Annotated in this window: 46 protein-coding genes; 23 read left to right on the forward strand and 23 right to left on the reverse strand. The window is 75.0% G+C overall.

The window, feature by feature from the left end; translation table 11 throughout:
• Nucleotides 1-109 precede the first annotated feature (109 nt).
• Both ACI797_RS24570 and ACI797_RS24575 read right to left on the reverse strand, forming a co-directional pair.
• Nucleotides 110-1,612, reverse strand: a complete 1,503-nt coding sequence (locus tag ACI797_RS24570; protein ID WP_456862337.1) for an MFS transporter — start codon at nt 1,610-1,612, stop codon at nt 110-112.
• Nucleotides 1,613-1,738: 126 nt separating this feature from the next.
• On the reverse strand, nt 1,739-2,590 hold the full coding sequence (locus ACI797_RS24575) for an SDR family oxidoreductase (protein WP_456862338.1): 852 nt from the start codon (nt 2,588-2,590) through the stop codon (nt 1,739-1,741).
• Nucleotides 2,591-2,665: 75 nt separating this feature from the next.
• Between ACI797_RS24575 and ACI797_RS24580 the strand changes: the two genes are divergently transcribed.
• Nucleotides 2,666-3,679, forward strand: a complete 1,014-nt coding sequence (locus tag ACI797_RS24580) for an iron-containing redox enzyme family protein (RefSeq protein WP_456862340.1) — start codon at nt 2,666-2,668, stop codon at nt 3,677-3,679.
• 55 nt (nt 3,680-3,734) lie between these two features.
• Nucleotides 3,735-5,300 (forward strand): methyl-accepting chemotaxis protein, encoded by a 1,566-nt coding sequence (locus tag ACI797_RS24585; protein WP_456862341.1) that lies wholly within the window; start codon nt 3,735-3,737, stop codon nt 5,298-5,300.
• On the opposite strand, the gene ACI797_RS24590 is transcribed toward ACI797_RS24585, so the two are convergent.
• From ACI797_RS24590 to ACI797_RS24615, 6 genes are all read right to left on the reverse strand, one after another.
• Complete coding sequence (locus ACI797_RS24590; protein WP_456862342.1) at nt 5,301-6,197, reverse strand: bile acid:sodium symporter family protein; 897 nt, start codon at nt 6,195-6,197, stop codon at nt 5,301-5,303.
• A gap of 97 nt (nt 6,198-6,294) precedes the next feature.
• Nucleotides 6,295-6,603, reverse strand: a complete 309-nt coding sequence (locus tag ACI797_RS24595) for a CDGSH iron-sulfur domain-containing protein (protein ID WP_456862343.1) — start codon at nt 6,601-6,603, stop codon at nt 6,295-6,297.
• A gap of 40 nt (nt 6,604-6,643) precedes the next feature.
• Complete coding sequence (locus ACI797_RS24600) at nt 6,644-7,474, reverse strand: aquaporin (RefSeq protein WP_456862344.1); 831 nt, start codon at nt 7,472-7,474, stop codon at nt 6,644-6,646.
• A gap of 124 nt (nt 7,475-7,598) precedes the next feature.
• Nucleotides 7,599-10,694, reverse strand: coding sequence for a bifunctional [glutamine synthetase] adenylyltransferase/[glutamine synthetase]-adenylyl-L-tyrosine phosphorylase (locus tag ACI797_RS24605; protein ID WP_456862346.1), 3,096 nt, complete (start codon nt 10,692-10,694; stop codon nt 7,599-7,601).
• Nucleotide 10,695: 1 nt separating this feature from the next.
• A complete protein-coding gene (locus ACI797_RS24610) occupies nt 10,696-11,448 on the reverse strand; it encodes a type 1 glutamine amidotransferase (RefSeq protein WP_456862348.1) in 753 nt (250 codons plus the stop codon).
• 70 nt (nt 11,449-11,518) lie between these two features.
• Nucleotides 11,519-12,859 carry a glutamine synthetase family protein gene (locus ACI797_RS24615; protein ID WP_456862350.1) on the reverse strand — a complete coding sequence of 447 codons (1,341 nt, stop codon included), beginning with the start codon at nt 12,857-12,859 and terminating at the stop codon, nt 11,519-11,521.
• 228 nt (nt 12,860-13,087) lie between these two features.
• Between ACI797_RS24615 and ACI797_RS24620 the strand changes: the two genes are divergently transcribed.
• The 6 genes from ACI797_RS24620 to ACI797_RS24645 all read left to right on the forward strand — a co-directional run bounded on the left by ACI797_RS24620 (nt 13,088) and on the right by ACI797_RS24645 (nt 18,671).
• Nucleotides 13,088-13,867, forward strand: coding sequence for a slipin family protein (locus ACI797_RS24620; protein ID WP_456542759.1), 780 nt, complete (start codon nt 13,088-13,090; stop codon nt 13,865-13,867).
• A gap of 20 nt (nt 13,868-13,887) precedes the next feature.
• Nucleotides 13,888-14,364: a SixA phosphatase family protein gene (locus ACI797_RS24625; RefSeq protein WP_456862352.1), complete on the forward strand. Its 477-nt coding sequence runs from the start codon at nt 13,888-13,890 to the stop codon at nt 14,362-14,364.
• Between the two features lie 70 nt (nt 14,365-14,434).
• Nucleotides 14,435-16,273 (forward strand): NAD+ synthase, encoded by a 1,839-nt coding sequence (locus ACI797_RS24630; RefSeq protein ID WP_456862354.1) that lies wholly within the window; start codon nt 14,435-14,437, stop codon nt 16,271-16,273.
• Nucleotides 16,270-17,100, forward strand: a complete 831-nt coding sequence (gene panB / locus ACI797_RS24635) for a 3-methyl-2-oxobutanoate hydroxymethyltransferase (RefSeq protein ID WP_456862356.1) — start codon at nt 16,270-16,272, stop codon at nt 17,098-17,100. The genes ACI797_RS24630 and panB overlap by 4 nt, the downstream gene beginning before the upstream one ends.
• 19 nt (nt 17,101-17,119) lie before the next feature.
• Entirely contained in the window at nt 17,120-17,548 is a 429-nt protein-coding gene (locus tag ACI797_RS24640; protein WP_456862358.1) for an ester cyclase, read from the forward strand.
• 4 nt (nt 17,549-17,552) lie between these two features.
• Nucleotides 17,553-18,671, forward strand: a complete 1,119-nt coding sequence (locus ACI797_RS24645; RefSeq protein ID WP_456862360.1) for a glycosyltransferase — start codon at nt 17,553-17,555, stop codon at nt 18,669-18,671.
• On the opposite strand, the gene ACI797_RS24650 is transcribed toward ACI797_RS24645, so the two are convergent.
• Genes ACI797_RS24650 through ACI797_RS24660 form a run of 3 tightly spaced genes read right to left on the reverse strand, consistent with a single transcriptional unit; the run spans nt 18,607 to nt 20,480 of the window.
• Nucleotides 18,607-19,005, reverse strand: coding sequence for a DUF2784 domain-containing protein (locus ACI797_RS24650; RefSeq protein WP_456542765.1), 399 nt, complete (start codon nt 19,003-19,005; stop codon nt 18,607-18,609). The genes ACI797_RS24645 and ACI797_RS24650 overlap by 65 nt on opposite strands.
• 4 nt (nt 19,006-19,009) lie before the next feature.
• The gene (locus ACI797_RS24655; RefSeq protein WP_456862363.1) at nt 19,010-19,771 is read right to left on the reverse strand and encodes a helical backbone metal receptor; all 762 of its coding nucleotides are present in this window, start codon (nt 19,769-19,771) and stop codon (nt 19,010-19,012) included.
• A 10-nt stretch (nt 19,772-19,781) separates the two neighbouring features.
• A complete protein-coding gene (locus ACI797_RS24660; protein WP_456862365.1) occupies nt 19,782-20,480 on the reverse strand; it encodes a TetR/AcrR family transcriptional regulator in 699 nt (232 codons plus the stop codon).
• A gap of 142 nt (nt 20,481-20,622) precedes the next feature.
• Here ACI797_RS24660 and ACI797_RS24665 point away from each other — a divergent pair, with 142 nt between their 5' ends.
• A complete protein-coding gene (locus ACI797_RS24665) occupies nt 20,623-21,879 on the forward strand; it encodes an acyl-CoA dehydrogenase family protein (RefSeq protein ID WP_456862367.1) in 1,257 nt (418 codons plus the stop codon).
• Complete coding sequence (locus tag ACI797_RS24670; RefSeq protein WP_456862369.1) at nt 21,876-23,177, forward strand: phosphotransferase family protein; 1,302 nt, start codon at nt 21,876-21,878, stop codon at nt 23,175-23,177. The genes ACI797_RS24665 and ACI797_RS24670 overlap by 4 nt, the downstream gene beginning before the upstream one ends.
• A gap of 3 nt (nt 23,178-23,180) precedes the next feature.
• On the opposite strand, the gene ACI797_RS24675 is transcribed toward ACI797_RS24670, so the two are convergent.
• The 6 genes from ACI797_RS24675 to ACI797_RS24700 all read right to left on the reverse strand — a co-directional run bounded on the left by ACI797_RS24675 (nt 23,181) and on the right by ACI797_RS24700 (nt 28,808).
• A complete protein-coding gene (locus ACI797_RS24675) occupies nt 23,181-24,092 on the reverse strand; it encodes an FRG domain-containing protein (RefSeq protein WP_456862371.1) in 912 nt (303 codons plus the stop codon).
• A gap of 181 nt (nt 24,093-24,273) precedes the next feature.
• Complete coding sequence (locus ACI797_RS24680) at nt 24,274-24,885, reverse strand: YceI family protein (RefSeq protein ID WP_456541903.1); 612 nt, start codon at nt 24,883-24,885, stop codon at nt 24,274-24,276.
• Between the two features lie 76 nt (nt 24,886-24,961).
• Complete coding sequence (locus ACI797_RS24685) at nt 24,962-25,822, reverse strand: dioxygenase family protein (protein WP_456862373.1); 861 nt, start codon at nt 25,820-25,822, stop codon at nt 24,962-24,964.
• 20 nt (nt 25,823-25,842) lie between these two features.
• Nucleotides 25,843-26,814 (reverse strand): zinc-binding dehydrogenase, encoded by a 972-nt coding sequence (locus ACI797_RS24690; RefSeq protein WP_456862375.1) that lies wholly within the window; start codon nt 26,812-26,814, stop codon nt 25,843-25,845.
• A 13-nt stretch (nt 26,815-26,827) separates the two neighbouring features.
• The gene (locus ACI797_RS24695) at nt 26,828-27,646 is read right to left on the reverse strand and encodes a citryl-CoA lyase (protein WP_456862376.1); all 819 of its coding nucleotides are present in this window, start codon (nt 27,644-27,646) and stop codon (nt 26,828-26,830) included.
• Entirely contained in the window at nt 27,639-28,808 is a 1,170-nt protein-coding gene (locus tag ACI797_RS24700; protein WP_456862378.1) for a CaiB/BaiF CoA transferase family protein, read from the reverse strand. The genes ACI797_RS24695 and ACI797_RS24700 overlap by 8 nt, the downstream gene beginning before the upstream one ends.
• A gap of 244 nt (nt 28,809-29,052) precedes the next feature.
• Here ACI797_RS24700 and ACI797_RS24705 point away from each other — a divergent pair, with 244 nt between their 5' ends.
• Together ACI797_RS24705 and ACI797_RS24710 are read left to right on the forward strand one after the other, a co-directional pair.
• Nucleotides 29,053-30,522 carry an amidohydrolase family protein gene (locus tag ACI797_RS24705; protein ID WP_456862380.1) on the forward strand — a complete coding sequence of 490 codons (1,470 nt, stop codon included), beginning with the start codon at nt 29,053-29,055 and terminating at the stop codon, nt 30,520-30,522.
• 98 nt (nt 30,523-30,620) lie between these two features.
• On the forward strand, nt 30,621-31,439 hold the full coding sequence (locus tag ACI797_RS24710) for an IclR family transcriptional regulator domain-containing protein (protein WP_456862382.1): 819 nt from the start codon (nt 30,621-30,623) through the stop codon (nt 31,437-31,439).
• A 42-nt stretch (nt 31,440-31,481) separates the two neighbouring features.
• On the opposite strand, the gene ACI797_RS24715 is transcribed toward ACI797_RS24710, so the two are convergent.
• From ACI797_RS24715 to ACI797_RS24725, 3 genes are all read right to left on the reverse strand, one after another.
• Nucleotides 31,482-32,366: a hypothetical protein gene (locus tag ACI797_RS24715; RefSeq protein ID WP_456862384.1), complete on the reverse strand. Its 885-nt coding sequence runs from the start codon at nt 32,364-32,366 to the stop codon at nt 31,482-31,484.
• Nucleotides 32,367-33,037: 671 nt separating this feature from the next.
• Nucleotides 33,038-33,433, reverse strand: a complete 396-nt coding sequence (locus tag ACI797_RS24720) for a hypothetical protein (protein WP_456862386.1) — start codon at nt 33,431-33,433, stop codon at nt 33,038-33,040.
• 12 nt (nt 33,434-33,445) lie between these two features.
• Complete coding sequence (locus ACI797_RS24725) at nt 33,446-33,856, reverse strand: rhodanese-like domain-containing protein (protein ID WP_456862387.1); 411 nt, start codon at nt 33,854-33,856, stop codon at nt 33,446-33,448.
• An 18-nt stretch (nt 33,857-33,874) separates the two neighbouring features.
• Here ACI797_RS24725 and ACI797_RS24730 point away from each other — a divergent pair, with 18 nt between their 5' ends.
• The 5 genes from ACI797_RS24730 (at nt 33,875) to ACI797_RS24750 (ending at nt 38,731) form a co-directional block, all read left to right on the forward strand.
• The gene (locus ACI797_RS24730) at nt 33,875-34,276 is read left to right on the forward strand and encodes a VOC family protein (RefSeq protein WP_456862389.1); all 402 of its coding nucleotides are present in this window, start codon (nt 33,875-33,877) and stop codon (nt 34,274-34,276) included.
• Nucleotides 34,277-34,314: 38 nt separating this feature from the next.
• Nucleotides 34,315-35,457, forward strand: a complete 1,143-nt coding sequence (locus tag ACI797_RS24735) for a glycoside hydrolase family 3 N-terminal domain-containing protein (protein WP_456862390.1) — start codon at nt 34,315-34,317, stop codon at nt 35,455-35,457.
• A 53-nt stretch (nt 35,458-35,510) separates the two neighbouring features.
• A complete protein-coding gene (locus ACI797_RS24740) occupies nt 35,511-36,932 on the forward strand; it encodes a DUF222 domain-containing protein (RefSeq protein WP_456862392.1) in 1,422 nt (473 codons plus the stop codon).
• Nucleotides 36,933-37,027: 95 nt separating this feature from the next.
• A complete protein-coding gene (locus ACI797_RS24745; RefSeq protein WP_456862394.1) occupies nt 37,028-37,270 on the forward strand; it encodes a hypothetical protein in 243 nt (80 codons plus the stop codon).
• Between the two features lie 108 nt (nt 37,271-37,378).
• On the forward strand, nt 37,379-38,731 hold the full coding sequence (locus ACI797_RS24750; protein WP_456862396.1) for a CoA transferase: 1,353 nt from the start codon (nt 37,379-37,381) through the stop codon (nt 38,729-38,731).
• Here ACI797_RS24750 and ACI797_RS24755 read toward each other — a convergent pair.
• Nucleotides 38,728-39,168: a PaaI family thioesterase gene (locus ACI797_RS24755; protein ID WP_456862398.1), complete on the reverse strand. Its 441-nt coding sequence runs from the start codon at nt 39,166-39,168 to the stop codon at nt 38,728-38,730. The two genes, ACI797_RS24750 and ACI797_RS24755, sit on opposite strands and share 4 nt — an antisense overlap.
• A complete protein-coding gene (locus ACI797_RS24760; RefSeq protein WP_456862400.1) occupies nt 39,165-39,812 on the reverse strand; it encodes a TetR/AcrR family transcriptional regulator in 648 nt (215 codons plus the stop codon). The genes ACI797_RS24755 and ACI797_RS24760 overlap by 4 nt, the downstream gene beginning before the upstream one ends.
• A 125-nt stretch (nt 39,813-39,937) precedes the next feature.
• Here ACI797_RS24760 and ACI797_RS24765 point away from each other — a divergent pair, with 125 nt between their 5' ends.
• The 3 genes from ACI797_RS24765 to ACI797_RS24775 all read left to right on the forward strand — a co-directional run bounded on the left by ACI797_RS24765 (nt 39,938) and on the right by ACI797_RS24775 (nt 44,210).
• Nucleotides 39,938-40,807 carry an NAD(P)-dependent oxidoreductase gene (locus ACI797_RS24765; RefSeq protein ID WP_456862402.1) on the forward strand — a complete coding sequence of 290 codons (870 nt, stop codon included), beginning with the start codon at nt 39,938-39,940 and terminating at the stop codon, nt 40,805-40,807.
• Nucleotides 40,808-40,897: 90 nt separating this feature from the next.
• Entirely contained in the window at nt 40,898-41,677 is a 780-nt protein-coding gene (locus ACI797_RS24770) for a DinB family protein (protein WP_456862404.1), read from the forward strand.
• Between the two features lie 217 nt (nt 41,678-41,894).
• Complete coding sequence (locus ACI797_RS24775; RefSeq protein WP_456862406.1) at nt 41,895-44,210, forward strand: lysylphosphatidylglycerol synthase domain-containing protein; 2,316 nt, start codon at nt 41,895-41,897, stop codon at nt 44,208-44,210.
• A gap of 3 nt (nt 44,211-44,213) precedes the next feature.
• Here ACI797_RS24775 and lhgO read toward each other — a convergent pair whose 3' ends face one another.
• A complete protein-coding gene (gene lhgO / locus ACI797_RS24780) occupies nt 44,214-45,419 on the reverse strand; it encodes an L-2-hydroxyglutarate oxidase (RefSeq protein WP_456862408.1) in 1,206 nt (401 codons plus the stop codon).
• An 81-nt stretch (nt 45,420-45,500) separates the two neighbouring features.
• Between lhgO and ACI797_RS24785 the strand changes: the two genes are divergently transcribed.
• From ACI797_RS24785 to ACI797_RS24795, 3 genes are all read left to right on the forward strand, one after another.
• Nucleotides 45,501-46,289: a crotonase/enoyl-CoA hydratase family protein gene (locus tag ACI797_RS24785; protein WP_456862412.1), complete on the forward strand. Its 789-nt coding sequence runs from the start codon at nt 45,501-45,503 to the stop codon at nt 46,287-46,289.
• Nucleotides 46,286-47,053 (forward strand): SDR family NAD(P)-dependent oxidoreductase, encoded by a 768-nt coding sequence (locus tag ACI797_RS24790; protein ID WP_456862414.1) that lies wholly within the window; start codon nt 46,286-46,288, stop codon nt 47,051-47,053. Before ACI797_RS24785 ends, ACI797_RS24790 begins: the two co-directional genes overlap by 4 nt.
• A 176-nt stretch (nt 47,054-47,229) precedes the next feature.
• On the forward strand, nt 47,230-47,604 hold the full coding sequence (locus ACI797_RS24795; RefSeq protein ID WP_456862416.1) for a VOC family protein: 375 nt from the start codon (nt 47,230-47,232) through the stop codon (nt 47,602-47,604).
• The last annotated feature ends 127 nt before the right edge of the window (nt 47,605-47,731 follow it).

A 47,731-nucleotide genomic window follows, 5' to 3' on the forward strand; every position in this document is an offset into this window, starting at 1 on the left:
CGGGCCCCCTTCCGACGGCAGGTATGCACCGAACGGGTGCGGGGGCGGGGGCGGGGCGGGCCCGCGCCCCGGCCCGTCTTCCGCTTTCGGCGCCGAAAGCGGGGTGGGCTCAGTAGCGGGGGGACGCCGAACCTTCGGCCCGGACGCCGGCCCGGCGGGCGGCGAACGGCGTGGCGACGTCCTCCAGCGACTTGTTCTCGGCCGACACCCCGAGGAACGCGGCGATCAGCCCGCCGAGCGCCATGACCCCGGCCCCCAGCAGGTAGCCGTAGAACAGCGGGCCCCGGTCCTCGCCCTCGCCGATCAGCGCGCTGTAGATCAGCGGACCGAAGGTGCCGAAGATCTGCGCGATCGAGAAGAAGACGGCGATCGCCTTGGCCCGCACCTCCTGCGGGAAGATCTCGCTGACCGTCAGGTAGGCCGAGCTGGCGCCGGCCGAGGCGAAGAAGAAGATGACCCCCCAGGCGATGGTCTGCGTCGTCGCGGTGAGGACGTCGGCGCGGAACAGGAACGCGGTCACCGCCAGCAGGACGCCGGAGAGGATGTAGGTGCCGGCGATCATCTTCTTGCGGCCGATGGTGTCGAACAGGTGCCCGAGCACCAGCGGGCCGGCCAGGTTGCCCACCGCGAAGGCGATGAGGAACAGCGGGACGTCGCCGGAGTCGACGTCGTAGAAGTTGCCCAGCACCAGCGCGTACGTGAAGAAGATCGCGTTGTACAGGAACGACTGGGTGATCATCAGCGAGGCGCCGTAGATCGCCCGGCGCGGGTACTCCTTGAACAGCACCCGGGCGAGGGCGAAGTAGCCGATGTTCTCGGCCGGCGTCAGGTCGATCGCCTTGTCCCGGGGCACCTCCGGCAGCGTGCGGCCGCCGCGCTCGACCTCCTGCTCGATGAAGGTGATCGTCTCCTCGGCCTCGTGCTCGCGGCCGTGCATGATCTGCCACCGCGGGCTTTCCGGCAGGTGCCGGCGGACGAAGAGGATCACGATGCCGAGCACCGGGCCGAGCAGGAACGCCAGCCGCCAGCCGACGCTCGGGTCCATGGCGTTCAGGAAGATGAACGTGCCGAGCGTGCCGAGGATCGACCCGGCCCAGTAGGTGCCGTTGACGATGATGTCCGTCCGTCCGCGGTACCTCGCCGGGATCAGCTCGTCGATCGCGGAGTTGATCGCGGCGTACTCGCCGCCGATGCCCATGCCGGCGATGAACCGGGTGAGGTACAGGTAGCCCACCCAGCCCCAGTCGTTGCTGAGCGTCAGCGCGGTCAGGCCGCTGCCGATCAGGTACACGGCCAGCGTGATCATGAACAGCTTGCGGCGGCCCAGCTTGTCCGACAGCCGCCCGAAGAACAGCGCGCCCACGACCTCGCCCGCGAGGTAGACCGACGCGATCAGGCCCACCTGGGTCGCCGACAGCGCCAGGGTCTCCGGTTCCGTCAGCCGCTCCACCACGGCGCTGGCGACGGTGATCTCCAGCCCGTCGAGGATCCAGGCGGTGCCGAGCGCGGCCACCATGCGGGTGTGGAACGGGGACCACGGCAGCCGGTCGATCCGCGCCGGGATGAGGCTGCGGATCACGCCGGGTGCGGGCGCCTCGCGGGTTGTCGTCATCGAACTGCCTCCGGGCTGGGCCGTGTTCTGTTGTGGACCGAAACTGTTGTCGGCCGGAACCGTTGTTGCCCCGCCGGGAACTCGATCAACCCCCCGTTCGTTCGACTCCTTCGCGCGTCGACCAGGTCACTCCAGGCCGGTGCGCGCCGCGACCTCCCGCGCGGTGCGCTCCCGGATCCGCTCGACCTGGTGCGAGAGGACGGCGTCGAGCAGGCGGTTCACCGGCGTGACCTCGCCGAGCCGGGCGAGCCCGAACCACCGGGGGACGGCGACGGTGCGCGACCGCGGCGCGTCGAGGCAGCGGGCCACCGCGTCGGCCACCCGCCGCGGGTCGATGCCCGGGGAGAGTCGGCGGCGGGCGTCGTCGTCCGACGCCGGCGGGTGCCCGTGCCCGCGGGCGAGCCACTCGGTGGCGGCGAAGCCGGGGTTGACGGTGTGCACCCGCACCCCGCGGGCGGTCACCTCCCGCCGCAGCCCCTTCACGAACCCCTGCACGCCGGCCTTGGTGGCGGAGTAGACGGTCAGCGGCGGCACCTGCGCCCAGCCGGCCGCCGACCCGATCGTGAGGACGTCGGCCCGCCCCCGCTCCCGCGCCGCGGCGAACAGGTGCGGCAGCGCGAGGCGGGTCAGCTCGACCACCCCGGTCAGGTTCAGCGCCACCATGCCCTCGACCACCTCGCCGGGCATGTCCTCGACCAGCCCGGCCCAGCCGAGCCCGGCGTTGAGGACGACGGCGTCGAGCCGGCCGTGCTCGGCCAGGACCCGCTCCACCAGCAGGGCCCGGTCGTCGGCGTCGGCGACGTCGGCGGTCACCGCGCGCACGCCGGGGACGCCGTCGACCGCCTCGGTCAGCCGCGCCCCGTGCCGGGCGCAGGTGACCACCCGGGCGCCGTCGGCGGCCAGCCGGCGGACGACGGCGCGGCCGATGCCGGCGCTGCCGCCGGTGACGAGGACGATCCGGGCATCCGTCGAGGTCATGCCGCGGTTCCTACCCCTGGGCGACATCGCACACAGGTGTGCATCGAACGCAGCGGCCGTGGGCATGGCCAGGGCATGCAGTTGCCCGAGCCCCGGGGTCCCCTGACCAGCGCCCTGTTCGCCGACCTCGCCGGCGGTACCACCCTCTCCCCCGCCACCCTGGCCACGGCCGAGCGCGTCGCGGCCGCCGCGGACCAGCCGCTGCTCGACGACGACCTGCAGGTGGCCCTCGCCGCCTGCTACGAGCTGCACTACCGCGGTTTCGACGGCGTCGCCGAGAGCTGGGAGTGGGAGCCGGAGCTGCTGCGGCTGCGGGCGCTGCTGGAGGGCGCGCACACCCGGGCGCTGCGCGACCTGGTCGGCCCGCTCGAGGCCTCCGACGAGCCGATCGACCGGCAGCTGACCGCGCTCATCGCCGCCGACGACTCGCCGTCGCTGTCGTCGTACCTGTCGAAGAAGGCCTCGCTGGAGCAGTACCGGGAGTACCTGAGCCTGCGCTCGGTGTACCACCTCAAGGAGGGCGACCCGCACACCTTCGCCGTCCCCCGGCTGTCCGGGCGGGCGAAGTCGGCGATGGTGGAGATCCAGGCCGACGAGTACGGCGGCGGGACCGCCGAGCGCATGCACAGCGAGCTGTTCGCCGGGATGATGCGCGACCTAGGGCTCGACGCCGGGTACGGCGCGCTCTGGGACGACTCCCCCGCCGTGGCGTTCGCGCTGGTCAACACCATGTCGCTGTTCGGCCTGCACCGCCGCTGGCGCGGCGCGGCCCTGGGGCACCTGGCCGCCGTGGAGATGACGTCCTCCGAGCCGAGCCGCCGGCTGTCGGCCGGCCTGCGCCGGCTGGGCTTCGACGAGCGCACGACGGTCTTCTACGACGAGCACGTCGAGGCCGACGCGGTGCACGAGCAGATCGCCGCGGTGGACATGTGCGGCTCGCTGGTGGCCGACGACCCCGCCCTGGCCGGGGACGTGCTCTTCGGCGCCGCCTGCGCGCTCGCCGTCGACGGGCTCACCGCCCGGGTGCTGCTGGCGGCGTGGGAGTCCGGGGCGTCGGCGCTGAGGGGCGCGCGGCCGCTGGCCGCCTGACCGGCGCGGATACAGCACCCTCCGGTTCCGGCTCGACATCGGTCGCGTCCGGCCGATGTCCTGGGGCATGTGGCGCCGCGCGGACGGCACGCTCCAGCCCGTCCTCCGCCCGGAGCAGATGCCCCGCGACGTGGAGGCGCTCGAGCACGTCATCGGCCTGCTCGACGCGGGTGTCTCGGACGCGCTCGAGGCGGTCTGCGTGATCACGCGCGGGCTGGTCGAGTCCACGGGGATGGCCTACGGCGCGGTCTGGTGGCCGGCCGGAGAGGGCCGGTTCCTGCTGCGCTGGGAGACCGGCGAGCTCGTGCCGGCCATGAGCGCCCGCTGGGACGCCGCCACCGTCCTCGACGAGCACGCCGGCTACGGCGGGCAGGCGCTGCGCGAGCGGGACACCGTGCTGCTCACCGACACCCCGGTGCCCGGCCGCTGCCTGCGCTGGGAGACGGCGCACACCGCCGGCGCGCTGCAGGGCGCCTTCCTGCCCGTCCTCGAGGGCGACCGGGTGGTGGCGATCGTCGAGTACTACAGCCGCCGGGAGCTGCCGTTCGTCGGCGGACGGCGGGAGAAGTGGCAGGCGATCGGCCGCATCCTCGCCCACTCCCGCACGGCGGCGCTCGCCTCGGCCGCGCTGCAGGAGACCCTCGACGACCGGGAGGCGGTCACCACCGTCGTCGCGCGCGTGGGCGCGGCCCGCGACGAGGCGAGCGCCCTGCGCATCGCGCTCGGCACCGTGCGCACCGCCCTCGGCTGGGCGTACGGCTCGTTCTGGGCGCTGGACCCCGAGGCACGGGTGCTGCGCTTCGCCGTCGAGTCCGGCTCGGCCGGCGAGGAGTTCCGCACGGTGACCCTCGAGCCCAGCTTCGCCGAGGGCGTCGGGCTCTCCGGGCGGGCGTGGAAGCGCCGCGACCTCGTGTTCGTCCGCGACCTGGCCGAGGTCACCGACTGCGTGCGCCGCCCCGCCGCGATGCGGGCCGGCGTCAAGTCCGGCGTCTGCTTCCCCGTCACCGCGGGCGGTCAGGTCATCGGCACCATGGACTTCTTCGTCACCGAGACCATCGAGCTGTCGGAGTCGCGGGCCTCGGCGCTGCGCAACGTGCAGACCCTGGTGTCGCAGCGGATCGACGTGCTCCGCCGCGCCGCCGACGACGCCGAGAACGCCCTGGCCCTGCTCCAGACGGTCGACCGGCTCCGCGAGGCCGCCGCGGCCGCCGGCCGGATCGCCGAGCGGGCGGTGGAGCAGGCCTCGACCATGACCACCGAGGTCGAGTCGCTGGGCCAGGCCTCCGCCGCCATCGGCGAGGTCATCGCGGTCATCTCCGGCATCGCCGACCAGACCCACCTGCTCGCGCTCAACGCCACCATCGAGGCGGCCCGCGCCGGCGAGCTCGGCAAGGGCTTCGCCGTCGTCGCCAGCGAGGTCAAGGAGCTGGCCCGGGAGACGGCCGAGGCCACCCAGCGGGTCACCGATCAGATCGCGTCGTTGCAGGCCAGCAGCGAGTCGGTCTCGGCCGGCATCCACACGACCAGCGAGATCGTCGGCGAGCTCGACGCCGTCCAGGCCCGGATCGGCGAGGTGCTCGAGGAGCAGGTCACCATGGCGACCCGGTTCGACAGCCGCTGATCAGGCCTCCGACCGGCTCGGGCTGACCTCCTCGGCGGGCCGCCGCACGGCGCGGCTGATCCCCCAGCCGAACACCGCGGCGACCGGGAACATCAGCACGCCGTACACCGCCGCCGGCACGGCGAGCTCCACGCTGCCGAGCACGCTGATCGCCACGGTGATGGCCAGCGTGCTGTTGTGCACGCCGATCTCGAACGCGCTGGCGATCGCCTGGCGGTGCACCACGCCCAGCGCCCGCGGGACGAAGAACCCGGTGGCCAGGCTGAGCAGGCAGAACAGCAGCGCGGGCAGGCCGACGTCGCCGAGGTACTCGGCGATGTTCTCCCGCTCGGCGACGATCGTGCCGACGATGACCAGGGCGAGCACGACCGCCGAGACGATCCGCACCGGCTTGTCCATGCGCTCGGCGAAGCCCGGCGCGCGGGACCGCACCAGCATCCCGATCGCGACCGGCACCAGCACGATCGCGAAGACCTGCACCGTCTTGCCGAACTGCAGGCCGATCGAACCGGCGTCGTCCGGGTCGAAGTACGCGATCGCCAGGTTGGTGACCAGCGGCAGGGTCACGACGGCGATCAGCGAGTTCACCGCCGTCAGGGTGATGTTGAGGGCGACGTCGCCGCGGAAGAGGTGGCTGAACAGGTTGGCCGTCGTCCCACCGGGCGAGGCGGCGAGCAGCAGCAGCCCCACCGCGAGCAGGGGCGGCAGGTCGAACAGCAGGACGAGGCCGAAGCACAGCAGCGGCAGCACGAGCAGCTGCAGCGCGAGGGCGATGACGACGGCGCGCGGCTGACGGCCCACCCGGGCGAAGTCGGCGAGGGTCAGCGAGAGCCCGAGCCCCAGCATGACCAGGGCCAGGGCGGCCGGGAGCAGGACGGTGGTCAGCGCCGAGCCCATGGCGGCCTCCGGTTCGGGTGCGCGAGCCTCCTCGTCGAGGCCGTGACGTGCATCCTGGGGCACGCCGGGGCGTGCGGTCGAGCGCGGCGCCGGGCGGTCACCCCTCCGGGGACGCCTCCCGCAGCCGCGCGGCGCTGCGGATCTGCGCCGCCGGGCGCGGCCGCGACGGCGCGCTCGGCGCCGAGAACCCGGTCCGCTTGTGCGTGCCGTCGCAGAACGGCTTGATGCCGGACTTGCCGCACCGGCACAGGGCGATCGTGTCGCGGCCCGGGTCGATCTCCACGCCGTCCTGGTCGACGAGGCGGAAGTCGCCCCGGACGATCAGCGGGCCGTCCCGGTACGGGGTGATGGTGGCGGCGCCGCGGGGCTCGTCGTCCTCGGGCGGCTCGGGCGCGGGTGATGACACGGGTGCACCCTGCCCCGGGACGGCGCCGCGCACACCTGCGTCACCCGGCCGCGGGCCTCCGGCGGCCCTCCTCCGACTCGACCTCGACGGCCACGGTCTCGACGACGAGCACCTCGTCGGTCGCCTCCCGGGCCTCGGGCACCTGCGCGCCGGTCGGGTCGCCGGACCCCTCGAGCAGCGCCTCCTCGGTGACGGCCGGCGGCGTGAGCGCGCGGACGACGCCGACGGCCAGCACCGCCCCGACCAGCGGCGCGAGGATGAACAGCCACACCTGGGTCAGCGGCTCGCCGCCGGCGAACAGCGCCGGGCCGAGCGAGCGGGCCGGGTTCACCCCGGTACCGGTGAGCGGGATGCCGATCAGGTGGACGGCGGCCAGCGTCAGGCCGATCGCCAGCCCGGCGAAGCCCGGCGAGGCGGCGCGGCCGGTGACCAGCAGCACGACCGCGACCAGCACGAAGGTCAGCAGCATCTCGAGCACGAACGCCCCGACGCCGTTGATGGCCACTCCCCAGCCGTTCGAGCCCAGGGAACCGGTCTGGTCGGTCACGTCGCCGAAGCCGCTGGTGAGCAGCGCCAGCAGCCCCGCCCCGGCGATGCCGCCGGCGAACTGGGCGACCCAGTAGAGGCCGGCCTCCCGGGCGGTCATGCCGCGGGAGAGCAGCACGCCGAGGGTGACGGCGGGGTTGATGTGGCACCCCGAGACCGGACCGATCGCGTAGGCGAGGGCGAGCAGGACCAGGCCGAAGGCCAGGGCGACGCCGGTGGCGCCGACGGCGTCGATGCCGCCGACCGCCGCACCGACGGCGAGGAAGACCAGCAGCAGGGTGCCGACGAACTCGGCGACCAGCGAGCGGACGAGCGTGGGGGGCACGACGGGACCTCTCGAGCGCCGCAACCGCTCCCCCGCGCCGCCCGTCGGCGGCCGCGGTGCGGGTCGCGTCCAGGCTGGACCTGTTGCGCGCAACACGCCAGGGTCTTGCGGAACCGCGGTGTTCTCAGCCGGCCTGCCCGTAGAACACCTCGTCGACGACGCCGCGGGCGCGGCGGGTGGTGCGCCGGTAGTCGTCGACGAACTGCCCGGGGTCGGTGTCGGGCCCGTAGCCGCAGGCCCGGGCCACGCCGGCCAGCTCCAGCCCGGAGCGGGGCAGCTGGTCGCTGGGCCGCCCGCGGACCAGGAAGATCGCGTTGCGCGCCCGGCTGGCCAGCTCCCACGCGGCCTGCAGCACCTCGGCCTGCTCGGCGGGGAGCGTCCCGTGCGCGGCCAGGGCGGCGAGGGCGTCGACCGTCGCCGGCACCCGCAGGCCGGCGTCCTGCGCGGCGTGCTGCAGCTGCAGCAGCTGGACGGTCCACTCCACGTCGGCCAGGCCGCCGCGGCCCAGCTTGGTGTGGGTCGCCGGGTCGGCGCCGCGCGGCAGCCGCTCGCGCTCCACCCGGGCCTTGATCCGCCGGATCTCGGCCACCTGCTCCGCCGTCAGCCCGCCCTCGGGGTACCGGAGCGGGTCGACCATCGCGACGAAGTCGGCGCTGAGCCGCTCGTCGCCGGCCACGGGGGCGGCGCGCAGCAGCGCCTGCACCTCCCACACGTCGACCCAGCGCTCGTAGTACTCGCGGAAGGCGTCGAGGCTGCGCACCAGGGCGCCCTGCCGGCCCTCCGGGCGCAGGTCGGCGTCGACCTCGAAGGCGGGGTCGGGCGCGGGCGCGCCGAGCAGCCGCCGCAGGGTGTGCGCGACGGCGTTGGCGGCCGCGGCGGCGGCCTTCTCGTCGGCGCCGTCCCGGGCCCGGTGCACGAAGAGCACGTCGGCGTCGGAGCCGTAGCCCATCTCCCCGCCGCCGAGCCGGCCCATGCCGATGACCGCGAGATCCATCGGGACGTCGGCGACGTCGGTGCCGGTCTCCAGCGCGTGCGCGCGCAGCGCGGTGTCGAGCCCGGCCTGCAGGGTGGCGACGGCGATGTCGGTGAGCGCGCGGCCCACCCCGACCACGTCCAGCCGGCCGAGCAGGTCGGCGCTGGCCACGCGCAGCAGCTCCTGGCGGCGCAGCCCGCGGATGACGCGGATGCCCTCCTCGGGGTCGGGCGCCCGCCGGGCGGCGGCGCGCCAGGCCCCGGCGAGGGTGGCGGCGGAGCGCGGCTCGAGCTCGGCGTCGTCGGCGAGGATCCGCAGCGCCTCGGGCGCGCGGCCGAGCAGGCCGGCGACGTACTGGCTGGAGCCGAGCAGCAGCGCCAGCCGCTCGGCCACCTGCCCCTCGTCGCGCAGCAGCCGCAGGAACCACTGGTTGCCGCCGAGGGCCTCGCTCACCTTGCGGTAGGCGAGCAGCCCGGCGTCGGGGTCGGCGCAGGAGGCGAAGGTCTGCAGCAGCACCGGCAGCAGGTACTTCTGCATCGACGCCGAGCGGGAGACGCCGCCGGTCAACGCGGCCATGTGCCGCAGCGCGCCCTCCGGGTCGGCGAAGCCCAGGGCGCGCAGCCAGTCGCCGGCCGCCTTCGAGCCCAGCTGCATCTGCTCGCCGGGCACGCGGGCCACCGCGGAGAGCAGCGGCCGGTAGAAGAGCTTCTCGTGCAGCCGCCGGACCTCGCGGTTGTGCAGGGCCAGCTCGGCCCGCAGCACGTCGACGGCGTCCCCGCGGTGGTCGGGCTTGTAGCCGAGCGAGCGGGCCAGCCAGCGCAGCTGCTGCTCGTCGGTGGGCAGCAGGTGGGTGCGGCGCATGCGCAGCAGCTGCAGCCGGTGCTCGACGGTGCGCAGGAACCGGTAGGAGGCGATGAGGGTGTCGGCGTCGTCCCGGCCGACGTAGCCGCCGGCGCGCAGCGCCATCAGCGCCGGCAGGGTGCCGCCCACCCGCAGCGACGGGTCGACCCGGCCGTGCACCAGCTGCAGCAGCTGGACGGCGAACTCCACGTCGCGCAGCCCGCCGCGGCCGAGCTTGATCTCGCGGTCGGCCTGCGCGGGCGGGATGTTCTCCTCGACCCGGCGGCGCATCGCCTGCACCTCGCCGACGAAGCCCGGGCGGTCGCCGGCCTTCCAGACCTCGGGGAACAGCGCGTCGACGTAGGCCCGGCCGAGGTCGGGGTCGCCGGCGACCGGGCGCATCTTCAGCAGCGCCTGGAACTCCCAGGTGCTCGCCCACTGCTCGTAGTAGCTGGTGTGCCCCTTGAGCGTGCGCACCAGGGCGCCGGCCTTGCCCTCGGGGCGCAGCGCGGCGTCGACCTCCCAGGCCGCCTCGCGGCAGATCCGCAGCAGCGCCGCCGCCACCCGGGTGGCGCTCTGCACGGCCGGGCCCTCGGCGTCGGTGGGGTCGACCGGCTCGGCGACGAAGACGACGTCGACGTCGCTGACGTAGTTGAGCTCGCGGCCGCCGCACTTGCCCAGCCCGATCACCGCCAGCCGGCAGGCCGCCGCGTCGGCGGGCTGCTCGGCGACGGCGATGGCCAGCGCGGCGCCCAGCACCGCGGCGGCGATGTCGGCGAGCTCGCCGGCCACGTCCTCGGCGGACATGTTCTCGCCGAGGTCGCGCCCGGCCAGGCTGACCAGCGCGCGGCGGTAGGCCAGCCGCAGCGCGGTGACCCGGTCGGGGGCGGCGTCGGGCGCGGCCTTGCCGAGCCGGACCCCCCAGGGCGGGTCGTCGGGGTCGGCGCCGACGGCGAGCAGCAGCTGCCGCTCGAGGGCGTGCGCGGTGGGGCGGGCGCTGCCCCGGCCGTCGCCGTCGAGGACCGTCCAGTCGGCGGGGTTGGCGGCCAGGTGGTCGGCGAGCCCGGCGCTGGCGCCCAGCAGCGAGAGCAGCCGGGCCCGCAGCAGCGCCGAGCCGCGCAGCCGGGCCAGCAGGGTGGCCGCCGAGCCGCCGCTGGCGTCCTCGCGGTCGAGCGCCTCCACCAGGCGGTGCAGCGACCGGGCGGCGAGGTCGGGGTCGCCGGCGCGGGCCAGCGCGCTCACGACCGGGCCGGCCTCGGGGTCGGCGGGCTCGTTGCGCTCGAGGTCCCACAGGCCGATCGCGGGCTCGGAGAGGATGCGGGCGGCCCGCTCGCCGTCGTCGAACCCGAACCGGGCCAGCCGGACGACGGCCCGCCGCGGGACCTCCCGCGCGCCGGGAGCGGTCATCTCAGGCGGCCCGCCGCGCCGTGCCGCGCACCAGGTCGGCGAAGCGGGCGGCGAACGGCGCCCACACCCGCTCGAGGTCGGGGTGCGCGAGGTCCATGCGCAGGCAGATCGTGTCGAGGTCGAGCGGGCTCGTCGCGACGCCGTCCGGGTCGTTGTGCGCCCAGGCCCGGGCCACCTCGGGCGTGGTCTCGATGTGGAACTGCAGCCCGTAGACGTGCCGGCCGAGCCGGAAGGCCTGGTTGCCGTAGACCGGGCTGCTGGCCAGCAGGGTGGCGCCGGGCGGCAGCGTGGAGATCTCGTCGTGGTGCCACTCGATGACGTCGGGGGTCATCGGCAGCGGGCCGAACAGCGGGTCGGCGTCGGCGGCGTCGCGCTTGGCCACCAGCGCCGCGCCGACCTCCGGGCCCTCGACGCCCCTGCGGGTGGAGCCGCCGCCGGCCTGCGCCAGCAGCTGCGCGCCGAGGCAGACGCCCAGCGTGGGGACGTCGTCGGCGATGGCCTGCCGCAGGAGCGCCCGCACGCCGACCAGCTCGGGGTGGACGTCGTCGGGGTCCATCGACGTCTGCGGGCCGCCGAGGACGAGCAGCCCGTCGTACCCCTCGAGGTCGGCGGGCAGCTCGTCGCCGCCGTCCTGCGGACGCACGTACCGCTCGTCGAGCTCCAGCCCGGCCTCGGTCAGCCACTCGCCCAGCCGCGCCGGCGGGTCCGTGCGGCTGGGGACGACGACGAGCAGGCGGGCGGCGCGGGCGGACACGCGATCGAGCCTAGTTCCCGCCTTCGGCGCCGGAAGCGGGCCTGCTTTCGGCGCCGAAAGCGGGAACGGCCTACAGGCCGGGGAGGTAGCGGCGCAGCTCGAAGGGGGTGACGTTCTGCCGGTAGGAGGCGAACTCCTCCTTCTTGTTGCGCAGGAAGTGGTCGAAGACGTGCTCGCCGAGCGTCTCGGCCACCAGCTCGCTGCTCTCCATCGCGGTCAGCGCCTCGCCCAGCGACACCGGCAGGTCCTCGTAGCCGGCGGCGCGCCGCTCGGTGTCGGTGAGCGACCAGACGTCGTCCTCGGCCTCGGGCGGCAGCTCGTAGCCCTTCTCGATCCCGCGCAGCCCGGCGGCCAGCAGGACGGCGAAGGTGAGGTAGGGGTTGCACGCCGAGTCGGGCGAGCGGATCTCGACCCGCGCGGAGTTGGCCTTCGACGGCTTGTACGACGGCACGCGCACCAGCGCCGAGCGGTTGGCCCGGCCCCAGGTGACCGCGGTCGGCGCCTCGGTGCCGGCCAGCAGCCGCCGGTAGGAGTTGACCGTCTGGTTGGTGACCGCGGTGAACTCGCGGGCGTGGGTGAGCAGGCCGGCGATGAACTGCTTGCCCGTGGTGGACAGCCGGAGCGGGTCCGATGCGTCGTGGAAGGCGTTGCGGTCGCCCTCGAACAGCGACAGGTGGGTGTGCATCGCCGACCCGGCCAGGTCGGTGAACGGCTTGGGCATGAACGTCGCGTACACGCCCTGGGCCAGCGCGACCTCCCGGACGACGTGGCGCAGCGTCATGATGTTGTCGGCCATGGACAGGGCGTCGGCGTAGCGCAGGTCGATCTCCTGCTGCCCGGGCGAGACCTCGTGGTGGCTGAACTCCACCGAGATCCCCATCGCCTCCAGGGCGAACACCGCCTCGCGCCGGAAGTCGTGCGCCACGTTGTGCGTCGACAGGTCGAAGTAGCCGCCGGTGTCGGCCGGCTCGGGCGGGCTGCCGTCGGTGGGCAGGTCCTTGAGCAGGAAGAACTCCACCTCGGGGTGGGTGTAGAAGGTGAAGCCCATGTCGGCGGCCTTGGACAGCGTCCGCCGCAGCACGTGCCGCGGGTCGGCCCAGGCCGGCGAGCCGTCGGGCAGCGTGATGTCGCAGAACATCCGGGCGGTGTCGCTGGCCCGGCCGGCGCGGGCGGGCATCACCTGGAAGGTCCCTGGATCGGGCTTGGCCAGCATGTCCGACTCGTAGACGCGGGCGAAGCCCTCGATCGCCGAGCCGTCGAAGCCGATGCCCTCGGCGAACGCGGCCTCGATCTCGGCCGGCGCGACGGCGACCGCCTTGAGGTAGCCCGAGACGTCGGTGAACCACAGCCGCACGAAGCGGATGTCGCGTTCCTCGAGGGTGCGCAGGACGAACTCCTGCTGTCGGTCCATGCTCGCCATGATCTGATCCGCTCGTTTCGGTTGCGTGACGACGCCGGCTACAGCCTTCCAGCCTGCTCCGTCCGGGGGACGCCGACACCGGCTGCGCCCCCGAGGTGTCGCGCTCGGACCTGTTCCGGAATGCCCCGCCGGACCTACCATGACCCTGCCACCGGCGAGAGCGCCGCGGCACGGGCGCGTCCCGGACGCCCCCCGCCGGCGTGGGTGGCGGAGGGCGAGATGGACGTCGTCTTCGCAGTGCTCCTCGTGGCCGCCCTGGGTCTGCTGGTGCTCGCCGGCCTGAGCCTGCGCGTCGTCGACCAGTTCGAGAAGGGCGTGGTGCTGCGCTTCGGCCGGCTGAACGGGGCGCCCCGGGAACCCGGGCTGACCTTCATCGCCCCGGGGGTCGACCGGCTGCACAAGGTGAACATGCAGGTGGTGACCATGCCCGTGCCGGCGCAGGAGGGCATCACCCGCGACAACGTGACGGTCAAGGTGGACGCCGTCGTCTACTACAAGGTGTACGACCCGGTGCGGGTGGTCGTGGGGGTGCAGAACTACCAGGCCGCGATCGCCCAGGTGGCGCAGGCGTCGCTGCGGTCGATCATCGGCAAGAGCGACCTCGACGACCTGCTCTCCAACCGCGAGCGGCTCAACCAGGGCCTGGAGCTGATGCTGGACAACCCGGCGGTCGACTGGGGCATCCACATCGACCGGGTGGACATCAAGGACGTCGCGCTGCCCGAGGGGATGAAGCGGTCGATCGCGCGGCAGGCCGAGGCCGAGCGGGAGCGCCGGTCGCGGGTCATCACCGCCGAGGGCGAGCTGCAGGCCTCCGAGAAGCTGTCGCAGGCGGCGGCGGTGATGAGCGCGCAGCCGGCCGCCCTGCAGCTCCGGCTGCTGCAGACCATGGTCGAGGTGGCCGCCGAGAAGAACTCGACGGTCGTCCTGCCGTTCCCGGTCGAGCTGCTGCGCTTCCTGGAGCGCGCCGCACCGCCGGACGGCGCCGTCCGCGCCTGAGGCGCTGCCACACTCGGCCGGTGCCCCGACTGCTGCTGATCCGCCACGCCCAGGCCGCCGTCGGGCGGGTCGACGCCGAGCGGCCGCTGACCGAGCAGGGCGCGCGCGACGCGCGGGCGCTGGGGGCGCGGCTGCCCCGGCCCGACCGGGTGCTGGTCTCACCCGCCCGCCGGACGGTGCAGACGTGGGAGGAAGCGGCGACCGGGGTCCGGCCGGTCGTCGAGCCCCGCCTCTACGCCAACGACGTCGACCTGCTGCTCGCCGTCGTCCGGGAGACGGACGGCGACGTGGGGACGCTGGCCGTCGTCGGCCACAACCCGTCGGTGGGCGCCCTCGCCCAGCTGCTGGACGACGGCACGGGCGCGCCGGCGGCCCGCGACGGCGTGGCGCTCGGCTTCCCGGCCGGCGGCGTGGCCGAGTTCGACGTGCCGGTGCCCTTCGCCGCCCTCGAGCTCGGCGGGGCGAGGCTCGTCGGGTTCACCGCACCCCGGCACTGACCCGGCACCGACCCGGCGCCGGACCCGCCCCCGATGGCCGCCGACCAGCCCGGACGACCAGACTGGGGGCATGAGCGATCCGGTGCAGCTGCGGGTGGCACTCGCCCAGGTCGACACCCGCGTCGGGGACCTGGACGGCAACGCCGAGCTGGTGAGGACGTGGACGGCGCGGGCCGCCGCGGAGGGGGCCCACCTCGTCGTCTTCCCCGAGATGACGCTGACCGGCTACCCGCCCGAGGACCTCGTGCTGCGGGAGTCGTTCGCGAAGGCCAGCGAGCGGGCGGTGGTCGACCTGGCCGCCGAACTCGAGGAGCGCGGCCTCGGGGGCACCGCCGTCGTCGTCGGCTACCTCGCGCACACCGAGGGCAGCGGCCCGGCGCCGGTCGACACCCCGCCGACCGACGAGGACGACCACCCCTCCGACGCCAACCCGCGGCGCGGCGCGCCGCGCAACGCCGCCGCGCTGCTGCACGGCGGCGAGGTCGTCGCCCGCTACTACAAGCGGCACCTGCCCAACTACGGCGTCTTCGACGAGGACCGCTACTTCGTGCCGGGCAACGAGCTGCACGTCGTCCGGCTGCACGGGGTCGACGTCGCCCTGGTGATCTGCGAGGACCTCTGGGTCGAGGGCGGGCCGGCCGGCGTCGCCGGGCAGGCCGGGGTCGACCTCGTCGTCTCCCCCAACGCCTCGCCCTACGAGCGGGCCAAGGACGACGCCCGGCTGCCGCTGGTGCGCCGCCGGGCCGCCGAGGCGCGCGCGCCGGTCGTCTACTGCAACCAGGTGGGCGGCCAGGACGAGCTGGTCTTCGACGGCGACTCGATGGTCGTGCTGGCCGACGGCGAGCTGCTGGCCCGCGCGCCGCAGTTCGTCGAGCACCTCATGACCGCCGACCTCACCCTCGACCGGGCCGCGGTCGGCGAGCGGCGGGACGGCCGGATCGGCCCGATGACGGTGCACCGGCACGTCGTCTCCGAGCAGCCGGTGGAGCCGTTCGAGGCGCGGCCCTGCTCGGTGGCGAAGCCGCTGTCGGACTGCGAGGAGGTCTGGCGGGCGCTGGTGCTGGGCCTGAAGGACTTCATCGACAAGAACGGCCTGCCGTCGGTGATCCTCGGCCTGTCCGGCGGGATCGACTCGGCGCTGGTCGCCGCGCTCGCCGTGGACGCCCTCGGCCCCGACCGGGTCTTCGGCGTCGGCCTCCCGTCCAAGTGGTCCAGCGAGCACTCGCTGTCCGACGCCGAGGACTCGGCGAAGCGGCTGGGCCTGCACTACTCGGTGGTGCCGATCGCGCCGGTGGTCGACGCCTTCCACGGCAGCGTGGACCTGACCGGGGTGGCGGCGGAGAACCTGCAGGCCCGCGTGCGCGGCACGCTGCTCATGGGGCTGTCCAACCAGCACGGCCACCTGCTGCTGGCCACGAGCAACAAGAGCGAGGTCGCCGTCGGGTACTCGACGCTCTACGGCGACGCGGCCGGCGGCTTCGCGCCGATCAAGGACGTGCCCAAGACCCTGGTGTGGGAGCTGGCCCGCTGGCGCAACGCCTACGCCCGCGACCGCGGCGAGACCGAGCCGATCCCGCAGAACTCGATCGACAAGCCGCCGTCGGCGGAGCTGGCGCCCGGCCAGAAGGACACCGACTCGCTGCCCTCCTACGACCAGCTGGACGCGGTGATCGCCGACTACGTCGACCGCGACCTCGGCATGGCGCAGCTGCTCGAGCGCGGGCACGACCCCGAGGTGGTGGCGAAGGTCCTCCGGTTGGTGGACATCGCCGAGTTCAAGCGCCGCCAGTCGGCACCGGGAACGAAGATCTCGCTGAAGGCGTTCGGCCGGGATCGGCGTCTGCCGATTACCAACCGCTGGCGGGAGAGCCTGCCCAGCGTCCGCGAAGGAGCGGCTGCACAGTCATGAGCGAATCGGTCCTCTACGGCGGGCAGTCGTCCGCCCGGGTGCGCGTCCACCACCTGCAGCAGGCCAAGGAGCGCGGCGAGAAGTGGGCGATGCTCACCGCCTACGACACCAACAGCGCCGCGGTGTTCGAGGAGGCCGGCATCCCGGTCCTGCTGGTCGGGGACTCGGCCGGCAACGTCGTCCTCGGCTACTCGAGCACCGTGCCGGTCACCCTCGACGACATCCTGCTGATGACCAAGGCCGTGACCCGCTCGACCAGGCGCACCCTGGTCGTCGCCGACATGCCCTTCGGCAGCTACGAGGCCGGGCCGCGGGAGGCGCTGGCCAACGCGATGCGGCTGATGAAGGAGGGCGGCGCGCAGGCGGTCAAGCTGGAGGGCGGCGTGCGGGTGGCCCCGCAGATCAAGCTGCTCACCGAGAACGGCATCCCGGTGATGGCGCACATCGGCTTCACCCCGCAGAGCGAGCACGCCCTCGGCGGCTTCCGCGTGCAGGGCCGCGGCGCGGGCGCCGACCAGCTGCTCGCCGACGCCGCCGCGGTGCAGGAGGCCGGCGCGTTCGCCGTCGTCCTGGAGATGGTGCCCGCGACCCTGGCCGCCCAGGTGACCAAGGAGCTGGCCATCCCGACCATCGGCATCGGTGCCGGCGTCGACTGCGACGCGCAGGTGCTGGTCTGGCCCGACATGGCCGGCCTCACCGGCGGCCGCGTGCCGCGGTTCGTGAAGAAGTACGCCGACCTGCGCGGCGAGCTGCTGCGCGCGGCGAAGGAGTACGCCGACGACGTCCGCAGCGGTACCTTCCCGGCACCGGAGCACTCCTTCGAGTAGCCCTCCCCGGGAGGCCCGAGTGGATCCCAAGGACGTCGTCCGCCGGTTCGTCGAGGAGTGCGTGAACACGCACCGGGCCGAGCTGCTGGACCGGTTCGTGCACGAGTCGGTGACCATGCACCCCGGCACGCCGGGCGAGGCGGCGGCGACCGAGGGGATCGACGAGCTGCGCCAGGCCTACCGGCGCTTCCGCGTGCTCTTCCCCGACCTGCACGTCACGCACGACCTGCTCATCGCCGAGGGGCCCTACGTCGCGGCCCGGTGGACGGCGACCGGGACGGCGCAGGGCTCGCTCGGCGGGGTCGAGCCCTCCGGTGAGCAGCTGCGCTGGAGCGGCACCGACGTCTACCGCGTCGAGGACGGCCGGATCGTCGAGTGGTGGCGCAACGACGACTTCGCCGGCCTGCTCCGGCGGCTGGGCCGCCGCGTCGTCCCGACCGCGGACTGACCCGGTGCGGGTCCTCGTCGTCGCCTCGCCGCTGCCCGGGCACGTGCTGCCGCTGGCGCCGCTCGCCACCGCCCTGCGCGACGCCGGGCACGACGTGCTGCTCGCGACCGCCGCCGACGGCCTGGGGGCCTGCCCGGCGGGACTGGCCACCGAGGACGTCGCGCCCGGCCTGCGGATCGGGCCGCTGTTCCTGCGCGCGCTGTCCCGGCACCCGCGGCTGATGCGCGAGGAGATGGCCGGCCGGGCCGGCACCCGGGCGGTGCGGCTGCTGTTCGGCGCGGTCGGCGAGCGCATGGCCGACGGCGTCGCCGAGGCGGCCCGCCGGTTCGCGCCCGACGTCGTCGTCCACGAACCGCTGGCCCCCGCCGGCGTCGAGGCCGCGGCCCGGCAGCGGGTGCCCGCCGTGCTGGTCGAGGGCAACCTGTTCGACGCCGAGGAGCTCTCCGCCGCCGTCCTGGCCGACTACGCCCCGCGGCGGGGCGCCCAGGACTTCCCGCCGCCGGCCGAGGTGCTGGTCACCGCGCCGCCCAGCGTGGTCGGGCAGCGCCGCGGCCGGCCGATGCGGTTCGTCGCGGCGACGCCCGACCGCCCCTTCGCCGAGGAGTTCGCGCGCGCCGGCGACCGGCCGCGGGTGCTGGTCAGCCGCAGCACGGTGGCCGATCCGCGCCGCGACCGGCTCATGACCACGGTCGCCGACGCCGCGGCCGGGACCGATCTCGACGTCGTCCTGGTCCGGCCGGACCGCTGGGTCGCCCGGAAGGCGCTGGCGCCCAACGTGCGGACGACGGGCTGGCTGCCCTTCCCCGCCGTGCTGCCGGCCGCGGCCGGGATCGTGCACCACGGCGGCGCGGGCACGGTGCTGACCGCGCTGGCCGCCGGGGTGCCGCAGCTGGTCGTCCGCGGCGCCGGCGACCGGCGGGCCAACGCCGACCTGGTCGCGGCCCGCGGTGCCGGCCTGGCCGCCGACCTGCGCGACCTCTCCCCCGCCCTGCTGCGGCGGCTGGTCGACGACGACGCGCTGGCCGCGAACGCCCGCGAGGTGGCCGCCGAGATCGCCGCTATGCCGCACCCGGCGGAGCTGGTGCCGGTGCTGGAGGCCGCCGCCGCGCGCGTGCGCGGCTGAGCGCCAGGCCGTAGCCGACGGCGTTGAGCCCGAACGCCAGCACGTACAGGCCGGCCTGCACGGCCGTGCTGTTCACGTCCAGCCCGACCGGCGCGAACACGTGGTGACCGAGGAAGCCGCCCTCCAGCGGCGGCGCACCGGCCGAGGCGCGCAGGTCGTCCTCCCAGACGGTCAGCGGGCACGGCGCCCCGGCCAGGTTGACCGCGAGGATCGCCACCGCGACCGGCGCGTGCGCCAGCAGCAGCCGCGGCCACCGCAGCGCCAGCAGCGACCCGGTGAGCATGAAGAGCACGGCGGCCCCGTGGACCACCGCGACGACGCCGGCCAGGAGCACGAGGTCAGTCTGCCCCTGCCCGCAGCTGCCGGGCGAGCACCGCGGGCGCCTCGGCCAGCGAGGGCCCGTACCAGGTGAGGTGCCGGCCGCTGACGAACGCCGGCCGCGCCCGTGGCCAGGCCTCGGGTCCGTCCCCGGGCGCGAAGGCGTACGGCTCGTCGGGCAGGACGACGAGGTCGGCGTCGACCGCTGCCACCTCCCCGGGGGTCAGCTTCGGGTACCGGTCGGCGTGGTGCGCGAAGACGTTGGCGACGCCGAGCCGGGTGAGGACGTCGCCGGCGAAGGTGTCGCGGCCGAGCACCATCCACGGCCGCCGCCAGATCGGGACGACGGCGCGCACCGGCCCGACGCCGGGCGGGTCCTCCCACGCGGCGCGGGCCGCGGCCAGCCAGGCCGGGTCAGGACGCCCCAGCAGCGCGCAGAGCCGGCCGAGGGTGTCCAGCGCCTGGTCGACGGTGGCGGGCGCGGTCACCTCGACCTCGACGCCGGCCGCCCGGATCGCGGCGACGTCCTCGTCGCGGTTCTCCTCGGCGTTGGCGACGACCAGGTCGGGGTCCAGCGCGAGCACGCGCGCCACGTCGGGCCACTTGGTGCCGCCGACCCGCGGGACGTCCAGGTCGGCCGGGTGGCTGCACCAGTCGGTGGCGCCGACCAGCAGCCCGCGGTCGGTCGCCGCGATCGCCTCCGTCAGCGACGGCACGAGCGACACCACCCGCCGCGGCGTCGCGCCACGGTACGAGGCTCCGCGATCGTCGGACCGCGCCATCCCGACGCGCTCAGGCGCCCGGCACGGCCGCGCCCCGCCTCGCGCCGGCCTTCTCGGGCACCTCGACGCCGATGGCCCTGGTCCACACCAGCGTCAGCGTGTGCAGCAGGGCGTCGCGGTCGAACTCCTTGCCCAGCGTGAGCCACACGTAGCAGACGTGGTCGACCATGGCGCCGAGCACCTCGGCCGTGAGCAACGGGTCGAGGGACCTGTCGGCGATCCCCGCCTCCTGCTGGTGGGCGATGCCCCGGGCGGCGCGGTCGACGAACGCCTCGCGCACCTGGAGCCGCAGCGCCTTGAGCTCGGGGGTGAACGTGCCCACCTGCTCGATGAGGGCGATGATCCGGGCACGCGGCTCGTAGGCGTCGACGAACCGCTCCATCGCGTGGTGCGCGCGCTCGTAGGGCGTTGCGCCGGTGGGGCCGTCGACGTGCAGGGCATCGAGGAGCTCGCCGACGACCCGTCTGGCGACCTCCTGGAAGATGGCGTCCTTCGAGTCGTAGTACGTGTAGAAGGTGCCCTGCGCCACCTCCGCCTCGGCGACGATGTCGGCCACCCGGCTGTCGAGGTAGCCGTTGCGCGCGAACACCTTCTCGGCGGCGTCGAGCAGTGCGGCCTTGCGCGCACGCCCCTTGCCGGTGAGCGGCCCCGTGTCCCGGCGCACCTGCTGCACCGGGCTGGGAACGGTACCCGAGTGGGGTCCGGGCACGGTCGGTCCTCCCTCCTGGCGACGCCCCCGTCGCTCCGCATTCGACATGATCGCGCACCGACTCGCTGGGCGAGCCGCCGCGGGCCCACGGGTGGGCCGTGTGCCAGGGTGGCGGTCCGGCCCCCGTCGAACGGGAGTTCCCGTGGACTTCTCCCTGCCGCGAGCACTCACCACCCTGCTCGGCGAGCTCGACGCGTTCATCGACGCGGAGATCACGCCGCTGCAGGAGCAGGACGACAACCAGCGCTTCTTCGACCACCGGCGCGAGTTCGCCCGCACCGACGTCGAGGGCGGCGGCGTGCCCCGGCGGGAGTGGGAGGAGCTGCTCGCGGAGGCGCGCCGCCGGGCCGACGCCGCCGGGTTCTTCCGCTACAGCCTCCCGGCCGCGCTCGGCGGCCGGGACGGCTCGAACCTCGACATGGCGGTGATCCGGGAGCACCTGGCGCACCGCGGGCTCGGCCTGCACAACGACCTGCAGAACGAGCACAGCGTCGTCGGCAACCTCGTCTTCCCCCACCTGCTGCACCTGTTCGGGACGGCGGAGCATAAGGAGGAGCTGCTCGAGTCCTCGATCACCGGCGAGCGCGGCCTCGCGTTCGGCCTGACCGAGCCCGGGCACGGCAGCGACGCCACGTGGATGGAGACGACGGCGGTCCGGCGGGACGGCGACTGGGTGATCAACGGCGTCAAGCGGTGGAACACCGGCGTGCACGCCGCCACCCACGACGTCGTCTTCGCCCGCACCTCCGGCGAGCCCGGGCACCCCAGCGGCATCACCGCGTTCGTCGTGCCCACCGACTCCCCCGGCTTCGACGTCCCGTTCTTCTGGTGGACGTTCAACATGCCCAGCGACCACGGCGAGGTGACGCTCACCGACGTCCGGGTGCCCGACGCGGCGGTCCTCGGCGCCGAGGGCGAGGGGCTGGCGGTGGCGCAGACCTTCCTGCACGAGAACCGCATCCGGCAGGCCGCCTCGGGCGTCGGCGCGGCGCAGTACTGCATCGACGAGTCGGTGCGCTACGCCAGGGAGCGGATCACCTTCGGCAAGCCGCTGGCCGAGCGGCAGGCGATCCAGTTCCCGCTGGTGGAGCTGGCGACCGAGGCCGAGCTGGTGCGCACGCTGATCCGCAAGACCGCGGTCGAGCTCGACGAGCTGACCGCGCGCGGGGAGCCGGCGGTGCCGATCGGCCACCGGGTGTCGATGTGCAACTACCGCGGCAACCGGCTGGTCTGCGACGCCGCCGACCGGGCGATGCAGGTGCACGGCGGCATGGGCTACAGCCGGCATCTGCCGTTCGAGCACATCTACCGCCACCACCGCCGGTACCGGATCACCGAGGGATCGGAGGAGATCCAGATGCGCCGGGTGGCCGGCCAGCTGTTCGGCTACCTCACGTGACCCCCGACGACCTCGCGGCCGAGCTCGGCACCCCGGTCGAGGGGCTGACCCGGCTCTCCGGCGGGGCGAGCCGGGAGACGTGGGCGCTCACCGCGGGCGGTCGCGCGCTGGTGCTGCGCAGCGGCGCCGGCACCGGCGGGGTCGACCTGGCGGTCGAGGCGCAGGCGATGACGGCGGCGGCGCGGGCCGGCGTCCCGGTGCCCGAGGTGGTGCGCACCGGTGAGCTGGACGGCCGGCCCTACCTGCTCATGGCCCACGTGGACGGCGAGACCATCCCCCGGCGCGTCCTCCGCGACCCGGCGGTCGCCCGGCCCGGCCTCGCCGCGGAGCTGGGCGGGCTGCTGGCGCGGCTGCACTCGGTCCCGCTCGCCGAGGTGCCCGACGTCGCGCCGACCGGCGACCCGCTCGAGGAGCTGCGGACGGCGTACCTCGCCGACGGCCGGGTGCCGCCGCCGGGGCTGGCCCTCGGCCTGCGCCGGCTGGCCGCCGCCCGCCCCGTGCCCGCGGGCGAGGTGCTCGTGCACGGCGACTTCCGCATGGGCAACCTGATGCTCGGCCCCGACGGGGTGCGCGCGGTGCTCGACTGGGAGCTGGTGCACCGCGGCGACCCGGTGGCCGACCTCGGCTGGCTCTGCGCCAAGGTGTGGCGCTTCGGCTCGCCGCGGCCGGCCGGTGGCGTGGGGTCGCGGGCCGAGCTGCTCGACGGCTACGCCGCGATCGCCGGCTGGCGGCCGACCGAGGCGCAGCTGCACTGGTGGGAGCTGTACGGCACGGTCCGCTGGGGCCTGATGACCGGCGTGATGGCCGACCGGCACCTGTCCGGCGCCGAGCCGTCGGTGGAGCTGGCGGCGATCGGCCGGCGCGCCGCCGAGCAGGAGTTCGACGTGCTGCTCGCGCTGGGGCTGGACGCGCCCGACGCGTCGCTCCCGGCCGAGCCGGCGGCCGACGACCCGGAGCTGTTCGGCCGGCCGACCGCCGCCGAGCTGGTGGAGGCCGTGGCGCACTTCCTCGCCGCGGACGTGCAGCCGGGCACCGAGGGGCGGGTGGCGTTCCACGCGCGGGTGGCCGGGAACGTGCTGGCCACCGTGCGCCGGGAGCTGCTGCTCGGGCCGGCGGCGCGGGCCGCGCACCGGGCGCGGCTGGACCGGCTGGGTTGCGCCGACGACGAGGCGCTCGCCCGCGGCATCGGCGACCGCTCCCTGGACGACGGCGACCCGGCCGTGCTGGACGCGGTGCGCGGCGGCGTCCGCGGCCGGCTGCGGGTGGCCAACCCGCGCCACCTCACCGCGCCCGCCTAGCGCTCAGCCGGCGGCGTCGACGTCGTCGTGCGCCGGGACGACGTCGGGCAGCGGGTGCAGCGGGACGGCGTCCTCGCGCAGGGCGTCGCGGAAGCCGGCGACGTCGGGGTAGATCGTGCTGCGCCGCCGGTTGAGCGCGTTCAGGTGCTCGCGGATCGCCTTCTTCATGCGCCCGGGGACGACCAGCGCGCAGAACGGCAGCCGCGTGGGCCGGCCCGCGCCGCGCTCCTCCGGGGCGAACAGCTTGGCCAGCCGGTCCCGCCCGGGCGGGCCGGCGGCCGGCAGCGGCAGGCCGTCGACGCCGGCGGGCGAGGGCCCCAGCGGGACCGCGCCGGAGAGGAAGAGGCCCTCCCGCGCCTGCAGGCGGGGGGTCGGCCGCGTCGGGCGCACGAGGAACGGGGACCCGGTCTTGGCCGACACCGCCAGCGCGTGCCGGAGCGACCAGTCGGGCGCGGCGGGCGGGTCGGGCGTCTCGTAGGTCGGGAACTCGGTGACGTCGAAGGCGAGCAGGACGCCCGCCTCGTCGCCGCGCTCGACCGCGAACCACAGCGCCGTCATCGGGTTGTGGGTGACCTCCACCAGCCGGGTCGGCACCCCGTGCTGCTGCAGGTCGACGAGCAGGGAGAGGTCGGAGGCCTGCGCGCCCAGCCCCCACCCCCGCGCCTCGCGGAGGACGGCCAGCTCGTGCCGGCGCAGCTCCAGCTCGGTCGGCAGCGGCTCGGCCTCGTCGATGACCAGGCCGTGCAGCAACGACGACCGGACCCGGACCGAACGGTCGCTGCACCCCCGCCAGACGTACCGGCGACCGGCGGCCAGCGAGACGATGCGCGTGATCGCGCGGAACGCCTGGTCCTGCGACGTGACGCCGAAGCCCCAGCCGGTCGTCGTCCACCGTGGGTCGGCCTGTTCCGACACCGTCCTCCGAGCCCCCCTCGTCCGTCGGCGCCGTGGTCCGGCACCGGCGGTCGAGTGTGCCGCCGGCGTACGACAGTTCCGGGGCGCGAGCCGTCCTCCCCCACCGGAAGGGCTCCTCCCCCACGTCCCACCGCGGGGGAGGAAGGGTCACGACCAGGTCAGCTGATCGTGGCCGCGGACGTCAGCCGGCGGGCTTGTCCGTGCGGATCGCGGAGACGTCGAACTCGATCTGGATGCGGTCGCTCACCAGCACCCCGCCGGTGTCGAGCGCGGTGTTCCAGGTCAGCCCCCAGTCGCTGCGCTTGATCGCCAGCGCGCCCTCGAAGCCGACCCGCAGGTTGCCCCACGGGTCCAGCGCGGAGCCGGTGAGCGCGAAGTCGACCGTGACCGGCCGGGTGACGTCCTTGATGGTCAGGTCGCCGGTGACCCGGTAGAGGTCGTCGTCGATCTCCTCGACCGCGGTGGACTCGAAGGTGATCTCCGGGTAGCGCTCCACGTCGAGGAAGTCCGGCGAGCGCAGGTGGGCGTCGCGGTCGGCCACGCCGGTGTCGACCGTCGCCGTCCGGATGCGCAGCGCCACGGCGCTGGCCGAGGGGTCCTCGTAGTCCAGGTGCGCGGCGCCCTCGAAGTCGGAGAACGACCCGCGCACCGTCGTCACCATGGCGTGCCGCGCCCGGATGCCGATGCGGGTGTGCTGAACGTCGACGACGTAGTCGCCGGTGACGTCGGGGACGGCGCTGGTCGCCGCCTCGAACTCGGACGCGTCGCTGTCCGGTGCCCGGTGTCTGCCCACCGTCTCCCACTCCCCCAGATCGGTCCCCCGCGCTCCATCGTTCCCGATCGCGCGGGGGACGGCTGCGCTGGGTCGGTCAGGCCGGCTGCAGCACGAAGTCGTACCGCGCCTCGTACCAGCGCTGGTCGATGGTGCCACCGTCCGGCGTCTCGCCGGGTTCGCGCTCCTCGTACTTGACCACGAGCTCGGCCTTGACTCCGAAGACGACGTCGCTGTCGAGGTAGTCGGCGCCCTCCTCGAACAGGTGCGTGATCAGCGGCTCGTACCCCGGCACGTTGAGCAGGAAGTGCACGTGGGCGGGGCGGAAGTGGCTGATGTCGGTCTTGGAGATCAGCTCCCCGACCGGGCCGTCCATGGGGATCGTGTAGCCCAGCGGCGCCACGGTGCGCACGCAGTAGGTGCCGTCCTCGCGGCTGGTGTACTTCGCGCGCAGCCGCGCCTCGTCGACGTCGGCGTGCTGCGACTCGTAGAGGCCCTCGTTGTCGGCCTGCCAGATGTCGAGGACGGCGTTCGGCACGGGGTTGCCGTCGAGGTCGCGCACCTGGCCGTGCAGGTACAGCGGCGTGCCGGGCAGGCCCTGCGACATGTCCTCGCCGAAGCCGAGCTCGGGCGAGCCCTCGATGTGGAACGGCCCGAGCACGGTGGCCGGCGTCGCCCGCGGGTCGAGCCGGTGGTTCATCTGGACGACGAGCATCGACAGCCCGAGGACGTCGGAGGCGAGGATGAACTCCTCGCGCTTCTCGTTGCTGATCTGCCCGGTGCGGTTGAGCCACTGGATGGCGGCCATCCACTCCGCCTCGGTGAGCCGGACCTCGCGGGCGAAGGCGTGCAGGTGGCGCACCAGCGCGGTCAGGAGCTCCGCCGTCCGCGGGTCGTGCGCGGTGCCCCAGCGCTGGGCGGCGAGGTCGGTGATGTTCTCCTCGGTGACGAGCTGCACGGCTGCCTCCTGGGCGGTGTTCACGGGATGAGGACGAACCGGACGCCGGCGCCGCCGGTGGCCTGGCGCCGCCAGGCCTCGCCGACGTCGGGAAGCGGGAGCTGTTCCGCCGCGACGGTCAGCCGGCCGGCCGCGGCGTGGGTGGTGACGGCGGTCAGCGCTTCGCGGCGCTGCTCGACGGTGATGGCGTTGTTGGTGTAGCCGAGGACGCTGATCGTCCTCGACCGCAGCACGGCGGAGGAGAACTCGGCGGTGTCCCCCATCGCGCCGCCGATGTTGACCAGCCGGCCGCAGGGGGCGAGCACCCGGACGGCGGCGGTCGCCGCCGGCCCGAACACCGGGTCGACCACGACGTCGACGGTGCCGTCCAGCGCCCCGGTCAGCCGCTCGGTGAGGACGTCGACGTCGGCGGTCAGCCGCACGACCTCCTGGGCGCCGGCGGCGCGGGCGCGCGCCTCGGCGGCGTCGTCGCGGACGACGGCGACGACCCGGCCGGCGCCGAGCACCCGCGCGGCACCGATGGCCGCCTGCCCGACCGCGCCGCCCCCGCCGAGCACGAGCACCCGCTCCCCCGGCTCGAGCTGCGCGCGCCAGGTGAGCGCCATCCACGCGGCGACGCCGGAGAGGCCCACCGCGGCGGCGACCTCGTCGGGCACCTCGGGTGCGAGCGGCACGACGTCGGCGTCCCGGACGACGCAGCGCTCGGCCATGCTGCCGTCGCCGGGCGCCATGCCGGCCTGGGTGGCGAAGAAGACCCGCGTGCCCTCGGGCAGGACGGCGGAGCCCTCCACCACCCCGACGCCCTGGACACCGGGCACGTAGGGCACCGGCGGCTGCCCGAAGTAGGAGGCGCCGCCGGCGCAGAGCAGGTCGAGCGGGACCACCGGCGCGGCGGTCACGCGGACCAGGGCCTGCCCCTGCCCCGGGCGGGGGTCGGGGTGCTCGCCGTGCTCGGGGGGCGAGCCGAGGGTGCGGACGACGGCTGCGCGCACGCGGGGGCTCCTCTCAGCTCGCGGTGTCCGGGGGAACGTACGGGTCGGGGGCCACGGAGCGGTTGTTCAGGTCCACCGACAGGAAGATCTCGTTGGCCACCGGGTGCCGCAGCTCCTCGGCGAGCTGGCCGATCAGCCCGGCGGTGCGGGCCAGCAGGGCGAAGCCGCGCAGCAGTTCGAGCGGCAGGCCGAGGTCGGCGAGGGCGGCGCCGCAGACGCCGGCGCCGTTGAGCGGCAACGTCTTGCCCAGCACCTGCGGGTGCACCCGGCCGATCGCGGCGAACAGCGACAGGTGCGGGCCGTAGAGGCCCTCCTCCGCGGCGATCGCGAAAAGCCGCGGGGTGCGCGGGTCGCCCTCCTTGTGCACGTGGTGGCCGAGGCCGGGCACGAACCGCCTCGCGGCCCGCTGGGCGGTCACCGTCTCCAGCGCCAGGGCGTCCCAGCCGGCGTCGTCCGTGGGCAGCTCGCCGGCCTGCTGCAGGACGTCGTGCAGGAACCGGCCGCAGTCCTCGGTAACGCCGAGGAAGCGGGACCCGCCGCCGAGCAGGCCGGCGGCGAGGGCACCCTGCACCGAGTCCGGCGCCGACAGGTGGGTCAGCCGGGTGACGATCGCCGTCGGGGTGAACCCGTGGTCGGCCAGCGCGGCCAGCACCGCCTCGAACACGCGGGTCTCCCCCGGCGCCGGGCGGCGCTGGGTGGCCAGCCAGAACGCCAGCTCGCCGAAGCCCACCTCCCCCATGACGTCGTCGGCGAGGCTGCGCCCGAGCAGGGTGATGTCGTGCAGGCTCGAGGCGCCCAGCGCCGTCGGGTAGACCGGCCTCTCGTCAGCCACGGCCCTCCTCCAGCCACGTGCGGATCTCCGCGCCGTGCTCGTCGACGGCCGGCGGCGGCAGCCGGTAGCCGGGCGGGGTGTCGGAGAACCGGATCGGGTTGCGGACGGACGGCACGGCGGCGTCCCCCTCGCCCACGGTGACCACCGGCTCGAGCCCGACCTCCTCGGCGAAGGCGACCCCCTGGTCGACGGTGTTGATCGGCCCGCAGGGCACTCCGGCGGCGATGATGTCGCGGAACCAGTCCAGCTTGCCGCGGGTGCGCAGCCGCTCGACCAGCAGCGGGCGCAGCGCGTCGCGGTTGGCGGTGCGGTCCTCGTTGTGCGCGAACCGCGGGTCGTCGACCAGCTCGGGGACGCCGAGCACCTCGCACAGCTTGTGGAACTGGCCGTCGTTGCCGGCGGTGACGATCAGCTCGCCGTCGGCGCAGGGCAGCGGCTCGTAGGGGAACAGGCTCGGGTGGCTGTTGCCCATCCGGAACGGGACGACACCGCCGGCGACGAACGCGCTGGTCTGGTTGACCAGGCCGGACATCGCCGAGGCGAGCAGGTTGACCTCGACGTGCTGGCCGGTGCCGGTCTCGTGCCGCCGGTTGAGCGCGGCCAGCACGCCGATCGTCGCGTGCAGCCCGGCCATGACGTCGAAGACGGCGACGCCGGCGCGGTACGGCTCGCCGTCCGGCGGGCCGGTGAGGCTCATCAGCCCGGAGATGGCCTGCACGATCAGGTCGTAGCCGGGCAGCTCGGCGCCGCCGGGCTGGCTGCCGAACCCGGTGATCGAGGCGTAGACGACGCCAGGGTTGGTCGCGGCGACGGTGTCGTAGTCCAGGCCGAAGCGGGCCAGGCCGCCGGGCTTGAAGTTCTCGACCAGGACGTCGGCGCGCCGGGCCAGCTCCTGCGCGAGCTCGACGTCGCCCGGGTCCTTGAGGTCGAGGGCGACGGAGCGCTTGTTGCGGTTGACGCCCAGGTAGTAGGTGGAGACGCTGGACCGGACCGGGGGCTGCCAGGTGCGGGTGTCGTCGCCGCGCGGACCCTCGACCTTGACCACCTCGGCGCCCAGGTCGGCCAGCAGCATCGTGGCGTACGGGCCGGCCAGGATCCGGGAGAAGTCGGCGACGAGCAGGCCGGCCAGCGGACCGTCGGCCGCCGCGGGTGCTGAGCTCATCGGTCCGTGTGCCTCCCTGGTGACCGCTGTGCGGACAGCCGTCCGCCTCCGCTCGCAGTCTTCGTCGCCGTCCCCGGGGTGTCAAGCGGGACGACGTCGTCCCGCTATCACGGCTGGTCGCGGGCCATTCTCCCGCATTCCGCGCTTGACATGTGCGCACGGTCACAGCAGGGTGGCCGCGAGGACTGCCGACCGCTTGACGGACAGCCGTCCGAGACAGACGACGACGTCGAGGAGGCCCAGAATGAGCTCGTCCGAACCCGCGGCCCTGGTGTTCCGGGGCGGCACCGTCCTCACCATGGACGGGTCGTGCACCGTCCTGGACGAGGCCGACGTCCTGGTGGTCGGCGACCGCATCGAGGCGGTCGGCCCGGACCTCGAGGTGCCGCAGGGGACCCAGGAGATCGACGCCCGGGGCGGCATCGTCATGCCGGGCATGATCGACACGCACCGGCACATGTGGCAGACCGCGATGCGCGGCTACGGCGCCGACTGGACGCTCACCCAGTACTTCGTCTGGTACTACCTCGAGCACGGCAAGAAGTTCCGCCCGCAGGACATCGCCGCCGGCAACCGGCTGGCGGCCATCGAGTCCCTCGACGCCGGCGTGACCACGACCGTCGACTGGTCGCACAACCTGCAGTCCGTCGACCACGCCGAGGCCGCCCTCGACGCGCTGCGCTCGGTGCCCGGCCGGTTCGTCCTGGCCTACGGCAACATCCAGGCCGGGCCGTGGGAGTGGTCGGCCGACCCCGCCGTCCGCTCGTTCCTCGAGCGGCTGCGCGACGCGCGCGACGACATGATGGGCGTGCAGCTGGCCTTCGACGTCACCGGCGACCCGGCCTTCCCCGAGAAGGCGGCGTTCGAGGTGGCCCGCGAGCTCGGGCTGCCGGTGACCACGCACGCCGGGGTGTGGGGCGCGACCAGCGACACCGGCATCCAGCAGATGTACGACGGCGGGTTCATGACGCCGGAGACGACCTACGTGCACGCGGCCACGCTGACCCGCGACTCCTACCAGCGGATCGCCGCCACCGGCGGGTCGATCTCGATCGCCACCGAGTCAGAGTGCAGCGCCGGGCAGGGGCACGCGCCCACCGAGCAGGTGCTGCAGTACGGCATCCCGGTGTCGCTGTCGATGGACACCAGCGTGTGGTGGAGCGGCGACATGTTCTCGGCCATGCGCTCGACGCTCAACGCCGACCGCATGTCGGAGCACCTGGAGGCGCACCTCAAGGGCGAGACGATCACCCAGCTGCGGCTGCGCGCCCAGCAGGTCGTGGAGTGGTGCACCCAGGGCGGGGCGCACACGATCGGCCGCGACGCCGACCTGGGCAGCCTCGAGGCCGGCAAGAAGGCCGACGTCGTCCTGATCAAGAACGAGAACTCGCCGGTGTCCTTCCCGCTGCTCAACCCGCTGGGCCACGTGGCGTTCCAGGCGCAGCGCGGCGACGTCCACACCGTCGTCGTCGACGGCAAGGTCGTGAAGGCCGAGGGCAAGCTGGTCGGCGTCGACCTGGGTGCCGTGCGCACCGAGATCGAGAACACCATCGACTACCTCAAGGCCGAGTGCGGCGAGGACGTCTGGCAGGCCGGGATGTTCCCGGAGATGCCCGAGGCGGAGCAGTCGATCCTGGAGAACCCGTACCAGTACACCGACTTCAAGGACGAGTCGAAGCGGGCCGGCGGCGAGGAGCGGGTGCTGGGCCGCTAGTCGACGCGGCACCGACCGGCGAGATCGGCGGTCTCGCACGTCTTCGGCTCTCAAGGTGCGCGAGATCGCCGATCTCGCCGGTGGAAGGACGCGGAACCATGGCAGGGCGCGGAGCGGGCCCGGACTTCGTGGAGGCGCTGGCGCGCGGTCTCGACGTCCTGGCCTGCTTCGACGCCGCGCACCGGACGATGTCGCTCACCGAGGTCGCGACGGCGGCCGGGCTGGCCCGGCCGACCGCGCGGCGGCTGCTGCTCACCCTCGAGGAGCTGGGGTTCGTCCGCTCGACCGCGGCCGGTTTCGAGCTGACGCCGAAGGTGCTCACCCTCGGCATGGCCTACGTCGGCGCGCTGGGGTTGTGGGACATCGCGCGGCCGCACATGGAGCGGCTGGTGGCGGAGACCGGCGAGTCGTCGTCCATGGCCCAGCTCGACGGGTCGGACATCGTGTACGTGGCGCGGGTGTCGGTGCCGAAGCTGATCGCGCTGCGGGTCGACATCGGCACCCGCTTCCCGGCGCAGCAGACCTCGCAGGGCAAGGTGCTGCTGGCCGCGCTGGCGCCGGGCGAGCTGGCGGCCGCGCTGGCGGAGCCGAGCCGGGCCGGCCTGCCGCCGTACATCGGGCGGACGGCGGAGGAGCTGCAGGCCGAGCTCACCGAGGTGCGGGCGCGCGGCTGGGCGCTGGCCGACGAGGAGCTCGCCCCGGGCGTGCGCTCGGTGGCGGTGCCGGTGCGCGACCGCGACGGCGCCGTCCGGGCGGCGATGAACGTGACCGTGCACGCCGCCGAGACGTCGGTCGAACGGCTGCTCGGCGAGCACCTGCCGCGGCTGCTGCGCGCGGCCGGCGACATCAGCGCCGAGTGGGCGCTGTGGCAGAGCCGCCCGCACGTCGAGGTCCCGCGAGGCACCGCGGCTGGCTAGGAGTGTGCGGTCCTCTGGGCGAGAGGCGAGCCGATCTGCGCGTCAGTCCTCTGTCGGCGCAGGGGTACCACTGGCTCGTCGGATCAGGTCGGTGATCAGGGCGCGATGCTTGGCCACGGCCGCCTTGTTGTCCAGGGAGATGACCAGGTTCCCGTTCCGGCTGGTATAGGAGTAGTCCTCGATGCCGGCGCCCTCCACCAGTGCGCTGACCTCATCGGTCTGCTTGACCTTGAACTCAGCGAGGATGTGCCTCTTCCTGGGACGAAAGACGACGAAGTTGTCGGGGATCCCGTCCTTGGCCAGCCCGACGTAGAACTTGTTGTACTTGAGGCCCAAGCCGCGGCCAGTGACGTCATTGACGATCCCGAGCATCTCGTCAGCTAGAGCCACGGTCGCCGGGGAGCCCTTGTCCGTCCAGTACGTGCGGTCAGTGGCCTGGCCAGCGTCGTCCTCCTCGTCGGTTCCCAGCCGGGCGAGATCGAGCACGGTGGTCGCGCTTAGGGTTACAACACCGTCGCCGATCTCCAGTGCCCGCATCTGGACAGCGACGATCGGGATGGCCTTGTTGAACAGCGAGATGACGTTGAGGAAGCGGCTGGTCACATCCTCGGCGACCAGCACGGCGACGTGCTCGTACTGCGGATACCGGGACCGCTCCAAGTCCCAGTACTCGATCGTGCGGATGATGTGCGCCTCGTCGGTCGGCCCGAGTTGCACCTCGACCTCGTAGCGGGTGGTTGCTTCCGGGTCGTAGAACAGCAGATCCAGGCGTCCGGCACGGGGCTGGCGGCGTTCGGCATCCTTGAGGATGAGATTGTCGCCGAGGCCGAGCAGGCTCGGGTCGTCGGCGAGGAGACCCTGGAGCCACTTCTCGTTCAGGACCGGATGCGCCTTGAGGCTGACGACCTTCGCCTTGCGGAACTCCACCGGCGTCTCCCTCCGGGGCGGACAGGAGGCGCATGCCTGTCTGGGCCTCGTGCCACCCACGATCATGCCCCGGGCCTCGACGTGGCGACGGACGGCTGCCGGAAACGCAAGACACAGGAGATCGCGGGCTGCCCCCGATCCCTGGACAACTGCTAGGCCGGTAGGCGTGTGAAGATCCGGTTCGCCCGCGCTCGCCGGGCGCTGAGCCACCGGAACCCGACCGCGCCGAGCACGACGATGACCGCTGCCACCCTCCACACGGCAGGTGAGCCGTCGTTGCCCCGGACTGCCGCAATGCCGACCAGTGCAGCGGCGAGCACCGAGGAGCTGGCGACGACTCAGCGCGCCTGGGCCGGCTGCCGGCGCTCGTGCCGCAGCCGGCCCGCCAGGCCGCGGGGTCGTCGCCGGGAGGCAGCTCGCCGGAGGCCAGCACCCGGTCGGTGACGGCGCGCTGCCTGCTCCCCCGGCCGCCCGGTGCGCCGCGCATGAGCACGGCGAAGCGGCCCACGCGGCGGCCATCTCGGCCCAGCTCCACGGGTCCGCTCCGATGGCCCCGGCGGCCGCCCGCTGGTTGGCTCCCAGCAGAAGCCGGAGATCACGGAGATGATCCTGCGCCGTCTCCTCCGCCGGGCCGGCTCGGTCACCGGGAAGTGTGCAGGCCAGCGGGGGTGCTACGCCTCCCCGGCGGGGCGGCGCTCGTCGTGCGCGCTGTCGCGGCGGACCAGGGAGGCCACGCCCTCCTCCAGCCGCGCCCAGGTCGAGCTCCACTCGACGAGCGGCTCGAGCACGCGTTCGAAGACCGCGAGCTGCTGGTCGAACGCCTGGAGCTGGGCGGTCATCGCCTGCAGCTGCTGGCGCTGCGCCTTGACCGAATCGGCCACCGCCTTGAGCTGCGCGGCCGACATCGCGCCCGGCGGGCTGGGCAGCCGGGGCAGGCTGAACCCCGAGGGGACGGCGCCGCCGGCCAGGGTGCGCGCCCGGTCGGAGAAGGCGCGCAGCTGGTGCACGAACTCCTCGATCGACCGGCCGACGAAGCCGGGTTCCTCCGGGCGCTGCTGCTCGGTCATGCCTCTCCCCCTCTACTCCCGGACGTCGGCCGGTCCGTCGTCGGTCGGCAGCCCGGCGGCCAGCCACGCCTCGACGCCGCCGACCAGGTCGGTGGCGCGGCTCAGCCCGAGCGCCCGCAGCGACGCGGCGGCGAGGCTGGAGCTGTAGCCCTGCCGGCACACGACGACGACCTCGAGGTCGTGGCTGGAAGCCTCCGGGATGCACGCCTCGCTCTTCGGGTCGAGCCGCCACTCGAGCACGGTGCGGTCGATGACGAGGACGCCGGGCAGCAGGTCGCGCGGCAGCTCGCCCTGCCGGCGGCGCTGGGCGTCGGTGCGGGTGTCCACGACGAGCGTGCCCCGGGCCGCCGCATCGACCAGCTCGCGCGGCGCGTACCGGCGCACGCCGTCGCGGCTGGCCTCGAGCAGGTCGTCGACCGTCACGCGCCCACCCTGTCAGGCGTGCGCGAGGATGGCCTCATGGAGGTGCTGAGCAGCCGGGTGCTCCTCCACCCGGCCGACCTCGCGCGCACCCAGGCGTTCTACCGCGACGTCCTCGGGCTGGCCGTGTTCCGCGAGTTCGGCCCGCCGGAGGCGCCGGGTCTGGTCTTCTTCGCCGGCAACGGGCTGCTCGAGGTGTCCGGCGGCTCCTCCGGTCCGGTCGGCGGCGTCGCGCTGTGGTTCCAGGTCCGCGACGTCGCCGGCGAGGTGGCGCGGCTGGCGGCGGCCGGCGTGCCGGTCCTGCGCGAGCCGCGCACGGAGCCGTGGGGCCTCGTCGAGGCCTGGGTGGCCGACCCGGACGGCGTCCGGATCGCGCTCGTCGAGGTCCCCGGGGACCACCCGCTGCGCCGGGACCGGCGCTGAGCCGGATCCTGCGCCGGGCCGCCGCGGCGGCGCTGGCGGTGCTGGCGCTCGCCGGGTGCTCGTCGTCCTCGACCCCGTCGCCGCCGGCCGCGACGACGACGTCCTCGTCGTCCGCCGCGCCGACCCCGCCGCCGGACGCGCTGCCGCAAGAGGTGACCGCGGCGCTGGAGGCGATGGACCGCCGCGCGGAGGTGGCCCAGCTCTTCGTCGTCGGGGTCCCGCTGTCCGGCCTGTCGGCCGGTGACGCGCTCGTCGCCCAGGGGGTGGGCGGGGTGTTCCTGCAGGGCCGGTCGTCGGCGTCGGCCTCGGACATCGCGGCGGTGACCGGCGGGTGGACGGCGGCGGCTCCGGGCGGGATCCGGCCGTGGATCGCCGCCGACCAGGAGGGCGGGCAGGTGCAGAGCCTGTCCGGGCCGGGGTTCGGCCCGCTCCCGTCGGCGCTCGACCAGGGCTCGCTGCCGCCGGCGGAGCTGTCCTCGCTCGCGGACGGCATGGGTGCGTCGCTGGCCGCGGCGGGGGTGAACCTCGACCTGGCACCGGTGGCGGACGTCGTCCCGGCCGGGACCGCGGCGTCGAACCCGCCCATCGGCGTCTTCGACCGCCAGTACGGCGACACCGCGGCCGAGGTGGTCGCCGCCGCCCGCACCGTCGTCGACGGGCTCGCCGCCCACGACGTGACCGCCACCCTCAAGCACTTCCCGGGCCTCGGGACGGTCACCGGCAACACGGACACGACGGCCGGGGTGGTCGACGACTCCACACCCCGGGACGGCGACCAGGTGGCCGCGTTCGGCGTGCTGGCCCGCGACCGCGCGCACCCGTTCGTGATGATGTCGTCGGCGACCTACGCGTTGATCGACCCGTCGGCCCCGGCGGTCTTCTCCCCCGTCGTGATCGACGAGGTGCTGCGCGGCGAGGTCCGGTTCGACGGGGTGGTCATCACCGACGACGTGGGCAACGCGGCGGCCGTCCGCGACGTCCCGCCCGGCGACCGCGCGGTGCGGTTCCTGGCGGCGGGCGGCACGCTCGTGCTCACCGTGACGGCGACGGTGCTGCCGGAGATGGTCGACGCCGTGCTGGCTCAGGACGCCGCGGACCCGGCGTTCGCCGAGCGGGTGGACGACGCGGTGCGGACCGCGCTGGTCGCGAAGGCGCGGGCAGGTCTGCTGCCACCCGCCTGATCTCTGCTGGTCAGCGGCCCGGAACTGTCGTACCCCGTGCCTAGCTTGGCGTCATGGCCACCGTCGCTGCCGCGCCCCCTCGGGAGGGGGTCGTCATCGACATGGTGTGGCGCCCGCACGGCAACCCGTTGCGGCGGCTGTCCAAGCAGGCGGCCTCGCTGCGCCTGCAGGACCTGCAGCGGCAACGGGCACGGCTGGCCGCCGAGGAGGCCGAGTTCATCCTGCACCTGGCCGCACTCACCCCGGATGACGCCGATCCGGTTCCGGGCACGCCCGGAGCGCGCAGCGAGCGCTGGCGGCGACGCTCCGACCCGGCCTTGCCGGGTGTCAGCGAGTCGTTCCCGCACGAGCTCGCGCACACGCTGGGGGTGGGGCACGGCACCGCGCTGCACCGGGCGCGGCGGGCGTTCTCCTGGCGCGACTCGCTGCCGGCGGTGTTCGCGGCGCTGGCCGCCGGGGAGCTGGACGAGCGGCGCGGGCAGATCTTCGCCGACGTCCTCGCCTTCACCGATCCGGCGCTGGCCCGGCGGGTCGAGGCCATCGTGCTGCCGGAGGCGGGCGAACTGTCGTTCACGGGGCTGGAGAAGCGGATCCGAGGGGTGCTGCTCGAGCTCGACCCCGACTCGGCCGACGAGAACCGCAAGCTCGCCGAGGAGAGCGCGGACGTGTTCCTCGAGCCCGGTCCGGACGGGCGGGCCACCCTCGGGGCGGAGCTGCCGGCCGACGAGGCCGCCGAGGGCTGGAACTTCCTCGACACCGTGGCCGGCATGGCCAAGGCCGACGGCGATGCGCGGCCGATCGGGCTTATCCGCAACGAGATCTACTCCCTGCTGCTGCGCGGCGCCGCGCTGCCCGGCGCGGCCGGCGCCCGCGCGTGCCTGATGGTCACTGCAGCGCTGGAGTCACTGGAGGGGACGAGCAGCCGGCCGGCGGACGTCAACGGGCACGCGATCACCCCGGCGCAGCTGCGCGACCTGCTGCGCCGCATCGGCGCCCTCGGCCTCACCACCCCCGACGGCGGGGAGATGGCCTTCGCGATCACCGACGCCGACGGCGTGCTGGTCGCCACCTTGACCCTGGGCGAGCTGCAGCGGAAGGTCCGCGCCGGCGAGGGCGCCGACCTGCCCCCGGACACCGACGCCTACCGGGCCACCGCCGCGCAGCGCCGGTTCCTCGGCACCCGCGACCGCGGCTGCCGGCACCCGTTCTGCCGGCGGCGGGCGGGCTGGGCCGACCACGACCACGTCGTCCCGCACGCCCAGGGTGGGCGGACCACCTGCACGAACCTGTGCTGCCTGTGCCGCACCCACCACCGGCTCAAGACCCTGTTCAAGGGCTGGCTGTTCGCCATGGAGCCCGACGGCACCCTGCACGTCATCAGCCCGGCCGGCATCACGCGGACCACCCGGCCCTGGCTGCACCGCCGTCGACCACCACCCGAACCGGCCGAACCCGACGACGACCCACCCTTCTGAGCGACCGGGCACATGTCGACCTGCCGAGAAGTCGACGAGCCGACATGTGCCCATGTCCCTGCATCTACCGGCCGCCCCTCCGGGGAAGGGCGTGCGTGGGGTCGATCGCGCCGGAACAGCAGTACTGGGTCATCGAGCCGCTGCTCGCCGCGGGTCTCGACCCCGACGAGATCGCCGATCTGCTCGTCCGGCTCGGCTTCGACACCGTCGTCGGCGACGGTCCGGGAACGCTCGCCCGCCTGACCGAGGTGGTCGAGGGGCGGCCCCCGGTCGTGCGCGCGGCGTGGATCGAGACGATCGACCGCATGCTCGCAGGGGACGACGCGTCGCCCGCGTGACGCGGTGCGGATCGTCCGCCCCGCCACGCGCGGTCCCCTGGCACGAAGTCGTCGATCGATGGCCGCCGATCGCTGTTCACCGATGCCCCGATCAGCGAGAGTCGGACCATGGCGGCCAGACGGCGGGGTGAGCCGGCCCCCCGGTCCTCCGCGCTGTTCGAGACCGCGTGGCAGGCCCTGGGCGGCAGCCCGCCGGGGCCCGACGCGTACCGGGTGACCGGATGGACCGGTCTGGGCGGGCCGCTCGACGTCGACGACCTGGCGATCGGCGCCGTCCTGGCTCAGCTCACGGCCGCGCGGGACCTCACCGGCCGGTCCGCCCCGATTGACCTCGACGCCCGTCACGTCGGCGTCGCGTTCCGCAGCGAGCGCTACGTGCGCCAGGGCGGTCGACCGGTCGGCCCGGGATTCGCGGAGCTCTCCCGCTTCTGGCGCACCCGGGACGGCTGGCTCCGGCTGCACGCGAACTATCCCCACCACCGTCGCGCCGCCGTGGCGGTCCTCGGGGAGGACCCCGGCGCCGCCGCGACGGCCGCGGACGCCGAGGCCCTGGAGACGGCGGTCGTGGCGGCAGGGGGCGCGGCGGCCGCGGTCCGCGCCCCGCAGGAGTGGGCCGAGCACCCGCAGGGCCGGGCCGTCGCCGGACTGCCCCTGCTCTCGCTGGACCGGGTCGCCGGAGGGCCCGCCGTCCGCGCCTCGCTGCCCGGCCTGCGCGTCCTCGACCTGACCCGGGTCATCGCCGGGCCGGTCGCCACCCGCACCCTCGCCTCGCACGGCGCCGACGTGCTCCGCATCGACAGCCCCCGGCTGCCCGAGGACCCGGGCACCCTCCTCGACACGGGCCCGGGGAAGCGGCACGCCGTCCTCGACTTCGGCGAGCGCAGCGGCCGGACCACCCTCGAGGAGCTGCTGGGCGCGGCCGACGTCGTCGTCCAGGGGCATCGACCCGGCGCGCTCGACCGGTTCGGCCTCGCCCCGGCTGCGCTCGCCGAGCGCCACCCCCACCTCGTCGTCGTGCGGCTCAGCGCCTGGGGGCAGGCCGGTCCCTGGCGGCAGCGGCGCGGGTTCGACTCCCTCGTCCAGGCGGCGACGGGCATCGCCCTGCGGTACGCGACCGGGGAGGCGCCCGGTGTCCTGCCCGCCCAGGCCCTGGACCACGCCACCGGCCACCTGGCGGCCGCAGCCGCGCTGCGCGGGCTCGCCCGCCGGCAGGAGGAAGGCGGCGCCTGGCACGCCGAGCTGTCGCTGGCGCAGACGGCCCACTGGCTGCTCGCCGGCAGCGGCACGGGCGGACCCGCGACCGGGGACGTCGACGACGCCACGCCCTACCTCGTCGACCTGCCGGCACCGGGTGGACCGGTGACCACCGTGGCACCTCCTGGCTCCCCGGTCTGGCGGCACGGGCCCGTTCCGGCCGGGCACGACGAGCCGCGCTGGTGGCCCGGCGGACCGGAGCGCTAGTCGACGACGTCGCTGCGCCCGCGCACCGAGGCGAGGGTCGCCGTCATCAGCGCGACCAGCTCCTCGCCGCCGTCGGCCTGGCGCATGCGTGCCCGCGCCTGGCACACGACCAGCGTGCGGCCCGCCTGGACCACCTCCGCGCGCACGACGAGCCGCGGGCCCCTCGCCGGCCGGAGCAGGTTCACCTTGAACTCGGCGGTGAGCACGCCGACGCCGTCGTCCATGCGGGTCAGGGCGGCGAAGCCGCAGACGGTGTCCAGCGCGCTGGTGACCACGCCGGCGTGCACGAAGCCGTGCTGCTGCGCCAGCTGCGGGCCGGCGTCGAGCTCGACGGTCACCTCGCCGTCGCGCACCTCGGTCAGCTCGGCACCGAGGAGCCGCATGAACCCCTGCCGCCCGAACTGCCGGCGGACCCGCTCCTCCTGCCCGCCGCTCACCGTGCCCGCCGCGGTCGTCCGGCCGGCGCGGCCGCGGCGTCCAGCAGCGGCCCCAGCTCGGTCTCGACGTCGTCGAGGGGGCTCAGGTCGTGCCGGGCGCGGGACAGCACGATGGCGCCCTCCAGGGCGCTGATGCAGACGGCCGCCAGGCGGGGAGCGCGGGCGGCCGGCACCCCGGCGACCTCGAGCGCCTCCTGGACCGCCCGCTGCCAGACCGCGAACAGCTCCTCGGCCGCCGAGCGCAGCCCGTCGCTGGCGGTCACGGCGTCGGCGACGGTGGCCACGGCGGGGCAGCCCTGGGCGAACTCCGACCCGGTGAGCCAGCCTCGCCACGGCCGCACCATCGTGGCGATCACGTCGGACGGCCGCACCGGCCCGGGCTCGTCGTGCAGCCGGGTGACCGTCCGCGACGCCGTCCGCCTCGCCAGCGCCAGCGCCTCCCGGACGAGCTGTTCCTTGCCCTCGGGGAAGTAGTGCTGCAGCGATCCGCGCGGCGCGTCGGCGTGCTCCACGACCTGGCGCATCCCGGTGCCGCTGACACCGTGGGCCGCGATCAGCGCCATGGCGCTGCGGACCATGCGCTCGCGCGGCCCCAGCTCGCGCGGCGCCCGCGCGTCGCCGGCCGCCGTCATCTCGTCCCGCACGGCACCAGCGCGTCGTGCAGCCGCAGGACCGACCCGCCCGACTCGCGTACGGCTATGCCAGTTGTCATGATGCCGGGCAGCCTCCATCATGACGTTCGTCATGGTCAACCCCGGGGAGGGCGCCCGTGCCCGTCGGCTTCGTCGGTCTCGGCCTCATGGGGCAGCCCATGGCCCTCAACCTGGCCCGGGCCGGGACGCCGCTGGTCGTCTGGAACAGGACCGCGGAGAAGGTCGAGCCGTTGCGCGCCGCCGGCGCCGCGGTCGCGGCCGACCCGGCGGAGGTGTTCGCCCAGGCGGAGGTCGTCCTGCTCATGCTGGCCGACGAGAGCGCGGTCGACGCCGTGCTGGACCGCGGCGGGCCCGCGTTCCACCGGCGGGTGGCCGGGCGCACCGTCGTCCACATGGGAACGACCCCGGCCGACTGGTCCCGGGAGCTGGAGGCGGACGTCCGGGAGGCGGGCGGCCGCTACGTCGAGGCGCCCGTGTCGGGCTCCCGGGGACCGGCCGAGGACGGGCGGCTGGTGGCCATGCTGGCCGGCGACGCCGACGCCCGCCGCGCGGTGCGGCCGCTGCTGCACCCCCTGTGCGGCCACGTCGTCGACTGCGGCGCCGTCCCGAACGCCTCGCTCATGAAGCTGGCCGTCAACCTGTTCCTCATCACGATGGTCACGGGACTGGCCGAGGCGGTGCACTTCGCCCGCCGCCACGGGCTGGACCTCGGCGTGCTGGTCGACGTGCTCGCGGCCGGGCCGATGGCCAGCGACGTGTCCCGCGTCAAGGCCGCCAAGCTGGTCGACGAGGACTTCCGCCCGCAGGCCGCGATCGCCGACGTCCTGAAGAACAACCGCCTGATCGCCGAGGCCGCGCGGCGGGCGGGGGTGGCCGCACCCCTGCTCGACGTGTGCCACGCCCTCTACGGGGAGGCGCTCTCCGCCGGGCTCGGCGCGGCGGACATGGCCGCGGTCGCCCGGGCCATCGCGGCGCGGGACCGGTGAGCGCCCGGCCGCTGCGCCCTCGTGGGTGGGTTCGCCGCCCCCAGCGCGCGGGCCCCCCTCGCCCTGCTGCTCGGCACCTAGTCTCCCCCCGTGACGGAACCAGGGCCGACGCCGCAGGTGCACGCGAACACCCGCGCCTTCCACGGCGCGACGTTCCACTACGCCGACCTGGGCGGCGCGATCTTCCGTGACTGCGACATGCGGGGCGTGCGCATCGTCAGCTCGTTCGTCGACGGCCTGGTGATCGGCGGGTTCAGCGGCCGGTCCGGCCCCGTCGTCGTGGACGACGTCGACGTCAGCGCCTACGTCGCCGCCGAGCTCGACCGGCGCCACCCCGAGCGCGTCCGGCTGCGCGCGGCGACGACCGCCGACGACCTGCGCGCCGTGTGGGACGAGGTCGAGCGCCTCTGGGACGACACGCTCGCCCGTGCCGGCCGGCTGCCCGAGGAGGTCCTCCAGGATCGGGTCGCCGGCGAGTGGTCGTTCGTCGAGACGCTGCGGCACCTCGTCCTGGCCGTCGACACCTGGATCGGCGGCTGGCTGCGCGGCGACCCGGCGCCGTTCTCACAGATCGGGGTGCCGCCGACCGACCTGCCCCTCTCGGAGTGGCGGGTGATCGGCCTCGACCCCGACGCCCGCCCGTCGTCGGCCGAGGCCACCGCCGTGTTCCTCGAGCGCCGGCAGCAGGTGCGCACGGCCATCGACGCGGTGACCGACGACGAGCTCCCCGAGCCGCGCACGGGCACCCCGGTGCCGGCCTGGGGCGAGGAGACGCACGACGTCGGCGAGTGCTTCCGCGTGGTGCTCGAGGAGCACATCGAGCACCGCCGCTTCGCCGAGCGCGACCTCGCCGTGCTCGCCCAGCGCTGAGTTCGGCAGCAAGCCCGCCGAGCACGCTCCTCCCCGGCTTTGCACGCGCTGCAGCCCGGTCAATGCGCGTGGAACGCGTGCAAAGCGGTTCTCCGCACCGCCGGCTCGACCACGGTGGTCGTCCCGTCCGCCCACACGACCAGGCCGGACGGGCCGGGCGGTCGTGTGCGTCGGGCCGAGCGCGGCGGCGGGACCGCGGGTGCGAATACTGCAGGCCGTGGGCGGAGCAGAGGCGGGGTCGTTCTGGCCCCGCACACGCATCCGCCGTCCCGCCGACGTCGGCCGCCTGTGCTGGACCGCCGGCGGCTTGCTCGCCCTCGTGCTGCTGTCCGTGCTCGTCCCCGGCGCGGCCGAGGCCACCGTCCCCGCTGGGCTGCTGGGCCTGCCCCGGACCGTCGTCTCGATCGCGAGCGCCGCCGCCTCTCTCGCGGTGCTCGCCGCCCTGCTCGCGCTGGCGGTCGACGCCCTGCGCCGCCGCCGGTACGCGGTCACCACCGCGACCCTGGCCGGCCTGCTCGCCGCCGCCGTGGCGGTCGCCGCCCAGGCAGCGGGCGCCGCCGGGTGGATCGCCGCCCTCGGCCCGGAGGACCGGGCGGCCGTGGTGCCGGTCACCGTGGCCCTCGCCCTCGTGGTCGGCGCCGACCGGTCCCGGAGCACGCGGCTGACGCTGCTGGCCGGCACCGGCCTGGCGGTCGTGGTCGGCTGCGCCCTGGCGCTCGGCAGCCTCACCGTCGCCGGGGCGGTCGCCGCCGTGCTGATCGGGGCGGCGTCCGGCTACGCGGTCCGGGTCGCCGCAGGTGTCGTGCCCGCGCAGCCGGCCGAGCCGCTGGTGCGGGCGGTGCTGGCGCGGGCGGGGCTCGTCGTCGACGCCCTGCGCCCGCTGCGGGTGGCGGCCGGCCGCGTCCGCTACGCCGCGCGCGATGCCCACGGCGACCTGGTGGTGACCGTCGTCGACCCGGACCGCCGGGGCGTCACCGTCACCCGGCGCCTCTGGCGCGTGCTGCGCTTCCGCACGCCGGCAGTCGGCCGGCCCGCACTCACCCTGCGCGGCGTCCTCGAGCGCCAGGCCCTGGTGTCCGGGCTCGCCGGCTCGGCGGGGGTCGCCGTCCCTGAGATCCCGGCGCTGCTGGCGGCCGGTCCGGCCCTCGTGCTCGTGGAGCGGCCCCTCCCCGGCACGCCGCTGAGCGCGGGCCGGCCCGGCGAGGAGCCGCTGGCCGCGGCCTTCGCCGCGCTGGGCCGGCTGCACGACGCCGGGGTCGCCCACGGCGCGCTCACCGACCGGGCCGTCGTCCTGCTCCCGGACGGCGCCGTGGGATTCACCGACCTGGGCTTCGCCCAGCCCGCGGCGGGCGAGCTGCAGCGCGACCTCGACGTGGTGGCGCTGCTCGTCGCGGTGGCGGCGCGCGACGGGGTGGACCGGGCCACCGCCGCGCTGCGCCGCGGCTACGAGCCCGGGCCGGCGGAGGAGGCGCGGCTGGCAGCGCTGCTGCAGCCGCTGGCGCTCACCCGGCCGGTCCGCCGCGCCGCGGCGGGGACGTCGGTCCTGGCCGACCTGCGCGCCGAGCTCTCCGGTCCCGACGGCGGCGCGGGGCCGACCCCGCGGCTGGAGCGCGTGCGCCCGCGGACACTCGTCAGCGTCGCGGGCGCGACCGTGGCCGCGTACGTGCTCGCCACCCAGCTGTCCGACGTCCCGCTGGCGAGCGCGCTGCGGGAGGCCCGGCCGGGCTGGCTGGTCGTCGCGCTGGCGGGCTCCGCGGTGACCTACGTCGGCGCGGCGCTGGCCCTGGCCGCGTTCAGCCCGGAGCGGCTGCCGCTCGGCCGGACCTCCCTGGTGCAGCTGGCGTCGTCGTTCGTGACGCTGGTGACGCCGCCGACGGTCGGGCACGTCGCGCTGAACGTGCGCTACCTGCAGCGCTCCGGAGCGCCGACGGCGAGCGCGGCGGCCACGGTCGGGGTCAGCCAGGTGGTCACCGTGGCCGGCACGCTGCTCGTGCTCGTCGTCGCCGGCTGGCTCAGCGGGGTGTCGCCGTCCCGGCCGTCGCTGCTGCCCAGCGGCGGGGTCCTCGCCGTGCTGCTGGTGGCGGCCGGGTTGCTCGCGCTGGCCGCTACGATCCCGGCGGCCCGCCGGACGCTGCGCCGCCGGGTCGAGCCGCTGCTGCGGCGGACGATCCCGCAGCTGCTCGCCGCCGTGACCGACCCCCGCCGGCTCGGCACCGCCGGGCTCGGCGTCCTGCTGCAGGTCGGCGGGTACGTGCTCGCCCTCGACGCGTCGCTGCGCGCGTTCGGCACGTCGCTGGACCTGCCGGCGCTCGTGGTGGTCTACCTCGTCGCGTCCACGGTCGGCTCCGCGGCGCCCACACCCGGCGGCCTCGGCGCGGTCGAGGCCGCGCTCGTCGGCGGCCTCACCGCCACCGGGGTGCCGGTGGCGCCGGCGCTCACCGCGGTGCTCGCCTTCCGCGCCGCCACCTTCTGGCTGCCGGCGCCGGTGGGGTGGGTGGCCTTCACGGCGCTGCAGCGCCGCGACCGCATCTGACCGTCAGACGTCGGCCAGGACCCGCGCGGCCACGTGCTCGCCGATCGCCAGCGCCGAGGTGGCCGCGGGCGAGGGCGCGTTGCGCACGGTGACGACGGGGCCGATCCGGTGGATGCGGAAGTCGTCGACCAGCGTGCCGTCGCGGTCGACGGCCTGGGCGCGGACGCCGGCCTCCGCCCGCACCACGTCGTCATCGGTGACCTCCGGGACGTACTCGCGCGCGGCGGCCATGAAGACCGTGCGCGACAGCGACCCGCGGAACTCCGCCACGCCCATGCGCCAGTGCCGCCGTGCCAGCACGCGCGTGCCCGGCCAGCCCAGCGTGGCCAGCAGCTCGCCGAGGCGGACGTCCCCCCACCGGTAGCCCTCGCGGGCCAGCGCCAGGACGGCGTTCGGGCCGATGTCGACGCCGCCGTCGACCCGGCGGGTGAAGTGCACCCCGAGGAACGGGTAGCGCGGGTCGGGCACCGGGTAGACCAGCCCGCGCACCAGGTGCTCCCGCTCGGGCACGAGCCGGTAGTACTCGCCGCGGAACGGCACGATCGCCGGCCCCTTCTCGTCGCCGGCCAGCCGCGACACCCGGTCGGTCTGCAGCCCGGCGCACACCACCAGCCGGTCGACGGCGAACGCCTCCTCCTCGGAGCAGACGACCACACCCCCGCCGAGCTCGCGCCGCAGGGCGGTGACCTCGAAGCCGAGCCGGACGTCGTGCCCGATCTGCCGCAGCTCGTCGGCCATCGCCCGAGCGACCGCCCGGTAGTCGACGATCGCGGTGCGCGGCGAGTGCAGCGCCGCCTCGCCGACCGCGGCCGGCTCGATCTCGGTGAGCTCCGCTCCGGACAGCCGCCGCAGGCCGGGCACGCCGTTCTCGGTGGCCCGCCGCTCGATCTCGGCCAGCGCCGGCAGCTCATCGGCGTTGCGGGCGATCACGAGCTTGCCGCACTCGTCGTAGGCCAGCCCGTGCTCGGCGCAGAACTCGCGCAGCAGTCCCCGGCCGCGGGTGCACAGCTCGGCCTTGAGCGAGCCGGGTGCGTAGTACAGCCCCGCGTGCACGACGCCGCTGTTGCGCCCGGTCTGGTGGACGGCGACGTCGTCCTCCTTGTCCACCACGGTGATCCGCGCGTCGGGGCGCAGCTGCGCGAGCCGGCGGGCCACGGCCAGCCCGACGATGCCGGCGCCGACGACACCGATCCGGGTGGGTGCGGTCATCGGGCTCCTCTGCTCGGACTCCGCGTCATCATCGCGGAGGAGTCGTTGACACCCGCGTCAGCCGGACCGTAGACAGCGGGGGTGGACGACGACGTCTCGCGCCGGGTGGCGCTCGAGGTGGCCGGTGGCGTGGCGACCGTACGGCTGGACCGGCCGGACAAGCTGAACGCGCTGGACCCGGCGATGTTCGAGGCGCTGGTCGCCGTCGGCACCTCGCTGATGGACCGGGACGACGTCGGGGCGGTCGTGCTCACCGGGGCGGGGCGCGCCTTCTGCGCCGGGCTGGACTTCGGCTCCTTCGCCGCGATGGCCGAGGGCGGCGCCGCGCGCGTCGTCGTCCCCCGGGAACCGCTCGGAGCCGCGCGGGCGCTGGCCCAGCAGGCCGTGCACGTCTGGTCGCTGGTGCCCGCGCCGGTGATCGCGGCGGTGCACGGGTTCGCCTTCGGCGGCGGCCTGCAGATCGCGCTCGGCGCGGACATCCGGCTGGTCGCGCCCGACGCGCAGCTGTCGGTGATGGAGGTGCAGTGGGGCCTGGTGCCCGACATGTGCGGCACCCAGCTGCTGCCCGAGCTGGTCGGCCGCGACGTCGCCAAGGAGCTCGCGCTCACCGGCCGGAAGGTCACCGGGAGCGAGGCGGCGCGACTGGGCCTGGCCACCCGCGAGGCCGCGGACCCCCTGGCCGAGGCCCTCGCGCTGGCCGCGGAGATCGCCGGGCACAGCCGCAGCGCCACCCGGGCGACCAAGCGGCTGATCGACCTGGCCGGGCGGGTGCCGCTGGCCGAGGGGCTGCAGGCGGAGCAGGACGAGATCGGCGCGCTCATCGGGTCGCCGGAGCAGGTCGCCGTCGTCCGCCGGCGGTTGTCGTCGTGAGCGGGCTGTTCGACCTGACCGGCCGCCGGGCGCTGGTGACCGGTGGCGGCTCGGGCATCGGGCTGGCGATGGCGCGTGCGCTCGGCGAGCACGGGGCGTCGCTCGCGCTGTGGGGACGGCGCGTGGAGAAGGTGCGGGCGGCCGCCGAGGAGCTCACCGCCGCCGGGACCGTGGCGCACGCCCAGCAGGTGGACGTGTCCGACGAGGCGGCCGTCGTCGAGGGCGTGCGGGAGACGGTGGCGCTGCTCGGCGGCCTCGACGTGGTGGTGGTGAACGCCGGGCTCGGCGTGCCGCTCAAGCCGCTGGTCGACACCACCGCCGCCGACTACCGCACGGTCATGGACACCAACCTCGACGGCGCCTTCTGGACGCTGCGCGAGACCGCCCGGGTGCTGGTCGAGCAGGGCACCGGCGGGTCGGTCATCGCCGTCGCCAGCCTGGCCGCGATCAGCGGCACCGCCCGCAACCACGCCTACGGGGCGAGCAAGGCGGGGCTGACCGCGTTCGTGCGCTCGGCGGCGGTGGAGCTGGCGCGGCACGGCATCCGCGTCAACGGCGTCCTGCCCGGCTGGACCGCCACCGACATGACCACCACGGCCCAGGCGTCGCAGGTCTTCACCGACCGGGTGATCTCCCGCGTGCCGCTGGGCCGCTGGGGCCGGCCGGAGGAGTTCGGCGGCATCGCCGTCTACCTCGCCGCCGACGCCTCCAGCTACCAGACCGGCACGACCGTCCTGGTCGACGGCGGCTACGCGGTCTTCTGACCGGCCCATCGAGATTCGCCTGAGACGCGAGACCCGCGGCCGGTGGCAGCACTGAGGCGAATCTCGGTGCCGGTCAGGCAGCCGGTCGACGCGCACGAGGCGCTGACCGACTTCTTCGCCGGGGAGCTGGTCGAGGTGTAGGAACTCGACCAGCACCCCGGCCCGAGGGAGCCCCGATGCCCGTCCAGCTGAACCACACGATCGTCGCCGCGCGGGACAAGCAGGAGGCTGCGGCCTTCCTCGCCGACGTCCTCGGCCTGGCCCCGCCCACCTCGTACGGCCCGTTCGCCGTCGTGACGCTGGACAACGACGTCTCGCTCGACTTCGCCGACGACGCCGACGTCCACCCCCGGCACTACGCCTTCCTCGTCTCCGAGCCCGAGTTCGACGAGATCTTCGGGCGGATCCGGGCCCGCGGGCTGGACTTCTGGGCCGACCCGTTCGAGCGGCAGCCCGGGCGGATCAACACCCGCGACGGCGGCCGCGGCGTGTACTGGAAGGACCCGAACGGGCACGTCCTGGAGATCATCACCCGCCCGTACGGCGGGTGAGCCGGCTCAGACATCCCATGGTTCCTCGGGTCAAGCCGCCGCGGTCGTGACCTCGGGCCAAGCGGTGCTCTCGTCGTATGTGGTTGTGGTCTTGAGGCAGCCGTGGAGGATGCCGACGAGGCGGTTG

The sequence above is a fragment of the Geodermatophilus sp. SYSU D00691 genome (assembly GCF_054050275.1).

Coding starts and splice junctions, on each gene's coding strand:
- ACI797_RS24570 (WP_456862337.1), bottom strand. CDS start 1,612: ATGACGACAACCCGCGAGGCGCCCGCACCCGGCGTGATCCGCAGCCTC.
- ACI797_RS24575 (WP_456862338.1), bottom strand. CDS start 2,590: ATGACCTCGACGGATGCCCGGATCGTCCTCGTCACCGGCGGCAGCGCC.
- ACI797_RS24580 (WP_456862340.1), top strand. CDS start 2,666: ATGCAGTTGCCCGAGCCCCGGGGTCCCCTGACCAGCGCCCTGTTCGCC.
- ACI797_RS24585 (WP_456862341.1), top strand. CDS start 3,735: ATGTCCTGGGGCATGTGGCGCCGCGCGGACGGCACGCTCCAGCCCGTC.
- ACI797_RS24590 (WP_456862342.1), bottom strand. CDS start 6,197: ATGGGCTCGGCGCTGACCACCGTCCTGCTCCCGGCCGCCCTGGCCCTG.
- ACI797_RS24605 (WP_456862346.1), bottom strand. CDS start 10,694: ATGACCGCTCCCGGCGCGCGGGAGGTCCCGCGGCGGGCCGTCGTCCGG.
- ACI797_RS24615 (WP_456862350.1), bottom strand. CDS start 12,859: ATGGACCGACAGCAGGAGTTCGTCCTGCGCACCCTCGAGGAACGCGAC.
- ACI797_RS24620 (WP_456542759.1), top strand. CDS start 13,088: ATGGACGTCGTCTTCGCAGTGCTCCTCGTGGCCGCCCTGGGTCTGCTG.
- ACI797_RS24630 (WP_456862354.1), top strand. CDS start 14,435: ATGAGCGATCCGGTGCAGCTGCGGGTGGCACTCGCCCAGGTCGACACC.
- panB (WP_456862356.1), top strand. CDS start 16,270: ATGAGCGAATCGGTCCTCTACGGCGGGCAGTCGTCCGCCCGGGTGCGC.
- ACI797_RS24655 (WP_456862363.1), bottom strand. CDS start 19,771: ATGGCGCGGTCCGACGATCGCGGAGCCTCGTACCGTGGCGCGACGCCG.
- ACI797_RS24700 (WP_456862378.1), bottom strand. CDS start 28,808: ATGAGCTCAGCACCCGCGGCGGCCGACGGTCCGCTGGCCGGCCTGCTC.
- ACI797_RS24705 (WP_456862380.1), top strand. CDS start 29,053: ATGAGCTCGTCCGAACCCGCGGCCCTGGTGTTCCGGGGCGGCACCGTC.
- ACI797_RS24710 (WP_456862382.1), top strand. CDS start 30,621: ATGGCAGGGCGCGGAGCGGGCCCGGACTTCGTGGAGGCGCTGGCGCGC.
- ACI797_RS24720 (WP_456862386.1), bottom strand. CDS start 33,433: ATGACCGAGCAGCAGCGCCCGGAGGAACCCGGCTTCGTCGGCCGGTCG.
- ACI797_RS24740 (WP_456862392.1), top strand. CDS start 35,511: ATGGCCACCGTCGCTGCCGCGCCCCCTCGGGAGGGGGTCGTCATCGAC.
- ACI797_RS24750 (WP_456862396.1), top strand. CDS start 37,379: ATGGCGGCCAGACGGCGGGGTGAGCCGGCCCCCCGGTCCTCCGCGCTG.
- lhgO (WP_456862408.1), bottom strand. CDS start 45,419: ATGACCGCACCCACCCGGATCGGTGTCGTCGGCGCCGGCATCGTCGGG.
- ACI797_RS24795 (WP_456862416.1), top strand. CDS start 47,230: ATGCCCGTCCAGCTGAACCACACGATCGTCGCCGCGCGGGACAAGCAG.